Origin of the sequence: Pseudohongiella sp. SYSU M77423, assembly GCF_029911965.1 — a bacterium.
GTDB lineage: Bacteria > Pseudomonadota > Gammaproteobacteria > Pseudomonadales > Pseudohongiellaceae > Pseudohongiella.
This window is the reverse complement of sequence record NZ_JARYTH010000002.1, coordinates 187172-244842: the sequence shown is the minus strand read 5'-3', so window position 1 is coordinate 244842 and position 57671 is coordinate 187172. Positions and strand designations below refer to the sequence as shown.

The 57671-nt window shown below is 53.8% G+C and carries 49 protein-coding genes (1 of these 49 cut by a window edge); 37 read left to right on the top strand and 12 right to left on the bottom strand.

Going from position 1 to position 57671, the window contains the following annotated elements; genetic code table 11:
* The 10 genes from lpdA to htpG all read left to right on the top strand — a co-directional run.
* On the top strand, nt 1–392 hold the final stretch of the coding sequence (lpdA, locus tag QGM61_RS04955) for a dihydrolipoyl dehydrogenase (protein WP_237134099.1). The gene continues 1060 nt to the left of window position 1, outside the view; the window shows 392 of its 1452 coding nt (coding positions 1061–1452); its start codon lies off the left edge, out of view; it ends in the stop codon at nt 390–392.
* A 33-nt stretch (nt 393–425) separates the two neighbouring features.
* A complete protein-coding gene (gene sucC, locus QGM61_RS04950) occupies nt 426–1592 on the top strand; it encodes an ADP-forming succinate--CoA ligase subunit beta (protein ID WP_237134100.1) in 1167 nt (388 codons plus the stop codon).
* Complete coding sequence (sucD, locus tag QGM61_RS04945) at nt 1592–2464, top strand: succinate--CoA ligase subunit alpha (RefSeq protein ID WP_237134101.1); 873 nt, start codon at nt 1592–1594, stop codon at nt 2462–2464. Before sucC ends, sucD begins: the two co-directional genes overlap by 1 nt.
* 390 nt (nt 2465–2854) lie before the next feature.
* Nucleotides 2855–3637, top strand: coding sequence for a DUF3450 domain-containing protein (locus QGM61_RS04940; protein ID WP_237134102.1), 783 nt, complete (start codon nt 2855–2857; stop codon nt 3635–3637).
* 101 nt (nt 3638–3738) lie between these two features.
* The gene (locus QGM61_RS04935; RefSeq protein WP_237134103.1) at nt 3739–5043 is read left to right on the top strand and encodes a MotA/TolQ/ExbB proton channel family protein; all 1305 of its coding nucleotides are present in this window, start codon (nt 3739–3741) and stop codon (nt 5041–5043) included.
* A gap of 11 nt (nt 5044–5054) precedes the next feature.
* Nucleotides 5055–5576, top strand: coding sequence for a MotA/TolQ/ExbB proton channel family protein (locus QGM61_RS04930; RefSeq protein WP_237134104.1), 522 nt, complete (start codon nt 5055–5057; stop codon nt 5574–5576).
* A 31-nt stretch (nt 5577–5607) separates the two neighbouring features.
* Complete coding sequence (locus tag QGM61_RS04925) at nt 5608–6015, top strand: ExbD/TolR family protein (RefSeq protein WP_237134105.1); 408 nt, start codon at nt 5608–5610, stop codon at nt 6013–6015.
* A gap of 3 nt (nt 6016–6018) precedes the next feature.
* Nucleotides 6019–6627, top strand: a complete 609-nt coding sequence (locus QGM61_RS04920; RefSeq protein WP_237134106.1) for an energy transducer TonB — start codon at nt 6019–6021, stop codon at nt 6625–6627.
* Between the two features lie 4 nt (nt 6628–6631).
* Nucleotides 6632–7987, top strand: a complete 1356-nt coding sequence (locus QGM61_RS04915; protein ID WP_237134107.1) for a tetratricopeptide repeat protein — start codon at nt 6632–6634, stop codon at nt 7985–7987.
* Between the two features lie 169 nt (nt 7988–8156).
* Nucleotides 8157–10067 carry a molecular chaperone HtpG gene (htpG, locus tag QGM61_RS04910; protein ID WP_237134108.1) on the top strand — a complete coding sequence of 637 codons (1911 nt, stop codon included), beginning with the start codon at nt 8157–8159 and terminating at the stop codon, nt 10065–10067.
* Nucleotides 10068–10127: 60 nt separating this feature from the next.
* Here htpG and argS read toward each other — a convergent pair whose 3' ends face one another.
* Nucleotides 10128–11864 carry an arginine--tRNA ligase gene (gene argS / locus QGM61_RS04905; protein ID WP_237134109.1) on the bottom strand — a complete coding sequence of 579 codons (1737 nt, stop codon included), beginning with the start codon at nt 11862–11864 and terminating at the stop codon, nt 10128–10130.
* 169 nt (nt 11865–12033) lie between these two features.
* On the opposite strand from argS, the gene QGM61_RS04900 reads away from it, so the two are divergent.
* The 14 genes from QGM61_RS04900 (at nt 12034) to QGM61_RS04835 (ending at nt 23109) form a co-directional block, all read left to right on the top strand.
* Nucleotides 12034–13020 carry an RluA family pseudouridine synthase gene (locus tag QGM61_RS04900; protein WP_281132198.1) on the top strand — a complete coding sequence of 329 codons (987 nt, stop codon included), beginning with the start codon at nt 12034–12036 and terminating at the stop codon, nt 13018–13020.
* A gap of 91 nt (nt 13021–13111) precedes the next feature.
* Nucleotides 13112–13675, top strand: coding sequence for a YceD family protein (locus QGM61_RS04895; RefSeq protein WP_281132197.1), 564 nt, complete (start codon nt 13112–13114; stop codon nt 13673–13675).
* A gap of 35 nt (nt 13676–13710) precedes the next feature.
* Nucleotides 13711–13890 carry a 50S ribosomal protein L32 gene (rpmF, locus tag QGM61_RS04890; RefSeq protein WP_237134112.1) on the top strand — a complete coding sequence of 60 codons (180 nt, stop codon included), beginning with the start codon at nt 13711–13713 and terminating at the stop codon, nt 13888–13890.
* Between the two features lie 2 nt (nt 13891–13892).
* Nucleotides 13893–14903: a phosphate acyltransferase PlsX gene (gene plsX / locus QGM61_RS04885; protein WP_237134113.1), complete on the top strand. Its 1011-nt coding sequence runs from the start codon at nt 13893–13895 to the stop codon at nt 14901–14903.
* 16 nt (nt 14904–14919) lie between these two features.
* Nucleotides 14920–15855, top strand: coding sequence for an ACP S-malonyltransferase (gene fabD / locus QGM61_RS04880; protein WP_281132196.1), 936 nt, complete (start codon nt 14920–14922; stop codon nt 15853–15855).
* A gap of 30 nt (nt 15856–15885) precedes the next feature.
* On the top strand, nt 15886–16632 hold the full coding sequence (fabG, locus tag QGM61_RS04875) for a 3-oxoacyl-ACP reductase FabG (RefSeq protein WP_237134115.1): 747 nt from the start codon (nt 15886–15888) through the stop codon (nt 16630–16632).
* A 233-nt stretch (nt 16633–16865) separates the two neighbouring features.
* Nucleotides 16866–17099: an acyl carrier protein gene (gene acpP / locus QGM61_RS04870; protein WP_058021632.1), complete on the top strand. Its 234-nt coding sequence runs from the start codon at nt 16866–16868 to the stop codon at nt 17097–17099.
* A 90-nt stretch (nt 17100–17189) separates the two neighbouring features.
* Entirely contained in the window at nt 17190–18437 is a 1248-nt protein-coding gene (gene fabF / locus QGM61_RS04865; RefSeq protein WP_237134116.1) for a beta-ketoacyl-ACP synthase II, read from the top strand.
* A gap of 22 nt (nt 18438–18459) precedes the next feature.
* Complete coding sequence (gene pabC, locus QGM61_RS04860; protein WP_281132195.1) at nt 18460–19317, top strand: aminodeoxychorismate lyase; 858 nt, start codon at nt 18460–18462, stop codon at nt 19315–19317.
* Nucleotides 19318–19324: 7 nt separating this feature from the next.
* Entirely contained in the window at nt 19325–20356 is a 1032-nt protein-coding gene (gene mltG, locus QGM61_RS04855; protein WP_281132194.1) for an endolytic transglycosylase MltG, read from the top strand.
* Between the two features lie 27 nt (nt 20357–20383).
* A complete protein-coding gene (tmk, locus tag QGM61_RS04850; protein ID WP_281132193.1) occupies nt 20384–21031 on the top strand; it encodes a dTMP kinase in 648 nt (215 codons plus the stop codon).
* Nucleotides 21028–22032 (top strand): DNA polymerase III subunit delta', encoded by a 1005-nt coding sequence (gene holB / locus QGM61_RS04845; RefSeq protein ID WP_237134120.1) that lies wholly within the window; start codon nt 21028–21030, stop codon nt 22030–22032. The genes tmk and holB overlap by 4 nt, the downstream gene beginning before the upstream one ends.
* Before the next feature lie 76 nt (nt 22033–22108).
* A complete protein-coding gene (locus QGM61_RS04840; protein WP_281132192.1) occupies nt 22109–22477 on the top strand; it encodes a pilus assembly protein PilZ in 369 nt (122 codons plus the stop codon).
* Nucleotides 22478–22581: 104 nt separating this feature from the next.
* Nucleotides 22582–23109 carry a DUF411 domain-containing protein gene (locus tag QGM61_RS04835; RefSeq protein WP_281132191.1) on the top strand — a complete coding sequence of 176 codons (528 nt, stop codon included), beginning with the start codon at nt 22582–22584 and terminating at the stop codon, nt 23107–23109.
* Here QGM61_RS04835 and QGM61_RS04830 read toward each other — a convergent pair.
* A complete protein-coding gene (locus tag QGM61_RS04830) occupies nt 23098–24273 on the bottom strand; it encodes an NAD(P)/FAD-dependent oxidoreductase (RefSeq protein ID WP_281132190.1) in 1176 nt (391 codons plus the stop codon). The two genes, QGM61_RS04835 and QGM61_RS04830, sit on opposite strands and share 12 nt — an antisense overlap.
* Before the next feature lie 102 nt (nt 24274–24375).
* Between QGM61_RS04830 and gorA the strand changes: the two genes are divergently transcribed.
* Both gorA and QGM61_RS04820 read left to right on the top strand, forming a co-directional pair.
* Nucleotides 24376–25740: a glutathione-disulfide reductase gene (gene gorA, locus QGM61_RS04825; protein ID WP_281132189.1), complete on the top strand. Its 1365-nt coding sequence runs from the start codon at nt 24376–24378 to the stop codon at nt 25738–25740.
* Nucleotides 25740–26723, top strand: coding sequence for a GGDEF domain-containing protein (locus QGM61_RS04820; protein ID WP_281132188.1), 984 nt, complete (start codon nt 25740–25742; stop codon nt 26721–26723). Before gorA ends, QGM61_RS04820 begins: the two co-directional genes overlap by 1 nt.
* Here QGM61_RS04820 and QGM61_RS04815 read toward each other — a convergent pair.
* From QGM61_RS04815 to QGM61_RS04805, 3 genes are all read right to left on the bottom strand, one after another.
* Nucleotides 26720–28009: a multicopper oxidase family protein gene (locus tag QGM61_RS04815; protein ID WP_281132187.1), complete on the bottom strand. Its 1290-nt coding sequence runs from the start codon at nt 28007–28009 to the stop codon at nt 26720–26722. The two genes, QGM61_RS04820 and QGM61_RS04815, sit on opposite strands and share 4 nt — an antisense overlap.
* Nucleotides 28006–29412: a TolC family protein gene (locus QGM61_RS04810; RefSeq protein ID WP_281132186.1), complete on the bottom strand. Its 1407-nt coding sequence runs from the start codon at nt 29410–29412 to the stop codon at nt 28006–28008. The genes QGM61_RS04815 and QGM61_RS04810 overlap by 4 nt, the downstream gene beginning before the upstream one ends.
* A gap of 123 nt (nt 29413–29535) precedes the next feature.
* The gene (locus QGM61_RS04805; protein ID WP_281132185.1) at nt 29536–29898 is read right to left on the bottom strand and encodes a hypothetical protein; all 363 of its coding nucleotides are present in this window, start codon (nt 29896–29898) and stop codon (nt 29536–29538) included.
* Between the two features lie 354 nt (nt 29899–30252).
* Here QGM61_RS04805 and QGM61_RS04800 point away from each other — a divergent pair, with 354 nt between their 5' ends.
* The 5 genes from QGM61_RS04800 to QGM61_RS04780 all read left to right on the top strand — a co-directional run bounded on the left by QGM61_RS04800 (nt 30253) and on the right by QGM61_RS04780 (nt 38898).
* Entirely contained in the window at nt 30253–32721 is a 2469-nt protein-coding gene (locus tag QGM61_RS04800; protein ID WP_281132184.1) for an EAL domain-containing protein, read from the top strand.
* Nucleotides 32722–32786: 65 nt separating this feature from the next.
* The gene (locus tag QGM61_RS04795; RefSeq protein WP_281132183.1) at nt 32787–34763 is read left to right on the top strand and encodes a PAS domain S-box protein; all 1977 of its coding nucleotides are present in this window, start codon (nt 32787–32789) and stop codon (nt 34761–34763) included.
* A gap of 5 nt (nt 34764–34768) precedes the next feature.
* On the top strand, nt 34769–36796 hold the full coding sequence (locus QGM61_RS04790) for an ATP-binding protein (protein ID WP_281132182.1): 2028 nt from the start codon (nt 34769–34771) through the stop codon (nt 36794–36796).
* A gap of 48 nt (nt 36797–36844) precedes the next feature.
* Nucleotides 36845–37237: a response regulator gene (locus tag QGM61_RS04785; protein WP_281132181.1), complete on the top strand. Its 393-nt coding sequence runs from the start codon at nt 36845–36847 to the stop codon at nt 37235–37237.
* Nucleotides 37234–38898: a diguanylate cyclase gene (locus QGM61_RS04780; protein WP_281132180.1), complete on the top strand. Its 1665-nt coding sequence runs from the start codon at nt 37234–37236 to the stop codon at nt 38896–38898. The genes QGM61_RS04785 and QGM61_RS04780 overlap by 4 nt, the downstream gene beginning before the upstream one ends.
* Nucleotides 38899–39045: 147 nt before the next feature.
* Here the strand turns inward: QGM61_RS04780 and QGM61_RS04775 are convergent, their stop codons facing one another.
* The 5 genes from QGM61_RS04775 to QGM61_RS04755 all read right to left on the bottom strand — a co-directional run bounded on the left by QGM61_RS04775 (nt 39046) and on the right by QGM61_RS04755 (nt 45806).
* Nucleotides 39046–39621, bottom strand: coding sequence for a protein tyrosine phosphatase family protein (locus tag QGM61_RS04775; RefSeq protein WP_281132179.1), 576 nt, complete (start codon nt 39619–39621; stop codon nt 39046–39048).
* A 30-nt stretch (nt 39622–39651) separates the two neighbouring features.
* The gene (locus QGM61_RS04770; RefSeq protein ID WP_281132178.1) at nt 39652–42708 is read right to left on the bottom strand and encodes an efflux RND transporter permease subunit; all 3057 of its coding nucleotides are present in this window, start codon (nt 42706–42708) and stop codon (nt 39652–39654) included.
* Between the two features lie 14 nt (nt 42709–42722).
* Nucleotides 42723–43802: an efflux RND transporter periplasmic adaptor subunit gene (locus QGM61_RS04765; protein WP_237134136.1), complete on the bottom strand. Its 1080-nt coding sequence runs from the start codon at nt 43800–43802 to the stop codon at nt 42723–42725.
* Entirely contained in the window at nt 43799–44347 is a 549-nt protein-coding gene (locus tag QGM61_RS04760) for a TetR/AcrR family transcriptional regulator (RefSeq protein ID WP_237134137.1), read from the bottom strand. The genes QGM61_RS04765 and QGM61_RS04760 overlap by 4 nt, the downstream gene beginning before the upstream one ends.
* 103 nt (nt 44348–44450) lie before the next feature.
* The gene (locus tag QGM61_RS04755; protein ID WP_281132177.1) at nt 44451–45806 is read right to left on the bottom strand and encodes a mechanosensitive ion channel family protein; all 1356 of its coding nucleotides are present in this window, start codon (nt 45804–45806) and stop codon (nt 44451–44453) included.
* 88 nt (nt 45807–45894) lie between these two features.
* On the opposite strand from QGM61_RS04755, the gene QGM61_RS04750 reads away from it, so the two are divergent.
* A complete protein-coding gene (locus QGM61_RS04750) occupies nt 45895–47106 on the top strand; it encodes a tyrosine-type recombinase/integrase (RefSeq protein ID WP_281132176.1) in 1212 nt (403 codons plus the stop codon).
* Nucleotides 47107–47194: 88 nt separating this feature from the next.
* Nucleotides 47195–49588 (top strand): carboxy terminal-processing peptidase, encoded by a 2394-nt coding sequence (locus QGM61_RS04745; protein WP_281132175.1) that lies wholly within the window; start codon nt 47195–47197, stop codon nt 49586–49588.
* A 96-nt stretch (nt 49589–49684) separates the two neighbouring features.
* Here QGM61_RS04745 and QGM61_RS04740 read toward each other — a convergent pair whose 3' ends face one another.
* A complete protein-coding gene (locus tag QGM61_RS04740) occupies nt 49685–50866 on the bottom strand; it encodes a DUF3089 domain-containing protein (protein ID WP_281132174.1) in 1182 nt (393 codons plus the stop codon).
* 136 nt (nt 50867–51002) lie between these two features.
* On the opposite strand from QGM61_RS04740, the gene nhaC reads away from it, so the two are divergent.
* Nucleotides 51003–52457: a Na+/H+ antiporter NhaC gene (gene nhaC / locus QGM61_RS04735; RefSeq protein ID WP_281132173.1), complete on the top strand. Its 1455-nt coding sequence runs from the start codon at nt 51003–51005 to the stop codon at nt 52455–52457.
* Between the two features lie 34 nt (nt 52458–52491).
* Complete coding sequence (locus QGM61_RS04730) at nt 52492–53886, top strand: M28 family metallopeptidase (protein ID WP_317622139.1); 1395 nt, start codon at nt 52492–52494, stop codon at nt 53884–53886.
* A gap of 52 nt (nt 53887–53938) precedes the next feature.
* On the opposite strand, the gene QGM61_RS04725 is transcribed toward QGM61_RS04730, so the two are convergent.
* Nucleotides 53939–55324: a M20/M25/M40 family metallo-hydrolase gene (locus tag QGM61_RS04725; protein ID WP_281132172.1), complete on the bottom strand. Its 1386-nt coding sequence runs from the start codon at nt 55322–55324 to the stop codon at nt 53939–53941.
* Nucleotides 55325–55413: 89 nt separating this feature from the next.
* Here QGM61_RS04725 and QGM61_RS04720 point away from each other — a divergent pair, with 89 nt between their 5' ends.
* Together QGM61_RS04720 and QGM61_RS04715 are read left to right on the top strand one after the other, a co-directional pair.
* Nucleotides 55414–56424, top strand: a complete 1011-nt coding sequence (locus QGM61_RS04720; protein WP_281132171.1) for a hypothetical protein — start codon at nt 55414–55416, stop codon at nt 56422–56424.
* Nucleotides 56421–57356 carry a 1-phosphofructokinase family hexose kinase gene (locus QGM61_RS04715; RefSeq protein WP_281132170.1) on the top strand — a complete coding sequence of 312 codons (936 nt, stop codon included), beginning with the start codon at nt 56421–56423 and terminating at the stop codon, nt 57354–57356. The genes QGM61_RS04720 and QGM61_RS04715 overlap by 4 nt, the downstream gene beginning before the upstream one ends.
* Nucleotides 57357–57671: the final 315 nt, after the last annotated feature.

Genomic DNA, 57671 nt, shown 5'->3' with positions numbered 1-57671 from the left:
ACGACCTGGTGCCATTTGTCATTTATACCCACCCTGAAATTGCGTGGGTAGGTAAAACCGAACAGCAGCTGAAGGAAGAGGGCGTCGAATACAATGTCGGTACATTCCCGTTCAGCATCAACGGCCGTGCCATGGCTGCCAATGAGTCTGCGGGTCTGGTCAAGCTGATTGCCCACGCCAAAACGGATCGCGTTCTCGGTGCCCATATCATCGGCCCAAGCGCCGCTGATCTGGTACAGCAGGTTGCCATCGCAATGGAGTTCAGTGCCAGTGCGGAAGACCTTGGCCTGACCATGTTTTCACACCCGACCCTGTCGGAAGCAGTACACGAAGCAGCGCTGGCTGTCGCCGGACACGCCATTCATGCTGCCAACAAACGCAAGCGCAGTTGATTCATGCGCGTTTGACTATAGAGGACCAATAGAATGAATCTACACGAATATCAGGGAAAGCAGCTTTTTGCGGAATACGGTCTGCCTGTTTCCAAGGGTTTCGCCGTTGACACAGCAGACGCTGCCGCAGAAGCCTGCGACAAAATCGGCGGTGACATGTGGGTGGTCAAGGCTCAGGTGCACGCGGGCGGCCGTGGTAAGGCCGGTGGCGTAAAACTGGTCAAGAGCCGTGATGACGCCAAAGCATTTGCCGAGCAGTGGCTGGGCAAACGCCTGGTGACATACCAGACAGATGCAAATGGTCAGCCTGTCAGCAAGATTCTGGTTGAATCCTGCACCGACATCGACAAAGAACTGTATCTCGGGGCTGTCGTCGACAGAGCGTCACGTCGCATTGTATTTATGGCATCCACCGAAGGTGGTGTTGAAATCGAGAAGGTTGCGCACGAAACTCCAGAGAAGATCATCAAGGCGACAATCGACCCGCTGGTTGGACCCATGCCTTTCCAGGGTCGCGAACTTGCGTTCAAACTGGGTCTGACAGGCGACCAGATCAAACAGTTCACCAAGATCTTCATGGGCCTCGGCAAACTGTTCAAGGACTACGACCTGGCACTGCTTGAGATCAACCCGCTGGTCATCAAAACTGACGGCAATCTGCACTGCCTGGACGCCAAGATCAACATCGATGGCAATGCCATGTATCGTCAGCCAAAACTGCGCGAAATGCATGACCCGTCGCAGGACGATCCACGCGAAGCGCATGCTGCCAGTCACGAACTGAACTATGTTGCACTGGACGGCAACATCGGCTGCATGGTCAACGGTGCTGGCCTGGCGATGGGCACCATGGACATCGTGAATCTGCACGGCGGCAAGCCTGCCAACTTCCTGGATGTAGGCGGTGGCGCAACTAAAGAGCGTGTTTCCGAAGCATTCAAGATCATCCTGTCCGACGACAACGTCAAAGCTGTTCTGGTGAACATTTTTGGCGGCATTGTGCGTTGCGACATGATCGCAGAAGGCATCATCGGTGCAGTCAAGGAAGTAGGCGTCAAGGTACCGGTTGTAGTTCGACTGGAGGGTAATAATGCAGACGTCGGCGCCAAGGTGCTGAAGGATAGCGGACTGAATATTATCGCGGCGAAAAGTCTGACTGATGCTGCCCAACAGGTAGTCAAGGCCGCGGAGGGTAAATAATGAGCATTCTGATCAATAAAGATACCAAAGTAATCTGCCAGGGCTTTACTGGTTCACAGGGTACTTTCCATTCCGAGCAGGCGATTGCCTACGGCACCAAAATGGTAGGTGGTGTAACACCGGGCAAGGGCGGCAGCACTCACCTGGGCCTGCCCGTATTCAATACTGTGCAGGAAGCAATTGATGCAACTGGCGCCGATGCCAGCGTGATCTACGTTCCGGCTCCGTTCTGTAAGGATTCCATCCTTGAAGCCGCTAACGCGGGTATCAAGCTGATCGTATGTATCACTGAAGGCATTCCCACTCTGGACATGCTTGACGTTAAAGTACGCTGCGATGAACTGGGTGTGCGTCTGATCGGGCCGAACTGCCCCGGCGTGATTACCCCCGGCGAATGCAAGATTGGCATCATGCCTGGTCACATCCACAAGCCAGGCAAGGTCGGTATCGTGTCGCGTTCCGGTACGTTGACCTATGAAGCCGTCAAGCAGACTACCGACCATGGCTTTGGTCAGTCTTCCTGTGTGGGCATCGGTGGTGACCCGATCCCGGGCTCCAACTTTATCGACATCCTGGCTATGTTCGAAAAAGATCCAGCGACCGAAGCTATTGTGATGATCGGCGAAATTGGTGGTAGTGCGGAAGAAGAAGCCGCAGCTTACATCAAGGCCAACGTCACCAAGCCAGTGGTTTCCTATATTGCGGGTGTGACTGCACCGCCCGGAAAGCGTATGGGCCATGCCGGCGCCATCATCTCTGGCGGCAAGGGAACGGCTGATGAAAAGTTTGCTGCCCTGCAGGACGCAGGTGTCAAGACTGTACGCAGTCTGGCCGATATTGGTGATGCACTGAAAGAAGTAACAGGCTGGTAAGCGCCTTGTGCACGGTTCATGTGCGTATTTCACGCGCATGAACCATCACGGCGCACAAGCGGGCCCTGAACCTAAAAAATTCTCATTTGAGAGGTTCAAAAATTCAAACGGGTTGTGTTAGTCTTGACGACATAATTCGGCAGGGAGCCCTGAATTTACGGTAAGTTGCAGGATCTGGATCACTTCTGTTACGCATTTCTACAATCATTTGATGAGTGTGTAGTTTCGTAACTGTCTGGCCCGATAATTGCTCGTTTTTACCGGCTAAAAGGAATGCTGTTTTAGAAGATCGTTGTTTGGATGGTAAACACTTACCCGGAAAAGCACGATAGATAAGAAGTCACATCCGGTGTTACACCCGGAGTGTTTAATACAATAACAGGATGGCACATGAAAAACCGTCGATTATATTCAAAGGTTCTGGCACCACTGGCCTCGCTACTGGTGATCGGAACAGCCCTCGCTCAGGACGTTGACACCAGCGCCATTGAGCAGGCTCAGAGTGTTGTAGGTGAGACTAACAGGGAAGCTGCTGAGTCTCAGGAGCGAATCAACCGTCTGTCGAACTCGTCCAGTTCTCTGTTCGAAGAATTCAAAACGGAAAGTGATAACCTGGAAGCTCTGCTAGTCTTGAATGCCAACTGGCGTCGACAGATAGCGATCCAGGAAGACCAACTGGAGACAATCTCCGAGTCCATCGCCGAAGTGCGAAACGTGACCCAGGAACTGCCTCTGCTGATGAGCCGTATGATCGCCAGTATCGAGCAGTTCATCGAGTTGGACATCCCCTTCCACCTGGAACAGCGCCGCGCCCGGATCCAGTTCGTCCGCGATGCAATCGATGATCCAAACGTTTCCACCGCCGAGCGCTTCCGTCAGATCCTGGTGCTGTATCAGACAGAAAACGCCTATGGACGTACCCACGAAACCTATTCAGCCACACTCAACCTGGATGGCGTCCCGACCGACGTCGACATGTTGCGTGTTGGTCGAATTGCACTGACCTATCAGACCAAGGACCGCACCCGCACCGGGGCGTGGGACTCAGAGTCACGTCAGTGGGTAACGCTGGAAGATGGCGCGTACCGCAATGCCATCCGTGACGCAATCAACGTCTCTAGCGGCCTGATTGCGCCAGAAATTTTTGAATTACCAATCGTTGCGCCGGAGTAAGCACAGTGAAGAAGAATATAATTAAATTAGCAGGCATTTCTCTTACGGGCATGTTCCTTGCCGTATCTACTCAGGCGTTCGCACAGGAAACGGCAGGCAGCTTGACAGAACTTCTCCGTAATGTAGAAGAAAATCGAGTACTGGAATCCCAGGAAGCCCGTCAGCGCGAGCAGCGATTCCAGCAGGAAGTTAACCAGCAGCAGCAGATTCTTGAAGAAACACGTCAGCGTATTTCTGAAGAAGAAGCTGAAAACACGCGTCTGGAAGGTGTTTTCGACGAAAACCGTACACTGCTGGCCGAGCGTCGTTCACAGCTGAACGAAGTGCGCGCCAACCTGAACGAACTGCTGGGTACCATCCAGGGCGTTGCAGGTGACTTCCGCAGTGTATTCGAAACCTCTCTGGTAAGCGCCCAGTATCCTGGCCGTACCGAGTTCCTTGATTCATTCATCGAGCGCGTAGCGAGTGACACTGAACAGGTTCGTGTTGATGAGATCGAGCGTTTCTGGTTCTACATGCAGCAAGAGCTGGTTGAATCCGGCCGTGTTGTACAGTACGAAGGCCAGGTAGGTCTGCCTTCTGGCGACCAGGAAAGCCGTGTTGTAACTCGTATCGGTACCTTCAACTCCATCGCCAACGGTGACTACCTGTCTTACAACGCCGACGTAGACCACCTGCAGGTGCTGCCACGTCAGCCAGGTGGTGACATCGTCGCCAACGCCCAGGCTCTGGAAAATGCTGATAGCGGCATCCACAAAGTCGGTATCGACCCGACTGGTGCGCAGGGCGGCAGTCTGATGGCCAACCTGATCAACTTCCCGACAGTCACCGAACAGGTTCGTCAGAACTCCGGTACTATCGGTTTTGCGATCATCGGTATTGGTATCATCGCCATTCTGGTTGGTCTGATCCGCTCCTTCCAGCTGACTCTGGTCGCTGCCAAGGTGAATTCTCAGGTCAAGTCTGACAAGGCCAACAAGAACAACCCGCTGGGTCGTGTTCTGATGGTTGCCGAGTCCAACCCGAACGTTGACACCGAAACTCTGGAACTGAAACTGGGTGAAGCAATCCTGCAGGAAACTCCGGCACTGGAACGCTTCCTGACATTCATCAAGATCATCTCGGCCATCGCGCCTCTGATGGGTCTGTTGGGTACAGTTACCGGTATGATTCAGGTGTTCCAGCAGATCACCGTTTACGGTGCTGGTGACCCGACCATCATGGCTGGTGGTATCTCCATGGCCCTGATGACAACTGTACTGGGTATCACGGTCGCCATCCCGACCATCCTGATGCACACCTGGGTTAAGAGTAAGAGTGACCGTATCATCCACATTCTGGAAGAACAGGCCACTGGTATCATCGCTCGTAAGGCCGAAGCTTCTGGCAACAAAGCTCAGGCTTAAGGGGAGACAGCATGTATTTTGCACTGCTCGACTTATCTGATGCGATCTCGGACTTCATGGCCAGAGGAGGCGGTGTTCTCTGGATCATCGGCGTACTTCTGCTGGTCATGTGGAGCCTGATCTTCGAGCGGCTATGGTACCTGCATTCCACTCACGCCAAGAGGGTGAAACACACCCTCGCAGCCTGGGCGGGTCGCTCTGATACCAAATCCTGGAAAGCCCAGCAGATTCGGAACATGATGGTGTCGCAGATTTCTCTGGATCTGCGCTCCACCATGCCAATCATCGAAACCCTGGTAGTGGTGTGTCCGCTGCTCGGGCTGCTCGGCACGGTTACAGGTATGATCGAAGTATTCTACGTAATGGCTCTGACCGGCGGCGGCGACGCCAAATCAATGGCGGGTGGTGTCTCCAAGGCAACCATTCCGACCATGGCAGGCATGGTGGGAGCACTTTCAGGGATCTTTGCCAGCAACTGGCTGAAGTCCCGAATCGATCGTGACCTGGAACTTCTCGAAGACCATATGGCCTAATTATCACTAGATACTGAATAAAGGCACAATAATGAAAACAGGTTTGATGAAGAAAAGGGATGATGAGAACACCGGGGAGATTGACCTTACCCCGATGCTCGACGTGGTATTCATCCTGCTCATCTTCTTTATTGTCACCTCGGTGTTTATCACTGAGGCTGGCATTGAGGTGGTGAAGCCGGAGGGGTCTACCGCCGAGCCCCGATCCAAGGACCTGATCCTGATTGCAATCAGCAATGATGGTCAGATCTGGATTGATGGCGAGCAAATAGATCCGCGGTTTATCCGGTCTCGTTTTGAGAGACGTCTGGCGGAGACGCCAAACGCTTCGGTCGTGATACAGGGCGACCGAACTGCTCAAAACGAGCATGTCATGACCATTATGCGAGCGGCACGCGATGCGCAGATTGCATCCGTTGCCATATCTACGGAGAACTAGAAGATGAGTATACTTCGATGGGTAGTCTCTCTTGGACTGGCGGGTCTTGTGACACTGGGGCTGTTCTATTTCATGCAGGCGCTGATTGCTACTGGCGGTGAGCTGGAGCAGAACACCAACATCATCCGTATCGTTGATGCGACCATGCCAGAAATTGAAATGGAAGTGATCCGGGATGTAGAGCCACCGGAAGAGATTGAACAACCGCCGGAAGACACACCACCACCACCGGATCGTAATATCGATATGGATGGCGGCGGCGATCTGAACATTGCCCGCGAAAACGTGAATGTTGATATCGGCCTTGATATTGGTGCGGCCGGCCTCAGCGCTACAGACGGTGAAATGCTGCCGCTGGTAAACATTCAGCCCCAGTATCCAACACGTGCCGCTCAGCGTGGTATCGAAGGCTGGTGTCAGGTTTCGTTTACGGTAACTGAAACCGGTGGCGTACGTGATGTTGTTGTGGTCGATGCAGAGCCACGTGGCATGTTCGACTCAGCTTCCATCCGAGCTGCTGAACGTTTCCGCTTTCAGCCACGTGTTGTGAACGGTGAAGCGGTAGAAGTACCGAACGTTCAGTACGTGTTCCGCTTTGAACTGGAGGAGTAAGAGAATGAGTGCTGTAAATACAATTCTCCGATCCGCCATGATGGCTGCCTTCCTGGCGACCAGCGCGTCAGTTGGCACCATGATGCTGGCCACGCCTGCCTACGCTCAGGAAGAGGATGATGGTCCGCGTGAACCACCACCCACACGACGTTCAGACACACTGAGCGACCGTGTCTATCGTGTCATCGCGGAAGTTCAGGAGCTGATGAACCCGTCCGAAGAAGGGCAGGAGCCGGATCTGGCCGCTGCCAAGCGTGAACTGGACTCCTTGAACGAGCGCTACGACACGCTGAACGACTTCGAAAAGGCCACGATGCTGAACTTCTACACCAACTACTATCTAGGTGTGGACGACATTCCGAATGCGTTGGCGACTTTTGAACGTATCCTGACGATTGAGGACCTGCGTCCCGAACAGCGTCTGCGTTCACTGCAGTCGCTGGGTCAGCTTTACGCCAGTGAAGAGCGCTATGAAGACGCGATTCGCACGCTGGAAGAGTGGCGCAATCTGTCAGCCGATGAAAACGCAACTGTTTATAACGTGCTGGCACTGGCTCACTACAACCTGCAGCAGTTCACGCCTGCAATTGACTATCTGCTCAGCTACATGGATCTGCTGCGTGCAGAGGGTCGTGAGATTGCGCGTAACGTCTACACGCTGCTCAATGTCATGTACATTGAACTGGAAGACTATGAGTCAGCGCTGGACGTCACCAAGACTCTGGTAGCCCTGTTTGATGAAGGCGCTGACTGGCGTAACCTGGCAGCCATTTATGGCTTCCTGGATCGCGAGCAGCAGCGTATTCAGACCATGGAACTGGCCTACGTCAAAGGTTACCTGCAAAGCGAAGGCGAGTACATGAACCTGGCTCAGTCGCTTGCTGGTCTGGATGCTCCGATTCGGGGCATCGAGATCCTCGAAGATGGTATCGAACAGGGTATTGTCGAAGAGAATGGCGACAACCTGCGTCGACTGACTCAGATGTATATCATTGCATCCGAGTTTCAGGCTGCAGTTGAACCTGCAGAGCGTCTGGTTGAAATCGTTGATGATGGCGAAGCCTGGGACTACCTCGGCTACATTCATCTGATGAACCGTGACTACGCCAGCGCTGTTGAAGCAATGCAGACTGCGCTGGACCGCGGCGGCCTGGAGAACACTGGCGATGTCCAGCTGTCTCTGGCGCGAGCCCTGGTAGAACTGGATCGTTATGACGAAGCCCTGACCGCCGCGCAACGTGCGCAGCAAATGGGTGCCAACAACGCTGGTCAGTTTGTATCGTTCGTTGAAAGCTCCAAGGCGCGTTACGAAGCGCTGCAGGAGCAGAAAGAACGCGCAATCGAATACTACCAGTCTTGAAATCGGGGCCACTGGCCCCCATAAAAAGCCCGGACACCGAAAGGTCTCCGGGCTTTTTTGTTTCTGGGCTCTACTTGCTTCACGCGGGCATTTGCCAAGATGGCCAGGCGCGAGGCGACCAGAGACCAGACACTGATTAATAGAATTCAAGACAGCAGAGGTTTGTTGCATGACAACAGATATGAAAAAGGAAACGCGTGGATTTGAAACCGAAGCCAAGCAGCTACTGAAGCTGATGATCCACTCGCTGTACAGCAATAAGGAAGTATTCCTGCGCGAGTTGATTTCAAATGCATCGGATGCTGCAGACAAGCTCCGCTTCCAGGCTTTGTCCAACCCCGATATTTACGAGGGTGATACCGACCTCAGGGTTTTGATCGACTTTGACAAGGATGCCGGTACCATCACCATCAGCGACAACGGCATAGGCATGGATCGCGAAGACGTGATCAGCAACCTGGGTACAATTGCCCGGTCTGGCACCGCCCAGTTTCTACAGTCTCTCAGTGGTGACCAGAAAAAAGACTCCCAGTTGATAGGCCAGTTTGGTGTCGGTTTCTATTCAGCATTCATTGTTGCCAACGAAGTTGAGGTCATAACCCGCAAGGCCGGCACAGCCGCCAGCGACGCGGTGCGCTGGGTCTCAGCAGGGGAGTCTGACTACTCCATAGAGGCAACCGAGAAGGCGGGTCGCGGCACCACAGTTATTCTGAAGCTGCGTGATGACTCCAAAGACTTTGCGGATGCCTATCGAATCCGTCAGGTCGTCAAGAAATACGCGGATCATATTGCCATACCGGTATTGCTGCCAAAGCAGAACTTCGACGATAAAGATGAAGGTAAGTCTGCTGAAGCACCTGAATACGAGGCAGTCAACGACGCCAAGGCTCTGTGGACACGCCCAAGGACGCAGGTAAGCGACGACGAATACGTCGAGTTCTATAAGCATGTCTCTCACGACTACGAGAAACCACTTAGCTGGAGCCACAACAAGGTAGAAGGCAAGCTGGAATACACCAGCCTGCTGTATCTTCCTGCTCGAGCCCCGTTCGATTTGTGGAATCGTGATGGCGCCCGTGGTCTGAAACTCTACGTGCAACGCGTCTTTATCATGGATCAGGCTGAGCAGTTTCTACCTCTGTACCTGCGCTTCATCAAAGGTGTCGTGGATTCCAACGATATCTCCCTGAACGTATCACGCGAGATTCTGCAGAAAGACCCAGCTGTAGATTCAATGCGCAGTGCACTGACCAAACGTGCGCTGGATATGTTGGCAAAGCTCAAAAAAGACGAGCCTGAGAAATACGCCACTTTCTGGAAAGAGTTTGGTCAGGTGCTCAAGGAAGGTCCAGGTGAGGATTACAGCAACCGCGAGGCTATCGCCAAGCTGTTGATGTTTGCCAGCACCCACGAGCAGAGCACTGGGCAGGATCAGAGCCTGGAAGATTATATTTCACGCATGAAGTCTGATCAGGAGAAGATCTACTACCTGATTGCTGATTCCGCCAAAGCCGCCAAAGGCAGCCCGCACCTGGAAATTTTCCGCAAGAAAGGCATAGAAGTCCTGCTGTTGTCCGACCGGATTGATGAATGGCTGATGAGCCATCTGCATGAATTCGATGGCAAACCGCTGCAGGATGTTGCCCGCGGCGAACTTGATCTGGGCAAGCTGGATGACGAGGAAGAGAAAAAGGCGCAGGAAAAGCTCGAAGAAGAGCTGAAACCTCTGCTCGAGCGCGTCCAGAATGCACTGGGAGAGCGCGTTAAGGAAGTCAGAATCAGTCACCGCCTGACTGACTCAGCGGCTTGCCTGGCGATTGATGAGGACGATATGGGCGCGCAGATGCGACGCATCATGCAGGCATCCGGACAGGCAGTGCCTGACACCAAGCCGATCTTCGAGCTGAATCCGACACACCCATTGGTCGACAAGCTGGAACATGAGCAAAACGAAGAGCGCTTCGGCGATCTGATTTCAATATTGTTCGATCAGGCGAGTCTGGCTGATGGCAATGAACTGGAAGATCCAGCCCGGTTCAGCCAGCAGCTCAACAAGTTGCTGCTTGAGTTGTGCAACTGATTTGAGGTCTGTGTTTGCGGGGCAGGGAGGCCCCGCAAACAAAAGAAGTCAGAAACTTTCTCACATCTGCTGCAGCGGTTCTATACCAAGCAGATTCATACCTTCACGCAATGTCTGCGCAGTCAGGCTGGCCAGCGCAAGACGACTGGCCTGTATCTCCGGCTCGGATTTAAGAATCGGGCAGCTCTCGTAAAACTTCATGAACAAGCCGGCCAGCTCAAACAGATACTGACACAGCTGGTTCGCATAACAATCCTGACCAACCTGACGGACAGCCTCGGACAGTTGCAGAATCTTCAGCAACAAGGCTCGTTCTTCTGCGGCAATCGCCTGAATCTGTGAGCCCGGTTTAACACCTTCTGCTTCCAGGCGGCGGACCACGCTCTGAATTCGCGCGTAGGCGTACAGCATGTAGGGTGCCGTATTGCCATCAAAAGACAGCATGGTAGACCAGTCAAATATGTAATCGCTGGTGCGATTCTTGGACAACTCAGCATACTTTACCGCCGCGACACCCACCGTATCCGAGATTTCCCGGCGCTGTGCTTCTGGCAGATCCGGGTTCTTGTCGGACACCAGCGCAAATGCCCGCTGGACAGCCTCATCCAGCAGCGCCTTGAGTTTGACAGTATCACCACTGCGCGTTTTGAATGGTTTGCCGTCTTCACCCATCATCGTGCCGTAGGCAACATGTTCCAGGCTGCAATCACTACGAACCAGACCTGCGGCGCGTGCTACTGCAAATACCTGCTGAAAATGCAGGCTCTGTCTGGCATCAACGACATACAGCACCCGGTCAGCGCCGAGCTGACCAGAGCGATAGCGGACGGCGGCCAGATCGGTCGTGGCATAAAGATAACCGCCATCCCGCTTTTGAATGATCACGGGCAGGGGAGTGCCGTCTTTACCTGTGAACTCTTCCAGGAAGACACACTGCGCACCATCTGACTCGGTCAGCAGCTTTCTGGCAGAAAGCTCATTAACTATCTTCGGCAAGTCATTGTTATAGAAACTTTCCGCACAGAGATCGCTGGGCTTAAGTTTGACCTGAAGCTGATCGTAAACTTCCTGACAATGGCGCAGGGACTCTTCGATAAAACGCTGCCATGCCGCCAGACACTCGGCGTCACCCTGCTGCAGCCGCACAACATAACTGCGCGCCAGATCAGCAAATCCGGGTTCATCGTCGAAACGCTGCTTGGCAGCCCGGTAAAAACTCTCAAGATCCGCAAGGCTGCCAGACACTGATTCACCCTGTTCAATCAGTGATGTCATGTGTGCGATCAGCATGCCGAACTGAGTTCCCCAGTCGCCCACATGGTTCTGTCGTATGACGCAGTGTCCCAGGGCTTCGAGAACGCGGACGATCGTGTCGCCGATGATGGTGCCTCGCAAATGCCCGACATGCATTTCCTTGGCAAGGTTCGGGCTGGAGTAATCCACCACAATGGTCTGTGTAGTGTTATCGGGCAGTATCAACGGTGCCTTCGACTGCAGAATCGCGGTAGCACGCGTATTTAGCGCTGAGTCATCCAGAAACAGATTGATAAATCCCGGTCCGGCGACCTCGGCTCGACTGACCAGTCCCGCCACATCCAGAGCAGCCAGTACTTCCTGGGCAACCTCTCGGGGATTGCGACGCAGCTGTTTCGCGACTGACATCACGCCATTGGCCTGGTAATCACCAAACTCGGGGCGGGAGGCGTAGATGACCTGCGCTCTGGCATCAGTGATGCCGGTCACCTTGACCAGTGCTTTGGTTACGGCAGCATCAAGCGTCTCTTTGAGGGTCTGCATGCGGGACTTCCTGTATATAACTCGAGAGGTGGAATCAAATAGCGGCTAAATTTCAAGCAGCGCGGATTTTACACTATTCAGGGCTGGGCTGCCGGATCAATCTGTCCGTCAGCTGAACTGCAACACTGATATAATGCCGGCTTTGCCGCACAGCGATCAGGCCGCAGCCATGAATGATCAAAAACACTCACCGCAAGCTGACAGGAATTACCAGGGGGCAGCCACAACTGGGGTCCAGTATATCTCAGTGGGTGAACACGCTACCGGTCAGCGACTGGACAACTTTCTCATGTCGCGGCTACGTGGATTACCCAAGTCGCACCTTTACCGACTTATTCGCAAAGGCGAGATTCGCATCAATAAAAAACGCTGTAAGCCCGACAGTCGAGTCACGGAAGGCGATGTCGTTCGTGTTGCGCCATTGCGACTCAGTGTGCGGGACGCGCCAGTACCACCAGGTGCTGAGCTGCAGCGCGCCCTGCAGCAGTCGATCCTGTACGAAGACGATCATCTGCTACTGCTCAACAAACCCGCCGGAATGCCCGTGCATGCGGGAACCGGCACGGCAGCCGGCGTGATTGAGGCCTTGCGCTATATGGCAGGCGAGGGTGGCTATCGGGAACTGGCACACCGACTTGATAAAGAGACCTCTGGTTGTCTGCTGGTGGCGAAATCGGCGATTGCGCTCAAAACCCTGCAAGTGGCCTTCAAAAAGCGGCAGGTCAGCAAGATCTACCAGGCCATCGTGCATGGCAGCTGGTCAGCAGACCTGACGCAAGTGGATGCGCCCCTGCTGAGGGTTCAGCCCCAGCAGGGAGAACGGATCGTCAAGACTGACAATAGCGGAAAATCTGCGCAGACTGAGTTTCGTCTGTTAAAGGACTACGGCACGGCCAGCCTGATCGAGGCCAGGCCGCTGACCGGGCGTACTCATCAGATCCGCGTGCATTGCCAACAGGCAGGTCATCCTATTCTGGGGGACGACAAGTATACCTACCATCGCCCGCACTCATTCGGCAAACTGCGCTTTTTATGCCTGCATGCCAGCGCTCTGTCTCTGGACCATCCTGTATCAGGCCAGACACTGGCAGTCTCAGCGCCACTGCGATCAGCCATGCAGGAATTACTGACACAACTTGACGAAAGCCGGGCGTAAAGCCGAAACTGGCAGTAACAACCCGTAAAATATGCAAAAAAGCGCATATTTTTTTGACAGCGAACGCCGTTGCCCCTATTATTGCGCGCCTATGGCTGACACCCTCGATTTTGCCTCCCCAGTACCTGCAATTCTGGACTCCCGAAAGGTCTTCAGACAGGGGCTGTTGATAGAGGGAAGTATTGCGGTTGCTGAGCTGAAGCAGCTTTGCAGCATGCTCAGCAGTGCCGAAGGGCGAGTCAGTGCCAGACTGGAATTTGGGTTTGACGACGCTCGCAGACGCAAAATCGAAGGTCGCGTATACGGTGAATTATCGTTGCAGTGCCAGCGCTGCCTCGACACAGTCAGGGTCGCGGTGAGTGAACCGATTAACCTTGCGGTGGTAAGAAGCGAAGACAGCGCTCGCCAGTTACCGGCGGACATCGACCCCTTGCTGGATGTCGATGAGGAAATCAGACCGCCAGAGCTGATAGAAGAACAGATGATACTGGGTTTGCCGATTGTGGCAACGCATCAACATTGCGAACCACACACGGCTTCGGTGACGCCGCCAGCAAAGGCTTCGGAGAAACAGTCCGCGTCATCAGCCAGCAACCCATTTGCGGTGCTGGCAGCACTTAAGAACAACAGCGAAAAAAACAGCGACACACACTGATTTAGTTATCGTTTTTATAAACAGGAGTACCTGAAATGGCCGTTCAACAGAACAAAAAATCCCGCGCTCGTCGCGACCAGCGTCGTAGCCACGATGCTCTGACTGGCGCAACTCTGTCTGTGGACAAAACCACAGGTGAAGTACATCGCCGTCACCACGTGACTGCAGATGGCTTTTACAAAGGCAAAAAAGTACTGAATCTGGGCGACGAGTAAGTTTGACGAAAGTCAGACGTATTGCAGTGGATGTAATGGGGGGCGATCATGGCCCCCATGTCACGGTGTCGGCCTCGCTCAAAGCGCTGCGCCGACATCATGACCTGCATCTAATACTGGTGGGCCCTGAGCAGGAGATAAATCCCTCATTGGACTCACTGTCTCCCGCTCTGCGTGCCCGTACCAGTGTCCTGCATACTGATGATGTGATCAGTAACCATGACAGACCCGACCGAATTCTTCGTTCCAGCCGCAACAGCTCCATGTTCATCGCCATCGACCAGGTGAAACAGGGCCTTGCTGATGCCTGTGTCAGCGCCGGAAACACCGGAGCCCTGCTGATGGCGGGTCGCCATCTGTTAAAGACCATCCCCGGTATCGACAAACCCGCCATTATGGCCATGATCCCAGTGACGCGTGCCGGTGGATACAGCTATCTTCTGGATGTTGGCGCGAATGTGCGCAATTCTGCGCGAGAACTCTATCAATTTGCCTGCATGGGTGCCGTTCTGGCCAGCTCATTATCCGGGCGCAAATCTGCTCGAGTCGCTCTGCTGAATATTGGCGAGGAGTCCATCAAGGGCACGCCCGTCATCCAGGATGCCGCGCAACTGCTGGCCGATAACCCGGATTTTGAATACCTGGGATACATCGAAGGCAATCAGCTGTTTTCAGGGCATGCCGATGTCATCGTCTGTGACGGTTTCACCGGCAATATAACCATCAAGACCAGCGCGGGAGCAGTCAAGGCACTTCAGGCCCTGATGCGACGCAGTATCGCCAGACGCTGGTACTACAAGACGTTCAGCTGGATACTCAAACCACTGCTGCGGGATCTGCGCCGAGAAATAGATCCTGCCCGTTATAACGGCGCCACGTTGGTGGGACTGCAGGGTATCATCGTAAAAAGCCATGGCAATGCCAACGAGAAGGGCTTTCTCAAAGCAATAGAGCATGCCCTGAGACAGATCAACGATAACGTTCCGGCACTGATTGCCGGTAAAATGGTGTAAACAGCGAGAAACAGATATGCCTAAGATTGGATTCGTATTTCCTGGCCAGGGCTCCCAGCGCAGCGGGATGCTTGCGGACATGATTGAACAGCACCCAGTCATCAGCACCACATTCGCCGAAGCCTCGGCTGTGATTGGTCAGGACCTGTGGCAGATAGTCGTCGACAACCCTGACGGTCTGCTGGATCAAACCTACATCACTCAACCGGCTCTGTTGACGGCCTCGGTGGCGTTATGGCGTGCCTGGATGCAGGAAAAGGGCCCTTTGCCGGAAATGCTGGCAGGTCACAGCCTCGGTGAATACTCTGCTCTGGTCTGCGCCGGTGTATTGAGCTTTACCGACGCCGTATCACTGGTCCATAAACGCGGCCAGTATATGCAGGACGCCGTTCCGGCGGGTACCGGCGGCATGGCCGCGATCATTGGCATGGACGACAATCGCATTGATGATATCTGTGCCGGCGTCGCCGATGGTGACACTGTTTCAGCGGCAAATTTCAACTCTCCCGGCCAGACCGTGATTGCAGGCAGCAAGGCCGCTGTCGAGCGCGCGATGGAGGCATGTAAAGCCGCCGGCGCCAAGCGGGCTCTGCCCCTTAATGTCAGTGTTCCGTCTCACTGCGCCCTGATGAAGCCGGCTGCTGACCGGCTGGCCGACGACCTGGCGAAGGTAGACTTCCGCCGCCCGGAAATCCCCGTGGTACAGAATATCAATGGACGCGCGACGCGTGAGCCCGGCGAGATCAAGGATAATCTGCTTAAACAGCTTTATATGCCCGTGCAGTGGGTGGACACAATTTACTGTATGCGCGACTTTGGCATCGCCAAGGTTGTAGAATGCGGCCCCGGCAAGGTGCTCAGTGGTCTGGTGAAACGCATTCACCCGGAACTCGAGTGTTTTGCGGCTGATTCATCAGAAGCGCTGGCGACAGCGCTGCAGAACGTCAAATAGCACAACGTTGCGAACAAGGAGTCAATGCTGATGAGCATTTCAGGAAAAGTTGCACTGGTCACTGGCGCGAGCCGCGGAATTGGTCGTGCCATTGCGGCAGAGCTGGGCGCCCAGGGAGTTATCGTGGCTGGTACTGCAACCACCGAGAACGGCGCTCAGGCAATTACGGAATTTTTTGCCGAAAATGGCATCAAAGGCAAAGGATTTTGCCTAGACGTATCGTCAATGGAAGCAGTAGACAATGTCATGCAGGCCATCAGTAATGAGCTGGGTGAGCCGCCTCTGATTCTTGTCAACAACGCGGGGATCACGCGTGACAATCTGTTGATGCGCATGAAAGAGGATGAGTGGGACAGTGTCATCAACACCAACCTCAACTCACTCTATCGCGTGTGTCGGTCCGCGCTTAAGGCAATGACCAAGGCCCGTTGGGGAAGAATCATCAATATCAGCTCGGTGGTCGCTTCAAGCGGCAATCCCGGGCAGAGCAATTATGCTGCCAGCAAGGCAGCAGCAGAGGGATTCACGCGCTCTCTGGCCCGTGAAATTGGTTCACGCGGCATTACCGTGAATGCCATCGCCCCCGGATTTATCGATACCGATATGACCCGGGCGCTTAACGAAAAACAGATTGAAACGCTGCTGGCCCAGATTCCGTTGGCCCGTTTCGGCAAACCAGAGGAAATCGCTTCGGTTGCCAGTTTCCTGGCTTCCGATGCCGGCGCCTACATCACAGGTGAAACCATTCAGGTCAATGGTGGTATGTACATGGCCTGAACCAACACTGACGAGGGTTCGATTATAGGATAAGCAATTAGTGAAAAAGAAATAATAAGATGCTGAAATTTATGAAAAATAATTCGAAGCATTCAATTATTTTCGAGTTTGAGATTACAAGCGCATTAAAATAGATGTAAACTTGCGATTCGGATTATGTCAGTTGGTCAAATAATAACCAATTTAATCGGAATGCATGACAAACCTTAAGGTACTAGGAGCTAATAAGAGTTATGAGCAGCATTGAAGAACGCGTGAAAAAAATTGTCTGCGAGCAGCTTGGCGTGAAAGAAGAAGATGTCAAAGCCTCCTCTTCTTTTGTTGAAGATCTGGGCGCCGATTCTTTGGACACCGTGGAATTGGTTATGGCTCTCGAAGAAGAGTTTGAGACTGAAATTCCGGACGAAGAAGCCGAGAAGATCACAACTGTCCAGCTGGCAATCGACTACATCAACCAGCACCTGTAATAGCATTCCGCATATCGGATTGACTCTAATAGAAGCTACTCCGGGGACAGACTTGGAGTAGCTTTTGTTTATTACGTGGAGAACTACGCTTTGAACGGCAGACGAGTAGTAGTTACCGGCCTGGGGATGGTCACGCCACTTGGCAACGATGTGACAAGCACCTGGGATGGACTTAAAGCAGGGAACAGCGGCATCAACCTGATCGAGCATTTTGACGTGTCTGCATTCAGCACACGTTTCGGTGGTTCGATCAAAGCATTTGACAGCGAACCCTATATTGCTCCCAAAGACGCCAAACGCATGGATGTCTTTCTGGTCTACGGCGTCAGCGCCGGCGTCCAGGCGATGCGGGATGCCGGTCTGGAAGGCGACGAAGCAGCATTCGATCCTGCCAGATTTGGTGCGGCGATTGGCTCGGGCATTGGCGGCATCAGTGCTATCGAAGATACCGCTGAACTGATTCGCAACTCTGGTCCCCGCAAGGTTTCCCCATTTTTTGTACCGGGCTCGATCATCAACATGATCGGCGGCTCGCTGTCCATACGTTACAACCTGCAGGGACCCAATATTGCAATAACCACCGCCTGTACAACCGGCACACACAATATTGGCCTCGCCGCCCAGATGATTGCTCTTGGTCAGGCTGATCTCATGTTGGCTGGCGGTGCAGAGATGGCAACATCACCAGTGGGTCTGGGCGGTTTCTGTGCCGCTCGTGCGCTTTCGACCCGCAATGACGACCCGCAGTCCGCAAGCCGCCCCTGGGACAGATCCCGCGACGGCTTTGTGCTCAGCGATGGCGCCGGCATTATGGTTCTTGAAGAATACGAACATGCAGTGAAACGCGGTGCAAAAATATACGCCGAACTGACCGGGTTTGGCATGAGCGCCGACGCCTTCCACATGACCTCACCTTCAGAGAACGGACGCGGCGCGGCGACCTGCATGCAAAATGCATTGAACAGTGCCGGACTTGACGCCAGCGACATTGATTACATCAATGCACACGGCACGTCCACGCTGGCTGGCGACATTGCAGAAACCCAGGCCATCAAGACTGTGTTCGGTGAGCATGCCAGCAAACTGGCAGTCAGCTCCAGCAAATCCATGATTGGTCACCTGCTGGGTGCGGCCGGTGCGGTCGAAGCCATCATCAGTGTGCTGTCGCTGCACGATCAGGTCGTTACACCAACAATCAATCTTGATGAACCGGATGACGGCTGCGATCTGGACTACGTGCCAAATACAGCACGTGATGCCGCGTTAAGGGCCGTACTGACCAACTCCTTTGGATTTGGTGGCACTAATGGTTCACTGATTTTCACCAAAGCACCCTGAGTCCGTCACCGAGGCGGATGTCATGCAGATGCCGAAGCAGCTTACTCAGGTAGACGGCATGATGACTGACCAGTTGCCGACATCAGACCGTGGTCTGATGTACGGCGATGGTCTGTTCGAAACCATGCGCCTGCAGGCAGGACAGTATTCTCACCTCGAGCAGCACCTGCAACGACTGCTTGCTGGCTGCAGGCAACTCTCCATTACGGTATCGCCTGAAACTATCGAGAGCCAGCTGCAGAGTTTCCTGTCTGAGCTGCAGCATCAGGCCCTGGATAACGCCGTAATCAAATTGATCATTACTCGCGGCAGTGGTGGCCGTGGATACCAGCCGCCAGCCGACGCGAAGCCCCGCATCATTCTGCAATCGCATCCATTGCCCGCCAGGCTGTCCCATTACCAGCAACACGGAATCACCTGCATCACGGCCAGGCAAACGGTTGCCAGTCCCGCCGTTCTGCCCGGTGTAAAGCACCTCAATCGTCTGGAGCAGGTTCTTGCCAGTATTGAGCTGCAGCAGGCATCACAAAGGCATGAGGACACGCAGGAAGCATTGATGGTGGATACCGCCGGCAGGTTGCTGGAAGGTACCCGAAGCAATGTCTTTCTGGCCAATGAGGACAGCCTGTTTACGCCCTCAATTGCTGAGGCGGGCATCGCAGGAATCATGCGCCAGTTGGTGCTGACGCTGGCAGAGCAGCGTGGCTGGTCATTGGTCGTGGGGCAGCTGCCTGTTACGCAAATACAGGGTTTTCAGGAAATGTTTGTCTGTAACTCCATCATCGGCATATGGCCGGTGAACTGTGTCTCAGTTGGCGGACAGGAGATCCTGTTTCCTCAGCACCGTTTTGCCAGAGAAATTCAGCAAGTTCTGGCATAATGCCGCCATGCTTTCTCTTTCCCGGCTTATCAAGTTCTTCTGCGTCATGGTGGCACTGTGCATCAGTGCGGCACTGCTTGGCTGGTTGAGCCTAAACCGCTATCTTGAATCACCGATAGGAGAGGGCGGCTCCTCCGCTGAAAGCATTGTGATCGACATCCCGGCGGGATTTGGGGTCAATCAGGTGGCCTCATTGTTACAACGCGAGGCCGGCCTCAAGTGGCCTCGCATATTCGCGGCCTGGACTCGTGCGCAGGGCCAGGATCGTTCCATCCGCAGTGGTGAGTTTGCAATAGAGCCCTCAATGACACCGCCAGAGATTCTTGCCTTGCTGGTCTCCGGGCGGAATGTGCAATATCCGGTCACGCTGGTTGAGGGTTGGACCATCGATCAGGCTCTGAGTCAGTTATGGGCCATTGACACGATTTCCAGCACGCTTCAGGGCCTGACGCACGAGGAGATACTTGCACAACTGCAATCTCCCTATCCCGCTCTGGAAGGCAGCCTATTTCCTGATACCTATTTCCACACACGTGGCACAACCGATATTGATATTCTGCGACGCGCTAATCAGCGACTGCAGCAGACCATGAATGAGCTCTGGCCAGCGCGGGATGCGGCGCTACCATACGAGACCCCGTGGGAAGCGCTGATCATGGCCTCAATCATCGAGCGCGAGTCAGGGTACAATGCCGAAAAGAATGCAATCGCAGGCGTCTTTGTGCGCCGCCTGCAGCGAGGCATGCGCCTGCAATCGGACCCAACGGTAATTTACGGGATGGGTGCCGAGTATCAGGGAAATATCAGGCGCCGCGATCTTGAAACGACCACGCCCTGGAACACATACCGGATTAACGGGCTTCCGCCTACACCGATTGCCCTCAGCGGTCGGGCGTCGATAGAGGCAAGTCTGCACCCGGCAGAGGGAACGGCACTGTATTTCGTTTCCAGAGGCGATGGCAGTCATCAGTTTTCCGACACACTGGAAGAGCACAACGCTGCTGTGCGTCAATACATTCTCAACCGCACGAGTGACTAGACAATGATGGATGGGTCAGGGAAGGGGATGGGTAAATTCATCACCGTAGAAGGCATTGAAGGCGTCGGCAAAACAACCAACCTCGCCTGGCTGGTGGAGTGCCTGGAGGCAGCCGGGATCGACTACATCCAGACCCGTGAGCCCGGTGGAACGGCGCTGGCCGAGCAGATCCGCGAACTGTTACTGACGCCCCGTGAAGAAAACATGCACGCGCTGACCGAATTATTGCTGGTCTTTGCGGCTCGCGCGCAACATCTTGAGCAGCGCATCAAACCGGCCCTGCAGCGAGGCCAGTGGGTGGTCTGTGATCGCTTCACGGACGCTACCTATGCCTATCAGGGGGGCGGTCGCAATCTCGACAAGCAGGCGATCGCCACGCTGGAGACGCTGGTCCAGGGCTCTCTGCGCCCAGACCTTGTTCTGTTGCTGGATATTGAACCGGCAGTCGGCCTGGCCCGCGCCCGCAAACGCGGTGAACCTGACCGGTTTGAACAGGAGGCCATCAGTTTCTTTGCGGCTGTCCGTGACGAGTACCTGCGGCGAGCTGCGGCTGACCCCTCACGATACCTGATCATTGATGCCGGGCAGGAGCTGTCTGATGTTCAGGCATGTCTCAAACGGGAGCTCTCGAAATTCATCCTTAAGGCCAGACCACCGGTAACGCAGAACCCATGAGCGATCTGACACACCAACAAACTGGCAACCCGGTAGCTGCTGTCGGTAGCTATTATCCGTGGCATCACTCTGCCTGGCAGCAGATAGTCAGCCAGCAGCGTCGCGACCGTCTGGCTCATGCCTATCTGTTCACAGGTCTGCCTGACACCGGTCGTCACCAATTCGTTCTTGGTGTGGCTCATTACGTATTGTGTGAGGCTGATAAAATCACCCACAGTAAAGCCTGCGGTCGGTGCCGGCAATGTCTGCTGTTCGCCAAGGGTTATCATCCAGATGTCCTGCAGGTAAAGCCGGAAGAGGGCAGTCGCGCCATCAAAATTGACCAGGTTCGCCAGATTGCCGATCACGTGCAGCAAACCAGTAATCAGGCAAGTGCCACCAAGGTCATTATAATCCAGCCAGCCGAGGCACTCGGCACGGCTGCGGCCAACTCTCTGCTCAAGAGCCTTGAAGAACCGCCCGGTAAGGCTTTGTTTTTATTGATAGCAGATAGTGGTGATAGCCTGCTTGCGACCATCCGAAGTCGTTGTCAGAACGTCGCTCTGCCTTCCCCGACATTCTCGGACACACAAGCCTGGCTTGCCACGATGTCTGCTGCTGACAGCGACACCCTCGCATCAGCGGCGGCACTGGCTCCGCGGCAGCCATTTGCTGCCTTGCGCATGCTGGAAGAGGGTGTCCCGGCCTGGCGCGAGATTCTTACTGATAAACTGATATCGCTCAGAAACGGAGAGGAATCCGTGACCGAAGTCGCGCGATTCTGTGAGAAACAGCCAGTCGCTCATGCTATAAACCTGATGACCGATTTGTGTACTGAGCAAGTGCGCTCGCTTGCTGTTGAGCCGCAAAGCCGAACATCTGCACGTATCAGACAACTGCTCAAACTGCAGCGTGAAATTTACAGAGTTTCAGCTCAGCAGGAATCCACCAGCAATCCTAATTTGTTGATGAGTCTGGAGTATCTGTTGAGTCAATGGCAGGAACTGTCACCCGGTCGCTGACTGCATCCGTTTCAGGTGACCGATCAAGGCATACAGCCTGCATGGAAGACAATAATGACGCATGGAGAATGGACTCTTGCAAACACTACTCGCCACGCCGGCTTATAAGCCACCGCGCGTTTTGAAGATCTACTTTGACGATCCGGCCATACTCGCCGCCTGCTACTTGCCGTTTCTCAAACAGGGTGGCCTGTTTATACCAGGAGACTATGACGAACTCAGCAGCGACGCGGTGATGCTGCTGTTGCGACTGCCGGGCGAATCCCAGGCCGAAATGCTGCGTCTTGACGTTGTCTGCAGCACACCGCTGGGTGTGCAGGGCAAACAGCCAGCCGGAATAGGGCTGGGCTTCAACGCCGAGACCGCCGGAGCGGCCGCACGAATTCGCGAGATAATTTCGCCATTCAGCGCAATGCAAGGCAACGCCTTCCTGGGATCATGGTAGACTGTTTGCAGGATTTACCTTTCTCGAATCAACGAAGCGGTCAACAGTTCAGACATGTCAGATCATCATCCTGAACCTGTAGTCCGCTCCCAGGAGAATACGCCATGCCATTGAACTCAATTATAAAACTTGCAAGTCTGTGTATGCTGATCTGGCTTGTCAGCTGTTCACCAGACAGTAATCCTGGCGTTGCCAGCGCAGCCGAGCATCCCATTGCACTGGAGGTCTACAAAAGCCCGACCTGTGGGTGCTGCGGCATGTGGGTAGATCACGCCTCTGCGCGGGGTTTTGCCTTCACTGTCCAGCATCTTGATAATGACGAATTGACACTTGAAAAACTGCGCCGCGGCATTGGCCTGCGCTATCACTCCTGCCATACCGCTGTGGCTGAAGACGGGTCTGTCTTTGAAGGTCATGTTCCAGCCTATCTGATCCATCAGTTCCTGGCAGACAAACCGGAAAATGCTATCGGTCTGGCAGTACCTGGCATGCCCATCGGTAGCCCTGGAATGGAAGTCGGCGACCGCTTTCAGCCTTACGATGTTTATCTGCTAAACGCCGATGGTACCGCTGAGGTCTATACCCATGTTGGAGACTTCGACTCACAGTTCCAGACGGCATCAGCCGAGTAACTGCTGTTGCGAAATGCGCTCTGCGAGGTGATTCGCGAGCGCAAGACTGGCCGTCAGCCCGGGCGATTCAATTCCCAGCAAATGGATCGCCGCACAGCCTTCCAGCTGCTGCTCCACAATCTGGAAATCCTGGAAACCATCACCTGTGACGCGTGTGCGAATACCTGCATAATCGGGCACCAGACGTGATTCATCCAGGGCAGGGAAGTAGCGCCGGATCTGTCTGGCAAACATGTCGCGACGCGACGCATTCACACTCAAATCAAGCACATCTTCACTGTTCATGTCGTGCGCCAGTTGCTCTACATCCGGCCCGAACCGGCAGTTTCCAGCCATGTCCAGTGTAGCGTGGATCCCCAGACCATTGCCCGTCGGGTCCGGCACCGGATAGATCAGATGACTGAACGGGGTGCGCCCCTGATAGGCAAAATAATTGCCTTTTACCCACTTGATCTTCGGAAGTGCCTGATTCGTTGCGACACCTGCCTGGTGCAGGCGCTCCGCAATATCAAGGGCCCCCAGTCCAGCGCAGTTGATCAGTAACCGACAAGCGACTCTTGAAGTTTCCGCACCGTTGCGACGCCAGTTGCTGGTCATTTCAAGTTCCAGCCTTTTGCCACTGTCCTCTGGCCTCACCTCGTTGAGCCGCGTCGCCAGCGCCAACATGACGCCGTTGGCCTGTGCCTGTTTCAGCAGGGACTGCATGTACTCATGGCTATCGATGATACCCGTACTGGGCGACCATAAGCCGGCATCTGCTCTTACTGCCGGCGCGAGACTGGCGATCCGGGAAGCATTCAGGCTCTGCAGATTCTCAACTCCGCTGGCGCGCGCATTATCTGCGATCCTGTTCAGCGTATCTTCCTCGCCTGACTGTGCCACAATCAGTTTGCCGATCTGACGGACAGGTACCTGATACTGTCGACAGTATTCATAAAGCAGATGCCGGCCCGCCACACAAAGGCGCGCTTTCAGGCTGTCAGGCGCATAGTAGATTCCCGCATGGATCACCTCACTATTACGACTGCTGATGCCCTGACCAACGCTTTCGGCCTGCTCGATCAGCGCAACGCTTGAACTGGGCAGTGACTGGCTGAGCTGTCGGGCGATCGCCAGCCCGCAGACGCCGGCGCCTACAATGCAAATATCAACTTCGAAGTTCAAAAATCCCTGCCAAATGATACGTTTTGTATCTGAATATTATGAAAAAAAAACCTCAGAACATGTACAATGCCGTCTGTTTGCCGCGGAATAGACTATAACGTTATGTCTGGATTCGACTACGACTTTTTTGTGATTGGCGCCGGTTCCGGTGGTGTAAGAGCCGCCAGAATTGCTGCAGGGCTGGGCGCCCGCACGGCAATTGCCGAAGCGCGATTTATGGGAGGCACCTGCGTCAATGTTGGCTGTATACCCAAAAAACTTTATGCCTACGCTGCACATTTTGCCGCGGACTTCCAGGAAAGTGCTGCCTTTGGCTGGCAGGAGTTTACAAAGCCAGGTTTTGACTGGTCATCCTTAAAATCGAATAAAGATAATGAAATCAAACGACTGAATGGCATATACGAGAACCTACTGAAAAACGCAGGTGTCACACTCATGCGTGGTTTTGCCACGTTCGAAGCGGCAAACACCATTCGAGTCGGCGAGCAGACGGTGACCGCAGAGCACATTCTGATTGCGACCGGTGGTCAACCCTGGATGCCAGACATTCCCGGCATCGAGCACGCCATCAATTCCGATGATTTTTTCGAACTTACGGAGCAACCGCGCAGCGTGGCGATTGTCGGCGGCGGGTTTATTGCCACCGAGCTGGCCGGGATATTCAAGGGACTTGGCACCCATGTTCACCTGATTCACCGTGGCGGCCAATTGCTGAGTGGCTTTGATCAGGATATACGCAGTTTTTACACCAGCTGTGCTGAGCGTGATTTTGATCTGCATTTGAATTCAGAAGTCAGCCAGATCGGCAAAACCAGTGCTGGCACCTCTCGTGTCGGCCTGTCTGACGGCAGTGAAATTGAGGTTGAGAAAGTGCTGTTTGCCACCGGGCGGCGACCTGCAACCTCTGGACTGGGTCTGGAGCGAGTAGGGGTGTCTACAGAAAGAAACGGCTCCATCATCGTTGACAGCGTTTTTGAGAGCAGTGCCAAAGGTGTCTATGCCGTTGGCGACGTCATCAATCGTGTCAACCTGACACCTGTTGCCCTGGGGCAGGGCCAGGTTCTGGCGCGCCGCCTTTTTGGCAGATCCGTCACTGATTACGCCTGGGACAATATTCCGTCAGCAGTTTTCAGCGACCCACAAATCGCGACAGTCGGCTTAACCGAAGCACAGGCACGCGCAGATTATTCAGAGATCGACATTTATCGCAGTCAGTTCAGACCACTAAAATACACGCTGAGCCGCAAAGAAAAATACAGTATGATGAAGCTCATCGTGGACAGAAAGAGCGATCGCGTTCTCGGACTACACATGGTCGGAGACGACGCAGCAGAAATCGTGCAGGGGATGGCTGTGGCCATCAAATGTGGCGCCACCAAGGCGGATTTTGATGCCACAGTCGGCATTCATCCCACTGCAGCTGAGGAATTTGTAACCATGCGGGAGCCAGTGGCTAGTAACCAATAATGCCGATTCATCAAAATACTGATCACCAGATTTACTACCGGGATGTCGTTTTTTACCGACAGGTGCTAATAGCCGTTGCGCTTTGTGGCGTCACCGTCGCCATGCCTTTCGCTGCATGGCATTTCATCTGGGGCAACTCGATGATCACCTACCTGCTGCTACCTGTCATCGCACTTCAGATAGTGTCTCTGGTTTTGCTTATCCGACATGGTTTCAATCAATGGATTGCGCTTTTTCTGGCTTCTGTTCAGATGGGCGTGACCGTCATTATCAACATCCAGATGGGCGTTCTTGGCAGCTACTGGGTTATCGCCAGTGCTGTTGCCAACTACTATATTGTCAGCCGCAACAGAGCGTTGGCCATCAATGTCATAGCCTGTATCGCCGTTCTTCCACTGGCCTTCGAATCAAGTGATATCATGGTCAGATTCGCTATGGCCAACGCCATGATCAATGTCTTCCTGTATGCCTATGCCAGACAGCTCGAAACTAAAAATCGTGAACTTGAAGAGTTGCTCACCAAGGACCCGTTGACCCGAGCTGGCAATCGAACGGCGCTTGAGAACGCATTGATCCGCGTTAAAAACCAGCATTTGCGCCACAACACCCCAGTGACCGTGTTGATGCTTGATCTGGATCACTTCAAAAAAATCAATGACACCGAAGGTCATACAGCAGGTGACAAAGTCTTGAAACGTCTTGCCGATCTGCTACGGGCCAGACTGCGAGCAACCGATTCGCTGTTCCGATATGGAGGCGAAGAGTTCGTCATTATCGCCGACAACACAACACTCGACCAGGCAGCCTACCTGGCGGAAGACATTCGACGCCGGGTAGAGAAAGCCAATGAGTTGACTGTCTCCATTGGCCTTGCTGAACTGCAGGCGGGCGAATCCACAGAGGCCGTTGTGGCCCGGGCTGATCAGGCTTTATATAAAGCCAAACAGATGGGCCGCAACTGGGTCTGCTTTGATCCGGTTTAAGTCGGCAGATCGTCTGGTGGACCCTCGACACGGCGCGCCTGGGTCCCCTCGGGAATACTGAACCAGCCGGCCGGATCCAGATCCTCGCCCTGATCACGAACCTTGATCAGGGTAAACATGCCACCCATCTCCATCGACCCGAATGGGCCCATACCGCCCATCATTGGCAGGGTATTCTCAGGCCCCTGCATATGCCCCATGTCGATATGCATCTGATGTTCTGACATCCCGTGTTCGCCCATCGGCATATAGCCGGGGACCAGTTGTCTGATACGCCTTGCTACCTCTCTCTGGTTAACACCGATGGTATTGGTGATGTCATGGCCCATGGCATTCATGGTGTGGTGCGCCATATGGCAATGCAGAGGCCAGTCGCCAGCGACCGCAACAAATTCAAGGTCTCTCGTCTGACCGACACCAACAAGCTCTGTCACCTCCTTACGCCACTGCTCGCGGGGCCAGCGGCCGCCGTCAGAACCGGTTACATCGAACTGCACGCCATGCATGTGCATAGGGTGGTTCCACATCGACAGATTACCAATCCTCACCCGAACTCGCTCACCGGTTCGTGCCATTAATGGAGCGATGGCAGGGAAGACTTTACTGTTCATCGTCCACAGGTCGAAGTCAACCATGACACTGGGGTCCGGACGGTAGGTGCCAGGACGAACAGCCCAGTTGTGCAACAGCAGGGCGTAGTCCCGATCAACAGGCGGATTGTTGCCAGCTCGCGGGTGAATAATGAACATGCCCATCATGCCCATGGCCATCTGCACCATTTCATCGGAATGTGGGTGGTACATATGCGTACCATGCTGTTTTAACTCGAACTCATAAACCCAGGTCTCGCCCGGATCAATCGCGCGCTGCGTCAAACCTGCCACGCCATCCATACCAAATGGCAGGATCAATCCATGCCAGTGAATGGTGGTGGGTTCCAGCAGTCTGTTAGTGACATATATGCGGACAAAATCACCTTCGACAGCTTCTATGGTAGGACCTGGCGTAGAGCCGTTATAGCCCCAGGCCTTGATTTTTGTTCCCGGTGCAAACTCGTGTTCCACCTGCTCAGCGATCAGGTGAAACTCCTTGACGCCGTCACGCATGCGCCAGGGCAGGGTGCGACCGTTGGGTGTAATAACAGGCGTGTAGGGAAGCGCATCTGCCGAAGGCAGACTGGATTGTGCGAGTTCCTCGATTGCCGTCGAAGGCTGCGCACCCGCCCGGGAAACCAGGCCAGCGCCAAGCAGAGAGGCCGCACCGGCAATCATTTGTCGTCTGTTCATTGGAATTCTCCTGTCTCGGTTATCCCGAGTGCTTCAGTGCCCGTCACGCTCAGCAGCAGGCTTTGTGCCTTCCAGAAGGCCAGCGTGTGGTCTATGTATTCGAGCTGTGCGTCAAACACCTGTTCTCTAAGTGTCAGCAGGGAAAAGGTATCTCGCAGCATGAAGTTGTATTCCTGCAGAGCCAGCTCAAGCATGCGCTGATGGCGGGGCAGATCCTCATTATTGACCTGTTGGGCCAGCTCAATTGCCGATTGCTGCGACATCAGCGCCTGGGAGATTATGTGCCGGGTCTCGCTTCGGGCCTGCTCAATCTCGGCCGTCAGCGAGGATGTCGCCGCCGCAATTTCTGCCAGGTGCGCCTGTCCACGATCAAACAGGGGCAGCTCGATAGAACCACCCAGTGCCAGCCTGCGTTCACCATTCGACTCACGCTCAGCGCCAATCTGCACCGCACCATCAAGCAGGCCGTATTCACGCCGTATCAGGCGTTCTGAGGCAAGTTGCTGATTCAGGGCTTCATCCAGCAGGCGCAGGCGGGGTTGAAACTGTTCGGCCTGGTTCATGGCCTGTTCCGCGTCCATCAGCGACTGACTGTCAGGGGCGGGCACTTCCGGGAGCGCATCCGGCAACACGGGTAACTGATCGGGCATCAGACCCAGCAGCGATTGCAGTTCGCTGATCGCGATATCCGCCTCCAGTCTCGCTGCCTGCAGAGCGCGCTGCTGTCGCGCGTGCTCAGTCTCATAAACGAGAAAATCAAGCTCATTCAGGTTCCCCGCTGCCTGAACCTGCTGCGCAAACTCCAGCATGGCAAACGCCGTCTGATAAAGACCATCGTGAACCGCCAGCTGCTGTCTGCTCGCAACCGCGTTCAGCCAGGTATGCCTGATCTGATGAAGGTACTCGGTCAGGTCATCCAGTACATCCAACTGATTAACCAGATGGACGGCACGTGCCCGGTCCAGACGGACCGAACGCGTCAACCAATCGGCCAATCCCAGCTCCAGTCCTGCTTCCAACTGCCATCTGCCTGAGTCGGCCTCAGGTTCGAGGAAGCTTAGCTCAAATCCGGGATTTTCCAGCATTGATGCATTCCAGATTTCAGCCTGACTGCTTTGAAGTTCGGCAATCATGTGACTAACTCGAGGCGCGTTAGCGATTGCCCAGCGCTGCGCCTGACGCGGGTCCGGCCATTCCAACCCGACATTGGCTCCATCATTCGACGCGGGCTCTGTAGCCTGCTCTGACGAAACAATGAATCCAGGATCTGCGTTGATACCTGCAACAATAGCGGCCAATGGCGGCATCAGAGCAGCATCACTGGGAGGCTCCAGACTGCTGCAGCCTGCGAGAAACAAAATTAGTAATAGCGCGTAGCCGCGAGACTGTGAATTAATCATCATCTAACCCTTTATACGTCCGGCGCTCGCAAGGAAGCACCAGCACGTCACAGATTCCAGAAACAGGCCCGCAGCGCATAATCACAGCGTGATTGGCGGGCGACGTATCAAAAAAGCTTTAAAGGATTAAAGGCAAGGAGGGCGTTGTGGCAGGTTTGTGTATCCAGGCAGCGTGACAGACACGCCGGCATTGAGTGTTGCATCCGCATGGTCAGCTGTCAGTCGACCAGCACCATGTTCATCAAAGCCAGGTTTGCTCTGGCATGAATTGATGCAGTGGCGGCACTCCAGCTCCAAGGCGGCATGATCACTGCTTTCATCGCCAGCTGATTTAATGATCGGGGGCTGCCCGTGACAGTCGGGACTGGCAGCTGATGACAGGTGCGAATCATGCGGTGCCGCGGCGTGTGACTGGAGCACTGCTACGTCCCGATGCTGCTCGCAGGCCAGCAGCCCACTGGCAAGCGCCTGGGATGGCAATACAAGCATCAAGATAAGGCTTATTGTCTTGATCAGTGATCGGGTTATCAATTGGATGTCCACGGTCGAAATGACAGACCTTGTGATTGAATCCCCTCAATATTACCGGTAAACGACATCCTGTTCCAGTCGGGCACGCCCCCTGCGATGCCTGGCTGACGCTTTGTTATCCCAGCGCGCTGATTTTCCGAGTTTCCAATTTGAACCGCGATTAAGGCATAATCAATGTTCGTTCATGTCCTAAGAGAAGACTGACGGGGATCCTGACAACATTCAAGACAAAAGCTAGAAGAATGCTGTATGTCTATGAACAACAGTTATATTTGTTTAAACTTGCCCCAAGTTACCGCAAGGAGTGCGTGAATGAACTCTCAGTTCGATGATGAACTCGCCATTTTACGTGAACGCTATCGGCGCAACCTTTTAAACTATCGATCAGAGATCGAACAACACTGGTCATCTCTCCAACAGGATCGACGTTCCGTTCACCTGGAACAGCTTGCCATGCTTGCCCACAGGCTTGCTGGTTCAGGTCGAGCGTATGGTTTTGAAAAGTTGTCCCAGTTAGCCCGCTCGCTTGAACACACGATTGATCATCAGGAAAAACCGGCGTCGGACGACCTGTTGACCCAACTGACCGAGCCGGTCAATCAGCTGCTTGCCCGCCTCCGCCTTGACGAGTCAGACCAGGATTCTGCCGCGGGGCCACATACTTCGACTTCGGACCTCACCAGCCCGGATTACAATCCAGACGAGGTCAGAATACTGGTTGTTGATGACGACACGGATTTTTGCCTTAAGCTGTGCCACTTTTTAAGAAATCACGGCTACACCGTATTCAGTCTGAACGACATAGCCGGATTTGAAGACGCGGTCGCACGCATCTCTCCTCAAGCCGTAATCGTCGACATGGATTTCTATGGCCAACGCAAGGCCGGTGCGCAAACTGTGTTGAGCTGGCATGAACGGAGTGGCAAGCCCGTGCCGGTGATTTTCGTATCTGCCTTTGATTCAATGGATCTCAGGTTGGCGGCAGTGCGGGCAGGTGGAAATTTTTTCTTGAGTAAACCTCTAGACCAGCATCGTCTGCTGTTCATACTGGGCTCGGAACTCGATCTGCAACCAGCAGATGCATTTCGTGTGTTACTGGTTGATGATGATGCAGATCTTCTCATTCTTTACGAATCAATCTTGACTCGGTCAGGCTACGCAGTTCATACCGCAAGCTCTGCGACAGAAGCCATAAACCTGCTTGAGCAGGAATCCGTGGACCTTGTACTGATTGACGTTTACATGCCGGAGTTTAACGGCATTGAGCTAGGACAACTGATTCGTCAACACGAGCGCTTTGCTCACATTTCGCTTCTATTCATGTCTGCCTCTGCTGACACGGACGTCAGACTGGCCTGTGCCAGATTAACCAGCGATGAATTTATTAACAAACCCATCGAACCCTGGCGCCTGAACATGGTGATCAAGGCCCGCTCGACGCGCAAACACAATCACCTGACTCGTACTTATATCAATTACGATCAACACTGGCAGCAATATGACCAGTTGACGGCACTCCCATCACTTAAGACGTTTCGCAAAGCACTTCAACTCCGGCTGGAGACTTTAAATCCCAGTGAACATTTTGCAGTACTGAAAATCGATATCAGGCATTTTCATACCGTGAATAATCTTTATGGGTATTTCACTGGCAATCAGGTATTGCAACGCCTCGCATGGGAGTTGTCGCAGAGTCTGACATTGGATGATCTGCTGTGTCGTGAAAGCGGCGATGAATTTTTAGTCATGACGGCTGTGACGACTGACCCATCAACCATTGACACGCTCGCGAAAACACTAGCCGTCGAAACGAGTAAGCCCATGCAGTTCGATGACCAGCGAACCGTTTTGCTATCGGCAGACATCGGCGTTGTTGTAGCACCAAAAGATACCAACAACGCTGATGAACTTCTGCAGTACCTGGATACAGCTTTGTTCGCCGCCCGACGCTCGACAGAAACCAGCATCTGTTACTTTGATACCTCCATGAGACAGCGAGAGGTACTGACCTTTGACCTGGCGCAGGAAGTCAGGCGTGGGTTGAAGGATGGGCAATTCATTGCGGTGTATCAGCCCATTTTTTCCGTCGCAGATGGGAAGTTGACCGGTTTTGAAGCACTAGCCCGATGGCAACACCCAGTACGAGGTCTTGTTCCACCACTTGAGTTCATACCTGTCCTGGAAGAGCACGGTTTGATAACTCAGCTGACCAAATCCATGCTGGAACTGGCGCTAGCACAGTTGGCGACCTGGCGTGCGAAGCATCCAGACCTTTATGTGTCTGTTAACCTCTCGGCCCGAGACATTCAGGAGCCGGACTTTATTCGTGTCCTGGAACACTTACTGCACCACTATCAGGTGCCATCAAACCGCGTATTACTTGAAATTACTGAAACTGTTTTGCTGGCGGACTGGCATAATGCATCCAAGTCAATCAACGATTTAAAAGCATTGGGCGTGAAACTGGCCCTGGATGATTTTGGCACTGGCTATAGTTCGTTGAGTTACCTGAGCAAAATACAGGCATCAACACTGAAAGTAGATCGCAGTTTTATCAACTCCTGGTCAGAATCAAGCGACGACAACCTCCTGTCCACGATGGTCCAGCTTGGACACGGAACAGGCATGAAAGTAGTGGCAGAGGGTGTGGAAACAATAGAGCAACTTAATTATCTGAAAGAAATCGGTTGCGACAATTATCAGGGATACCTGTTATCCAAACCCATGTCCAGCGATGATATCAGCGCAACTGAATGGTTTAAGACAGGAAGAGTGGTGTAAGCTGATCACAGAATTTCCTGGAAGTCTTTCAGAGAGCTAGAAAGAGACCCGCCCTGGAGGCGCTCATGCAGAAACCTGCAATACCCTGTAACGAGCCTGAGCGCTTGAAGGCATTACACAGTCTGCGATTATTGTTTACCGCCGCTGAGGCTCGATTTGACCGCATCACGCGATTGGCACAGCGCGTGTTTGGTGTTGAAATCGCCTTGATTTCTCTGGTTGCAGAAGACATTCAGTGGTTCAAATCTCGTCAGGGACTTGATGTCACTCAAACTGAACGCAGTATTTCCTTCTGTGGTCACACAATCTTGCAGGACGAATTTCTGGTTGTTTCCGATACCCACGAGGACCCAAGATTTCGGGACAACCCGCTGGTGACGGACGCACCCAATATACGGTTTTATGCCGGCGCGCCATTGAAATCCTTTGATGATCAGAATATTGGCACCTTGTGTTTAATTCATCCTCAACCTCGAACATTTACAAGCCAGGACAAGCTTTTGCTGCGCGACCTGGCAGATCTCGTTGAACAGGAATTTCAGCAGAACCATCTTCGCGACCAGCTCCTGCGCGCCGAGCGTGCTGAACAACGACTCGCATCATTTATTCAGGGCACCAATATCGGCACATGGGAGTGGAACGTTCAAACCGGAGAAACTGTTTTTAATGAGCGTTGGGCCAACATTGTCGGGTATACACTTGAGGAACTGGCACCTGTCAGCATTGAGACTTGGATGAATCTGGCTCACCCAGATGATTTGCAACACTCCGGACAGGCATTGGAAGCGCACTTTGCTGGCAAATCCGATTTCTACGATTTTGTTTGTCGAATGAAACACAAACTCGGACATTGGGTCTGGGTGCATGACAGGGGCAAGTTGATCAGCCGCAATGCAAATGGAGAGCCGCTGATGATGACAGGCACACACGCCGACATCACCAAACAGATTGAAGCACAACAGGCGCTCAGTATCAGCGAAGCACGTTTGCGCGGTCTTTTCGAGCTCTCTCCACTGGGAATTGCACTTAATGACTTTGAAACTGGGACATTTATTGATGTCAATCCGGCACTGATTGCACCCACCGGCTACTCCGAAGAGGAGTTTCGGCAGCTGAGCTACTGGGAAGTGACACCTGAGGAGTATGCTGAACAGGAGCAAATACAGTTACAAAAAATGGAGGAAACTGGGCGCTACGGACCTTATGAAAAGGAGTACATCCGTAAAGACGGTAGTCGTTACCCGGTTTTGTTGAACGGTATGGTCGTTAAAGATGCCAACGGCCAGAAACTGATCTGGTCCATCATTGAGGACATTTCCGACCGCAAGCGGCTGGATCGCATGAAAAACGAGTTTATATCGACGGTCAGCCATGAGCTTCGAACGCCCCTTACAGCGATTCACGGTGCCCTTAAGCTAATGGCGTCTGGTTCGCTAGGCTCACCTGATGGGCCGTTTAACGACATGGTGACGATTGCGGAGAAAAACAGCCAGCGTCTCCTTTTGTTGATAAATGATTTGCTTGACATGGAGCAGATGTTACTCGGCAAATTGAGCATCAACTTGCAATGGCAAGAACTCAAACCGTTGATAGAAGCGTCTATCCGGGAAAATATGCCATACGCCAGGCAGTATCAGGTTCAGTTGCGCTGTATAGATGACATCGGGGACCTCGAAGTTATGGTTGATTCGACGCGATTAATGCAGGTTATGGCTAACCTTTTATCGAACGCCATCAAATTTTCTCCGGCCCAAGGTGAGGTGCTTGTTCGCGTGGAAAACCAGGAGCATGGTATACGTATCAAGGTTATAGATGAGGGGCCAGGAATACCCGAAGAATTCAAGGAGCGAATTTTTCAAAAATTTTCTCAAGCTGATTCAACTGATTCTCGGCAAAAGGGGGGGACTGGCCTGGGCCTGGCCATCACACGAGAGCTCGTGGATAAAATGGGAGGGCAGATCGGTTTCAGCTCGTCCGTCAATCAGGGTTCCTGCTTTTACGTTGATTTACCAACGCGCACATCCGGCCGACAGGAGATTTGACTCTCTTGGCCTCTTTCTACTTCAGGAACAAAACCCATTTCTTGTTCATAGAAGTCGCATTGTTTATTGCGATGTTGTTATTAACTGAATTCGCTGTAAGAGCTTACCGTGAAGCGTCACTCCAACAGTCGCGGTTAGAAACTCTGGATCGTGGAGCCCAGCTTCGCGCATTTCTTGAGTCGGAGATTAATCAGGCCGCATTTCTGGCAACTGGTGTTGAATCCTATGTCGTTGCTCGAGAAGGTAGTATTGAAGATGAAGAAATACAACGTATTCTGGCTTTGATTTTTGAGCGCAACCAACATTTTCGTAATATTGGCCTCGCACCTGGAAACCAATTAACCTGGGTGTATCCGGAGGCAGGCAATGAGTCCGTGCTGGGCTTAAATTACGCCGACCTGCCTGAACAATGGCCAGCAATCCAAAGAGTTATCGAAACAGGGCAGGGCATACTGAGTGGTCCGCTGGAACTGGTTCAAGGCGGCAATGGATTGATTTATCGATCCCCCGTTTACATTAACGACAATTATTGGGGCCTGCTAAGTACCGTCATTGATGCTGACAGTCTCCTGAGTTTGATTAGATCAGCTGCTGGCGACCTCGCATCACGAATCTCGTTGCGCAATGTCGATGACGAAGGACAGCCAGGCAGAACTTTTTTTGGGGATAGTGAAAATTTCAACTCACCGCTGGAGCTTACGCCAGTACGCGTGCCAGGTGGTGAGTGGCAGATGGCTATCCAGCTGCCGGAAAACGTCGGTAGCCAGGTGATGTCACTGCGCATCTCAGGTGTATTTATTTCGATCTTGGTAGCTGTTTTTCTGGGCTCGATACTGCGCATGATCTGGCAACGTAACCTTCTCCAGCAACTGGATTCGGAAGTACTGACGCGGACCGCTGAACTGAGCGAGACGAATGACTTATTGGATTCAGTGTTATCGGCGGCAAGATCATTCGCAATTATCGCGACTGATTTATCAGGCACCATTATTGTATTTAACAACGGGGCAGAGCGTATGCTGGGTTACTCTGCCGATGAAATGGTCGGCAAACACCAACCTGACATTTTTTTGCTAAATGATGAACTGCGCGAAAGGGCAGCCAAAATATCCGGCGAGTTGGGTCGACGACTGATTGGCAACGAGTTACTGACATACAGAATTAGTCAGGGTGGCACCGAAGAATTAATGATCCACTATAAACATCGCGATGGTCACTTGATTCCCGTACAGGTCGTCATCAGTGCACTAACTGATCTTCAGGGCAAAGTCCGCGGTTACCTTGGTATTGCCGAAGATGTATCGGAAAGACTGCGCAACCAGACACTTAAGGACCAATTCATTTCGACGGTCAGCCATGAGCTGCGTACGCCATTGACAGCCATCACCGGCGCATTAGGCCTGATGCGGTCAGGATCTATCGGCGCCTTACCTGAAACTGTGCAATCCATGGTGGAAATTGCCCATAACAATAGCCAGCGTCTTGCATCCCTGGTTAACGATTTACTGGATGTAGAAAAATTAATGGCGGGCCGGATGGTGTTGTATCCTGACAAACAGGAGATTGCCGATCTGGTGCATTCTGCAGTCTCTGATCTACTACCGCTGGCGAAAATACAGAACGTGGAACTAAAAGAGCACGCGAACGTATCTGCCTGTATTTGGGTGGATTCGGCCCGTTTTCAGCAGGTTTTGACCAATCTCCTCAGTAACGCTATTAAGTTCTCACCACCGGGTGGGCAGGTTAGTATTACAACAGCCTTGGAATCAGGTCGGATCAGGATAATGGTGCTGGATCAGGGGTCAGGTATTCCTGAAAGTTTTCAGGATCATATTTTTCAGCGGTTTGCTCAAGCTGAGGCCGGAGACAGTCGACAAAAAGCGGGTACTGGCCTGGGTTTGGCAATCAGCAAGGAGCTGACCGAGCAGATGGGCGGCTGCATCGGGTTTGAGGCCGAGCGATCTGAAGGTTGTTGCTTTTGGGTTGAGTTCCCGCTTTATAATGACGCCAGGTCTGGTAATGAAAATACCTGACGCAGAGAGTCATTTAATTCAGCAGTAGCAGGAGCAAAGAGGTTACGGATGAGTGATTTGATTCGTGTCATGTATGTAGAAGATGAGCCAGATATCCGGGCCGTCGCCAAACTGGCGCTAGAAGTAGTGGGTGGTTTGACCGTCAGCCTGTGCGAGCGCGGAGACCTGGCCGTTTCCCAGGCAGAGCATTTTTCGCCGCAGATGATTTTGTTGGATGTAATGATGCCCGGGATGGACGGGCCGAGCACCTTAAAAGCCTTGCGCGAACACCCCCAATTGCATGCCGTGCCGGTTGCATTCATGACAGCCAAAGTACAGGCGCATGAAGTAGACCGTTTTATAAGCCTGGGGGCCATCGGTGTAATTCCCAAGCCTTTTGACCCAATGACACTGGCTCAACAGGTCAAAGATTTGTGGCGTCTCACGGAGGAGCAGCCTTGAATTTAAATGAGCAGTTACAGGCAATTCAGGATGAGTATCTAAAGAAACTGCCAGTCGTGTTGGACCAGATATCCTTGCTGGCACAGGAGTTACAGCAGACTGCACCGAGGCGAGATCAATTAATAATACTGGGACAGGAATTGCACAAACTGGCCGGATCTGCGGGCACGTTCGGTCTGACACGACTCAGTTCGCGCGCCGCTGAACTGAATAAGAACCTTGATAGCATTTTGTCTTCGAATTCGGCTGAAAGTGACCTCAGGTATGAAGGTCTACAGCTTAAAGAAGCGCTGGACTCTCTTAGCCTGTTCGCACAGCCTGGCCCGAATCCCAACCCGAGCCTCATCACTCCGGACGCAGACGCAGCACGTACAACCATTAACAAGCCATTACTCGATCAAATATGGCTTCTTGAGGGTGAACCTCAACTGGGCGCAACGCTGATGGCCCATCTGGAATCTTTTAATTTTTCAGCGCGACTGTTTACCAAGCTTAGCGAACTGGCGTCAGCCTTTGAATCAGAGCAGCCGCAAATTTTGTTGCTGGATATTCCATTGGAGAATGCGGATCCTTCTAATGATTTTCATTCTCAATGCCAATTTTTTCAGAACACATCTTCACGCGTTGTTTTTATCAGTAGTAAAGACGATTTTGCTGCACGGCTCGAGGCTGCCAGCCTCGGGGCACAAGCCTATTTTGTCAAACCCCTCGACATACCAAATTTGATAAATCGGATCGAACAAATTGTCGCCAATCTGCATTCGCCTGCAGAGAAAGTTCTGATTATCGATGATGATGAGATGCTGGCACAGTACTATCGACAAGTGCTGATCGGGGCGGGGATGCAAGCAGAAATCCTCGCCAGGCCAGAGAAAGTCATCTCAGCTTTAGAATCGAACACCCCTGATGTGATTTTGATGGACCTGCAAATGCCTGGAATCAGTGGACAGAATCTTGCCGCCGTGATCAGACAATACGGGCGATGGGTTGGTCTGCCAATTGTCTATTTGTCTGCAGAGCACGATCCCCATTTGCAATTACTCGCTCTCAAGCAAGGAGCAGACGACTTTCTGGTAAAACCCATTTCTAATGAGCACCTCGTTACTGTGGTCAAATCAAAGGTAGCCCGGTCACGGCAGCTGATTGATCTGATGACTAAAGACAGCCTGACAAGTTTGCTTAAGCATGCAGCCATCAAAGACGCCTTGCGCAGAGAACTGGATCTCGCGCGCCGTAAACGGGAAGAATTATGTGTTGCCATGATGGATATAGACCATTTTAAGCAGATTAATGACCAATTCGGCCATGCCATGGGAGATGAGGTTATTGCCTCGGTAGCGACATTACTTCGGATGCGACTGCGAAGAACGGATGTACTTGGACGCTATGGCGGTGAAGAATTCGTCGTGATTATGGGTAACTGCAGTGGTGATAAGGCATTTAAGGTTCTCGACGATTTCAGGCAACGCTTCCAGGAGCTGAAGTTTTCAGACGAAGACAAGGTATTCAGCGCGACCATATCAATAGGAATCGCACCGATTAAATCCACACTCGAGATTGATGCTGATATGTTGCTTGTGGCGGCGGACAAAGCCATGTACGCGGCCAAGTCGATGGGGCGTAACAAAGTTGTACTGCACGACGCCGGGAGTGCTGGTTAATTAGCTCGGTTTCATCATTTCCACGAAAATTAGCTTGCTCCAGCTGATATACCACTATTTCCGGTAATAAAGATTACCGGAAATAGTGGGCAGTAAGTATCAAATGCATTTACCCTGCAGCTTTAAATAAACCGCTAACAATAACTGTCAGCCACCAACCTGCGACGGCGTCCAGTCGCAGCCTTCGCAATCTGGTGAAATGCCGTGATCTGCCAGTACCTCAAAAATCAGGTCGCGCCAGGTTTCGTTGGGCTGCCAGACTGTGTTCATGTCAGCTTTGGCTTCTGCGACCGGTACATCCTCATAGACGACGCGATACATAAAACTGAATGCCGTGGCGCGCGCATTAACCTGGCAATGCAGCAGCGTTTTCTGTTCAGGGTTGCGTTGCATGGCATCGGCAAACGCATAGAAATCACGCTTGGTCGGGTTGTTCCAGTCCACCGGGATATGCAGGTAATCCATGCCAAGCCCTTTGACGACCTGATCAGCATTGGCCAGTGCGTTGTCATTCGTGGTAAACGCAATGTAGATGACACGCTCGTAGCCGGCATCGCGGATGGCCTCAAACTGCTCGGCTGTCGGCTGACCAGCGCTGGCAAAGGTGTCGCTGTACTCACGCAGGTTCAATACATCCGACAAAGTAGACTGAGCATTGACACTTGCGGCAATGAGCACCCCCAGTAGTGCACCGGCAACTTTCAATATCAACTTTCTTTTCATTTACTTACCTCGATATCTGCAAGACAGGCGTTAAACTGTGGCGGTGCCAGCAGCTTTGATGCGGAACAATATCGCATAAAATACGGGCACTGCCACCAGTGTCAATACGGTCGCAAACGCCAAACCGCCCATAATTGTGACTGCCATGCTGGCAAAAAATGCATCTGACAACAGTGGAATCATACCCAGAATGGTTGTCGCCGCCGCCAGGAACACGGGACGCAGACGACTTACCGAGGCATCAACAACCGCCTTAAAGTCATCCTTGCCCTCTTCCCGCTGTGCATCGATTTCGTCTACCAGGACAATTGCGTTTTTCATCAGCATGCCCGAAAGACTCAACAGGCCCAACAAGGCAGTGAAGCTGAAAGGCAGATTGCTGAGCAACAGTCCTGCCACCACACCGCAGACCGACATTGGCACAACCAGCCAGATGATCAGCGGCTGGCGTACCTTGCCAAAGATGAGCACGGATATGATAAGCATCGACAGGAAGCTTAATGGCAGCTGAGCACCCAGCGAAGCCTGTGCTTCGCTTGAAGCCTCAAACTCACCACCCCAGGTTAATGTGTAACCCGGCGGCAGAGGGATAGCCTCAATATGTGGCCTCACCTGTCGCAGTACCTCATCAGCCGTTTTACCCATGACCGGGTCTGCCAGGACTGAAATCGTCCTTGCCCTGTCCCGGCGGATAATCATGGTTTCTTCGGCATCTGTGGTGAACTGGTCGACTACCTGCGTGATAGGCACGTAACGCTGCTCGCCACTGCTCCATACCAGCCGCTCCTGAAATCGCTCTACGGCCAGCCGCTCCTGATCCGGCGGCCGGATGATGATAGGCACCCTTTCATCACCCTCGCGGTATGATCCTGCACGCACACCTGTGCTGGCAAACTCCAGCGTCTGCGCCAGATCGCTGCGGGCCACACCGGCAAGACGCGCTCTCTCATCGTTGAATTGCGGTGCGATGACCAGTTCGCGCTGGTACCAGTTGTGCCGCAGATCGATAACATCGGGATCCTGCGAAAGCACTGTGATTGCCTCATCTGCCAGCCGCCGCAATTCGCGCGGGTCTGGACCGCTGAAACGCGCTTCCAGTTTGGCACCGGCGCCAGGTCCGAATACCAGGCGTCGCGTACGGATATCTGCCGCTGGGTATTGTTGAGCAAGGTCAGTGCGAATCAGGGCTGTCAGATCATCTATCACATCACGGCTTTCGGTGCGGACAATCAAGTGGCCGTAAGAATCATCAGGCTGCTCGGGCTCATAGGTCAGCATGAAGCGTGAGGCACCCTGCCCCACAAAGCTGGCGACACTCTCTACCCCTTGCAGTGCCAGTACCTGTTCGTCCAGCCGTGCAGTATCACGAGCCGTGGCCCGGATATCGCTGCCCTGCGGCAGTCTGTAATCAACAAAAAAGATCGGCGTGTTGGAATCGGGGAAAAACGCCTGTTTGACTGACCCGAAACCCCAATAACTGACTACTGTGATCAGCAGCAAAGCAAGCACAGTGACAGCCCGCATGGCCAGTGTCGTATGCAGAATGCGACGGTACAGGGCGTAGAACAGGCCACGATACGGATCGGCCCCTGAATCACCACCGCCTTTGACCTTCAGCAAATAGTCCCCGAACAGAGGTGTGACGGTGACAGCCAGCAGCCAGCTCAGCAACAGTGAAATACCGATCACGGCGAACAATGAGAACAGGAACTCTCCCGTGGTGTCCTGGGACAGGCCGATACCGGAAAACGCCATGATACCGATCAGGGTCGCACCCAGAAGCGGCCACTGAGTACGTACCGCGGCTTCGCTGGCGGCCTTGTGGGCTTTCATGCCACGTTGCATATTGATCAGCATGCCTTCGGCAATAACGATGGCGTTATCAACCAGCATCCCCATAGCAATAATCAATGCGCCCAGCGAGATACGCTCCATCTCGATGTTAAAGATGCGCATGAAAAACACGGTACCAAGGACGGTCAGTAACAGTGTCAGGCCCACGACCAGCCCTACTCGCCAACCCATGAACAGGCAAAGCACGCCGACAACAATGGCAACGGACATTGCGAGATTAACGATGAAGGCGTTGATAGCCTCATCAACGACAATGTGCTGTTCATAAATTGGGTGGAGTTCAACACCCAGCGGAATCTGGGTCTGCAATTCGGACAGTTTGGCTGACACTGCCTGCCCTACTTCAACAATATTGGCATCAGCAATGCCGGCAACTGCCAGTGTAAAGGCATCCTGGCCATTAAAACGGATGGGCTGATCAGGGATTTCCTGAGCCTCGCGGCTAACCGACGCCATGTCCACCAGACTGATCTGATCGGTGCTGCCAGGTCGCCCGATCCGCAAAGATTCGATATTGGCCACGCTGTCGAACCCAGGCGAGTTGGCGATCCGAACGTTCAAGTCCCCTATTCTCGCGGCCCCAGCCGGCTGAACCGCATTCTCGGACTCGATGCTGTTGATGACCTGCGACAACGGAATACCGGAGCTGATCAGCTTGTCGTTGGGTACTTCCACGTAAATGGCTTCGTTGGGCAGGCCACGAATTTCAACCTTGGCGACACCATTGACGGTCAGTAATTCCCGTCGTAAAAATCTCGATATGTCACGTACTTCTCTGATTGTGTAACCATCAGCGGTTACGGCGTAGAAAATACCAAAAACATCACTGAAGTCATCGTTGACAATGCTCGGTCCGGCACCTTCTGGCAGGCTGCGCTGAAAATCATTCACCTTGCGGCGCAGCTCATCCCATATCTGAGGTATCTGCTCGCCGGTATAAGTATCCTGGATCTCGACAGTTATCTCAGAACGGCCGGGCGTCGATTTGGAGCGAATACGTTTCAATTGGCCGAGCTGCTGGATGGCGGACTCCAGGTGTTCGGTGACTTCCTGTTCAACTTCCCTGGCAGTCGCGCCCGGATAAGGTGTGACCACAACTGCCTGCTTCAGGGTGAAGGCAGGATCCTCGAGTCGCCCGACAGTTTCGATACCCCACCAGCCGCCCAGCAGCAGAACAATAATCAGCAGCCAGGTATTAACCGGCTTTTCAATAGCATAGCGCGCAAAGTCCATGTAATACGTCCTTCTTAGCGCACAGAAACGTAAGGAGTCACTCGCATGCCATCACGTAACAGATGCGCACCCGCGGTCACAATCTGTTCACCGATCTGTACGCCCGACTCAATCTCTACGCGCTCTGAACCCAGTGTGCCTACCGTCACAGTTCGCGGTGAGACCTGTGCTGTCTGCTGATCGTAAACCCACAGACGGAATGATCCATCTGCCGCAGTATCCAGTGCTGCGACGGGCACGGTGATCAGGTCCGGCATAGCACCCTGACGGGATGTGACAATCACAGTGGCAGTCATGCCGGGCAATGCCCCGGGCGCCTCACTGCGATCCAGTGCAAAACTGATGGGATAAGTCTGAGTCACAGGATCCGCTTCTGTAGCGTGTTCACGGTATTCCAGCTCAAATGACTGCCCCGGATATGCAGAAAGCTGGGCTACAACGCTGAAACGCTCAGGCGTCTGCAGCACACTCATGAGACTCTCCGGAACCGAGATGTTGACACGGAGCTCGGTGACATCCTGCACTCTGACAACCTCGGTGCCCGCCTGAACTTGAGTAAACGAGTCGACCAGGCGGCGCGTTACCAGCGCGTCAAATGGCACCTCGATGCTGGCATAGCCCAGGTTTCGCTCTGCGGCTGCGAGAGCCAGCCGTCGCATCTCCAGATCCGCCAGGGCCCGGTCGTAAGTTGCCTGCGGGATAGCGCCATTATTCAGCATCTGCTGATTTCGCTGATGGTCCAGCTCGGACAGCTCAAGTGCTACCTGCGCTTCGCGTACGGCCCGCTCGTAGTCCGTCTTGTCCAGTTCGGCAATCAGATTACCAGCGGGCACGATGCTGCCTTCCTGCACAGGCATGTTGACGATGCGGCCTCCCACCTGGAACGACAGATCGACGGTGCTCGACGCCGCCACACGACCAACAAAGCGGCGCTCCGCGTATGCCGGCCCTGCTGTGATTGTTTCTACCCGGGCAGTGCGCAGGGTATCACCGGGCGCCTGCTCGGCTGTCGATTCCTGACATGCCTGTAAGGTCGCCATAAGCGCTACTGCGCCCACGATTGTCATCAATCCACGTGCAGCCGGACTTCTCATAATGCTTCCTCGGATATCTGCATAAGTTTCTGAAATAATCTGTTTTTTTCGCTCTGACTGTAGGGCGCAAGACCGAGAATGGCGTGAAAGATCAAACCCTCGGCGGCCAGCCAGAGAATCGTCGCCATATCGGGATCACTGCTCTCGTTTTGCAGCCGCTGATAGTATTCAGCGAGCGTTTCCTTAACGGGTGTCATCAACTCTGGCTTGTGCGCAGAGGCTGCCAACAGCGAAAGATAGACTCCCGGGTCTGCCACCTCGTGACAGGCGTTTGCGCCAAGCATGGCTTTCAGACAGGCATTGGGTTCACCGGCCAGACTTTTTTCCTCAGAATCCATCATGGCCTTGTGCTGTTCCAACAGACGATCAAGCATGCCAGCCAGCAAGGCATCCTTATTGGGAAAGTTATAAAGCAGGCCGCCCTTGCTCATGCCACACTCGCAGGCCACCTTGTCCAGGGTCAGATTGCCCGCCCCTTCTTTGCCGGCAACACGCTGCGCGGCGTCCAATATATTGTCACGTGGGTTTGCTTTTGACTCACTCATTTCTTTACCGTCTGGATGGTACAGTAGATGAGGCGAGCTTAACAGAAATGTGTTACCTAAAGCAACACGCTACCTGATAGGTAATCAGGATCGAAGGAAGGTATTATTCAGACGAACCATCTTGCGCAGGCTGATTCCCCGGCGCAGCGTCCGCCCGCGTCGCGATTGTCAAATCCCTTTCCGACGGCATGGATTTGATGTGCAGGTCCCGCTGTGGATAGGGGATGGTGATACCGGCTTTCTTGAATGCGCGCCAGATGGCCACATTGATATCCGATCTTACCGGCATGAAGCCATTGACCGGATCAGCGATCCAGACTCTGACTTCCAGACAGATTCCATTGTCTCCAAACTCTGTCAGCCTGACCGTGGGCGGCGGGTTTTCAAGTACACGTTCAGAGGCTGTTGCACATTCCAGCATCAGCTGCATGGCCTCCTCCGGATCGTCCTCGTAACTGATCTGTACCGGCACAGACACCCGCACATTGGGATCCGCATAACTCCAGTTGATCACTTCCGAGGTAATCAGATTCTCATTGGGAATCAGGGTATCCACGCCTTCACGGTTGCGAACCACGATATAGCGGGCTTTTAATTCCTGCACCCAGCCAAACTTTTCACCCACCGTGATGACGTCGCCGGGCTTGATTGAGCGATCCAGGACCAGTATGAATCCACTGATAAAGTTTGAGGCAATCTGCTGCAGGCCAAAGCCCAGACCCACACCGAGTGCTCCGCCAAAAATGGCCAGGGAACTCAGGTTGATACCAACCGCGTTCAAGGCCAGCAGAAAGGCAAGGGTCAGCAACAGGAAACGGCTGAACTTATTGATGCCCACCTGCATGCTGAGAGACATCCCCGGCATCCGCGCCACCTGGTGGTTGATAAGCTCCGAAAGCCATATGGCGAGAATGAAGGCCAAAACCACAATGAGCAGAAGCTGTAGCGTTGACAGCAGCGTAATGCGGGTTTCTCCCATCGTGAATGCCATGCTGTCGAGCATTGACAATACCGTTGGCAACCAGCCCATCAGGTGCATGATCACAACTGACCAGACCAGCAATACCAGTAGATTCTCCGATGAATGCAGCAGTGGATTTTGCGAGAAGGACTTGCGCAGAATGTAGACACACAGGCGGATCAGAGCCAGGGCAGCCAGGATGGGTACAACGACATCCAGGATTGTGGTTGGCAGCTGATAGTTTCTAAGGATGCCGGTGCCCACCAGAATCAGGCCAAGTGCGGTCAATGGCCAGACAATGCGCTGTGCGGCACGGACTGCAATATGTCGCAGACCACTGCTTTGTGTGTTGTTCTGTTCCAGCCGCTGTTGAAGCCGGACATTTATCAGGGCAGAAAGGCAGGCCGCAATAGCCAGGATCAAAAACTGCCACCAGTATTCTGGATTCTGCAGAATCACGATAATCTGCTGGAAACGATCCTGTAGCAGCTGCAGCATGGACAGTGGCCTGTTTTTAGGTAATTAATAGTTATTGTTCACAAGCATAACTATCATCTCCCGGCAAATACAACGAAAATAGCGGACCATGAAATCACCACATCCCTTGTTTGACACGCTGGAGAGCATGCCCAACCCCTGGCGTGAACCACCAGTGCTCAGCCCGGACCTCCTGGCTTCCTGCAAAAAACCATTACCCGAAAGTGCCGCAGATGACTTCCGTTTCGCCAGCGAGTTTCTATACAGCTATCGTGGCAGTCCCGACACCTTCACCGCTTATCGCCGCGAGCTGGAGCATTTTCTGCAATGGATGTGGCTGGTTGCCGGCCTGTCTCTGCCTGAGATCCAGCGCGAACACCTGGAGTCTTATGTCGAGTTCTCTCGTCAGCCCCCGGATAACTGGATAGGCCAGAAGCAGGTGCCGCGCTTTTTAGACAGGCAGGGACAAAGAGTGGCCAATCCTGACTGGCGCCCCTATCAGACTGCAGCAGACCAGCCTTACTCCCTTTCTCAATCAGCGCTGCAGGCCAAGTTCTCGGTACTGAGCAGCTTTTTTAATTATCTGGTGCAGGAAAACCGCCTCAAGGCCAACCCGGTCGCCCGTATTCGCCAGAAAGGCAAATTTCTGCGCAAACGTCAGGGACAGGACAAGATTCGTCGCTTATCCCAGATACAGTGGGATGTGGTCATTGAATGTGCCGAAGAGATGGCACAACAGGAGCCGGAAGTTCATGAACGCACCTTATTCGTGATGAGCGCCCTGTTTGCCATGTATCTCAGGGTCTCGGAACTGGTGGAGACCGAACGCTGGATACCACAGATGGGACACTTTCAACGCGATCTGGAGGGCAACTGGTGGTTCCTGACGGTTGGCAAGGGCAACAAGGAAAGAGAAGTTTCTGTCAGTGATGATATGTTGCGCGCACTGCGTCGATATCGCGAATCACGCGGGCTGTCCTCCCTGCCGCTGCCCGGCGAGTCTACGCCACTTATTCACAAGACCCGTGGCAAGGGTGGCATCACCAGTACGCGCCAGATACGCGGCATTGTGCAAAAATGTTTTGACCGCGCTGAAGCAAAGCTCCGCGAAGAAGGGTCTGTAGAAGAAGCAGAACGATTGGCCGAGGCAACCGTGCACTGGTTACGTCATACCGGCATTTCAGAGGATGTTAAATACCGCCCCCGGGAACACGTCCGGGATGACGCCGGCCACGGTTCCAGTGCGATTACTGATCGCTACATTGATGTCGAACGCGCAGAGCGCCATGCATCAGCCCGTCACAAACGGGTGAAGCCGTGACTTTTAGTCACAGCAGCGACCTTGACAGCGCCCGGCTAAACGTAATATCAAGGATGAACAAACCGCTCCAGTATTGCGAGGTATGACGTTGAGTACTACTAACACCATAGTGAGCCAAGTGAATCGAGACTACACACCCGTTCGCAGTGCTGACACCGGAGGTGTCGGCTGGTTCGGCTCTGAGCGCATTAACCTCGCACGGGCTGTCCGCCGGGTGTTCAGCAGCGCTTTGATTGGCCTGATGGCCACTGGCGCCTGGGCGCAGGAAGAGGCACAGCCAACGGCTGAGCCCCAACCTGCTGCCGTTGAGGCGCCGTTGGAAGTTGCGACGCCCGAACCGTCAGCGCTGGACAACATTCCGCTTGATGTAGACGTGCTGTACCAGGAAATGGCGCCTGCTGTCATTTATGGCCGCACCGCCATTGAACTGCTGCGCGAACTGGAAACCAAGCATTACTCGCCGGTCGTATTTGACGACGGCTTCAGCGTTGAACTTTATGATCACTACATTGAAGCCCTCGACGGCCAGAAGCTGTACTTTAATGCCAGCGACATCCAGCAGCTCAGCGCGTACCGTGACACGCTTGATGATTCCCTCAAGAACGGTGATCTGCAGCCAGCCTACGAAATCTATAACCTATACCATCGACGCGTCCTCGAACGTCTGGTGTGGACCGTCAATTTTGTAGAGAACGAGCTGGGTTCACTGGATTACAGCGTTGAAGAGTATCTCGAGATAGATCGTGAGGACGCTGCATGGGCCTCAGACACAGCATCGCTCGATGATCTGTGGCGACAGCGTATCAAGAGCAGCGCACTCAGTCTGTCACTAACTGGCATGGAACCCGATCTGATTGAGGAACGTCTCAGCAAACGTTACAGAAACCAGCTGAATCAGGTCGCCAAAACCAACGATCGTGATGTGTTTCAGGCCTATCTGGCAACTGTGGCGCGCACCGTGGACCCTCATACCAGCTACTTCTCTCCGCGAGACTCAGAAACTTTCAACATGGGCCTGCGTGGCTCACTGCAGGGAATCGGCGCGCAGCTGACGTCAGAAGATGAGTACACCAAAGTCGCCGAACTGATCAAGGGTGGCCCGGCTGAGCGTGGCGGAGAGCTGAAGGCTGGCGATCGCATCATCGGTATCGCGCAGGGTGAAGAAGGTGAAATGCAGGACGTCATCGGTCTGCGCCTGGATGATGTAGTTGACCAGATTCGCGGTGAAGAAGGTACAACCATCCGTCTGAATGTCATTCCGGCAGCGGCAACCAGTGAAGCGGCAGCCCGCGAGATCGTGATCGTACGCGATACCGTAGAGCTTTCAGAGCAATTCGCGAAAAGCGAGGTCATTGAGGTCGAGGTTCAGGACGACATTTACCGCGTTGGCGTGATTACCCTGCCCTCGTTCTACTTTGACTTCGAAGCGGCTGCAGCCGGTCTTCCAAACTACAGAAGTTCTGCCCGCGATGTACGCGCTCTGCTCGAAGAGCTGAAAGAGGACAACGTCGAAGCCGTGGTTGTTGACCTGCGCTACAATGGCGGTGGTTCGTTGAATGAAGCCAATGAACTGGTGGGCCTGTTCATTGATTCGGGTCCGACTGTGCAGATTCGATACTCCGGTCAGCGCAACGGTTTTGTTCGCTCTTATGGCGATGCGGACCAGGAGATCGTATACGACGGTCCGCTGGCTGTGCTCGTGAACCGTGCCAGCGCATCTGCATCAGAAATTTTTGCGGGCGCCATTCAGGACTACCAGCGTGGCGTTGTACTTGGCGGCCAGACCTTCGGTAAAGGCACCGTGCAGGAAATCATTCCGATGAACTATGGTCAGGTGAAACTCACCAGATCCAAGTTCTATCGTATTTCCGGTGCCAGCACGCAGCACCGGGGTGTACTGCCGGATATCGAGTTCCCGGACCGTTATCAGGCCATCGAAACCATGGGTGAAAGCAATCTGGACGGCGCTCTGCCCTGGGACACCGTCCGCCCTGTAGAGTATCGATCTTACAATGACCTGCGCGGCATCATGCCAGAACTGCAAGCCAGACACGAAGCCCGTGCGGCCGAAGATCCTGACTTCGTTTATCTGGAGGACGCCGTTCAGCGCATGATCGACGTGCGTCAGCGCAAAACCATCCCGCTGCAGCGTGAAGAACTGAAGTCGCAGCGCGAGGCTGATCGCCGAGCAGAATTTGAAGCGAACAATCAGCGCCTGCAGGCCAAAGGACTGCCTCTGGAAGAATGGCGCGACCTCGAGTCAGATTCAGAAGCTGAAGACGAAATCGCTGCTGTTGAAGAGGAAGAGTCTGAAGAAGAGCGCGAAGAAGATGATCCACTGCTGATGGAAAGCGGCCGCATCCTGGTCGACATGGCGGAGCTGCTGGGCAACCCGATGGCTGCTGCATTCCCAGCCGACGCTACCCGCTCGGCGGCACGTGTCGATTCAGAGCAGATGGATTCACTTCCCGGCACTCTGTAAAGAAATTCAATTTGTATAATGCAATCGGCCCGGGTCAGATTCTGACCCGGGCCGATTGCATTTCAGGGAAGTTATTATGTCTCGATCAGGGACGCATTAGGGGCGTCGGTAAGCCTGGGACTGCTTGTGCACAATCGTTTCAAGATCACCCATGGCCACGTTGGCATCAATCAGGTGAAGTCCCCAACCAGCGTTCACACTGCCATCGGGATTCATTACGTCACCGGATATTTCGTCGGTTCTGGCATCATCTGGATCGGCATTAACGGTCACCTGCAGGTAGTTAAAGCCGTTGTTACTGACGCATTCTCCAGTCAGCAACCCGGGAACACTGACAAATGGCGTATGAATTACAACGCCATTATCTGTCCATGGGGACGGACCCGTCGAAGAGAATCCCTCGGCAGCATTGTTGCTCAGGTAAGCATGCAACTCGTTGCTGCCCTTGGCCAGTTGCGCCGGATTGGTGCAGGCAGCCTCTGTGCCCTGACCACCCCGGCCAAACAGAGCTGTTGCCGGTGGCGGAACTTCTTCACGGAACGACGCATAGGTAATCACACAACCGATCTGATCTCCGGTCTCACACAGCGGCAGCTCCTTGAAAGTACCGCCTACCAGTTCACCCTCGGGCACCTGCACATTGCTGCCCAAAATCATCGCCGAAATGATCTGGTTCTGTACCGGCGTACCTTCGATTTCATCGGCTATCATCCGGCTCAGAACGCCAGCACCCTGTGAGTGGCCAACCAGGACTACACCACGGCCGTCGTTGTGGTTTTCAAGGTAGTAGTTCCAGGCGTTCAGTACATCGTTGTAACCCAGGTTTCTATCCGGGCGCATATCGCTGCCGCCGGACATACCAGCTCTAAGTGCGGTCAAAGTCACTTGACGATAAAGAGGTGCGAAAGTCCGACACTGCGAGCCAAGACGTGCGAACTGACTCCGCACCACGTTGTATTCCTCTGGCCCAGCAACCATATCACTGTTGGCACCGGCATCCTGGGATACAGTCGGGTAGACATAAAAACAGTCAATCGGTGCCAGTGGATCAGATGTCCACGGCTCCAGATGAATATTGCCATCTGCTTCCACGATGGTTGTACTCATGTCGACCGCACAGGCGCGTGGGTTGTCCGGTCGGCAGAGCCAGTTGGACGAATTTGAATAATCAATGGCCTCGGCGCCTGACTGAGCGTGCGCAGCTGAGACTCCCAGTACACCGCCCAGCGCCGCGCCTGCCAGCCACAGGTGCCCGGCGACGTGTTTTCTCAAAATCATTTTGTTTCCCCCAATTGTGTTTTCCAGATTGGCAAACCGGAGTCAGCATAGATGATTCGTTCATCTCGTCACAAGGCGAAACTGGTGTTAAAGTGTTTGTTTACGACAAAACGAATAACAGGCGGTAACTTTCCGGATGACTTCCCAGCAAACGCCCCCGTCCCTGATGGTTTGCGTACTCCCATTACTGTTGCTGTTCACCCTGCTCGGATATAACGTGGCTGTTTATGGCGACGATTCACTGAGCGGAGCCAACCAGGCGGCGCTGATTGCCGCTGCCGCCCTGGCCGCCGCCCTCGGCCTTTTACAGGGCACGTCCTGGCAGCGAATCCAGGACTTCATTATTGACAATATCAAGGCCGCCACGCTGGCCATCCTGATTCTGTTGATGGTGGGTGCGCTGACCGGCAGCTGGCTTGTCAGTGGCATCGTACCAGCGATGATTTATTATGGCCTGGAGATCTTCAATCCCTCATTTTTTATCGCCAGTGCCTGCCTGTTGACTGCACTGGCCGCGGTTGTGATTGGCAGTTCCTGGTCTACATCAGCCACGCTGGGTGTGGCGTTGATGAGCATCGGGCACGCCATGGGTATCAATCCGGGCCTGGTAGCCGGTGCACTGATTTCTGGTGCGTATTTCGGCGACAAAATGTCGCCACTGTCAGACACGACCAACCTGGCGTCCGGGGTTGCCGGCGTCGACTTGTTTACTCACATACGATACCTGGCACTGACGGCATTTCCTTCGATACTGCTTACCTTGCTGATATACCTTGTGGTGGGCTGGTTTGCCGGCGGCGAAGCAGCCGATACCAGCAACACAGCCATTTACCAGCAATTAATCAGCGAGAAATTTACACTGAACCCACTTCTACTGCTGGTTCCGGCAGGTGTCATATTTCTGATCATCAAAAAAGTTGCAGCCCTGCCCGCACTGTTTATGGGTGTCCTGGCAGGTCTGATCTGTGCCTTCGTGTTTCAACAGCCCTTACTTGCTGAACTGTCTGCCGCCACAGGCGGCACTTACCAGACGCTGATGCAGGCTATTTACGGCGATACAGCGATACCCACTGGCAATGCCATTCTGGATGATCTACTCAGTACCGGTGGTATGGCGGGCATGCTTTACACCATCTGGCTGATTCTCTCCGCGATGATTTTTGGTGGCGCTATGGAAGCCTCCGGTTTCCTGGCCAGAATCACGAACGCGCTTATCAGTCGCGTAAAGTCGGCAGCAGGACTTGTCACGGCGACAGGCGCAACCTGTATGGTCACCAACGTGTCGGCATCGGATCAGTACCTTTCCATCGTCGTGCCAGGCCGAATGTTCACGCAGGCCTACCAGCAAGCCAATCTGGCGCCGCAGAACCTCAGCAGAACACTTGAAGATACTGGTACCGTGACATCGGTTCTGGTTCCCTGGAATACATGTGGCGCCTATCATGCTGGCGTACTCGGCGTTGCAACCCTGTCCTATGCTCCCTGGGCTCTGTTCTGTCTGATCAGCCCATTAATGACGCTGGCGTTTGCCTGGTTCAGGATTCGTATCGTAAAAACCGAACCCGAATCCGAGCAGATGGCCGCCGCCTGAAACCGGCAAGAGTAAATGACCCTAAGGTGATTCAATGAAAACAAACTGTATCCGTCTGGCGATCTCTCGTTTTTCAGCATCACGCCCCACCCTGCATGGCTCTGCATATCTAATGCTGGCAGCACCACTCGCAGTATTGCCTTCCCTGGCATCTGCCGATGATGCGGCCCTGCATCAAATCGCAGTCAGTCCCTCAGCAGAGAGAATTGAACGTGACATCACCACACTGGCCGGCTTCGGTACACGTCATACATTATCGGAAACTGACTCAGACACGCGCGGAATTGGCGCCGCCCGCCGTTGGCTGAAAGCAGAGTTCGACAGTATTTCAGAAGCCTGTGGCGGTTGCCTTGAGGTGTTTTATGTGAGTGATGTGGTATCTGGCACTGCACGGGTACCGGATCCCGTAGAGGTCGTCAATGTTGTGGCGATTCAGCGCGGTACTCGTGATACCAACCGTTTTGTCATGATGAGTGGTGATATCGACAGTCGGGTCTCCGACATCATGAATTACACGGACGATGCCCCCGGGGCAAACGACAACGCATCGGGGCTGGCTGGAACGCTCGAAGCAGCTCGGGTGCTGACGCAGTATGAGTTCCCCGGATCGATCATCTACACCGGACTATCGGGTGAAGAACAGGGACTTAATGGCGGCGCCATTCTTGCTGAATATGCCCTTGAGCAAGGCTGGGACATCCAGGCTGTCATCAACAACGACATGATAGGCAACAGCCAGGGCATCAATGGTGTTGTCAATAACACGACAGCGCGCGTGTTTTCAGAAGGCACCCGCTACGTTGAGACCGAAGATGAAGCCCGTCAACGTCGCTTCCAGGGAGGTGAGGTCGACTCTGCGTCGCGCAATCTGGCCCGCTACATCGACCTGATGGCTGACCTGTACATACCCAATCTCGATGTCATGATGATTTACCGACTGGACAGATTCGGTCGTGGCGGCCATCACCGCCCGTTTAATGAAGTCGGCTTCCCGGCCGTCCGCATCATGGAAACCAATGAACATTACCATTGGCAGCATCAGGATATTCGTGTTGAAAATGGCATTGCCTATGGCGATGTTCTGGAGCATGTGGACTTCGACTACGCAGCCAAACTGACCGCACTTAATGCTGTGACCCTGGCTGCCATGGCCTGGGCACCGGCACCTCCTGCAGATGTAAGCATCAGTGGTCAGGTGAGTCCGGATACCACACTCAGCTGGAGCAAAGTGCCAGGAGCCGCTCAATATCGCGTACACTGGCGACTGACCACCGAACCGCAATGGACCTATTCGCGTCTGGTTGGAGATGTCTCAGAGTTTACGCTGGAGAATATTGTCATCGATAACTACTTCTTCGGCGTCTCCAGTGTGTCGGAGACTGGCGTGCAGAGTCCCGTTGTATTCCCGGGTCCCGCTGGCGCGTTCTGAGTAACTGACTGACCAGTCTTCAGCCAGTCAGTTACACAGCCGCCTTATCTAATCAGTCGTACACCACGTTGCGGATCACCGCGTAAAAATCACTCACACCGCGCCGGAAGACCGCTTCCGGTACGCGTTCATCATTGCCATGCACGCCGGTATGTTCGCCCTGGTCAGTAATCATGGGATTAAATCCGTAACTGATGATTCCCAGGTCGCGAGTGAAGTGACTGTCGGTAAATCCGGTGCTGACAGAAGGCAGCACACGCGAGCCAGGGTGCAACTCTCCTGTGACACTTTCAATAGCACGATACAGCCGCGAATTTGTTGTGGAGATGGCGGGCGTGAACGCCATGATGACCTCAACTTCCACGCCACTTTCTGACACCAGTGTCTCCAGTTCGCTGACAAACTGTGCCGCAGGTTTGTCTGGCAGGATACGGCAATCCAGCTCAGCCCAGGCCGTTGGCGGTACCACATTGATCTTGTTCGAACCTTCGAAACGGGTCATGGAGCACGTGTCCCGTGTCAGTGCATGATGGCCGGGACGCTCAGCATGCAGGCGCTGCATGAAGTCGGGATCATTAATTGCCGATGCGAGATTCGCGTAGGCCGCGCGCCACTCGGATGTCATGTTCACTGACAGGCCGGCAAAATATTCCTGTACTGGCGGAATCACCCGCGGTGGGAAGGGATTTTCCATCAGCGTATTCAGCGCCTGAACAATTCGGGTGACCGAACTGGTAACTCTGGGTGACGAGCCGTGCCCGGGCTCATCGATGGCCGTAAGGCGTAACCACACGGGTACCTTTTGCGTAACTTCCACGCCGAAGGTGACATCGTCTTCGATGCGTGATCCACCGCCGCCCTCATTGAGCAGGATGCCAACTCCTTCAAAAATCTCAGGGTGATTGTCTATCAGCCAGCCGACACCAAATTCCCCACCGGCCTCTTCATCGGCAGTCGCCAGGAAAATGACATCCCGATTCAGCGGCAGGCCGGACCGGTGAAGCTCCAGGAATGCGACCAGGTGTGCAATGCCCAGACCTTTCATGTCGCGCGTCCCGCGGCCGTAAATGTAGCCATCGCTGATATCGCCAGATAGCGGATCAAATGACCAGAATTCACGGTCTGCCGGCACAACATCGGTATGCTGCAGGAGAATCAGGCCGGGTTCGTCTCCACCCGGTATACGGGCCCAGATATTGCCTCGGCCGGGGGCGCTTTCGGCGGTCTCATACTCAATGCCCTCGGCTTCAAATATCTGCGCGTAAAAATCTACCGCACGGTATTCATTGCCTGGCGGGTTTATCGTGTCGATCCTTACAAATTCCTGCAACCATTGCACAGCCTGCGATTCAAGCGCATTTTGCGCGCTGACCGTGCCACTTAACAATAATGCACCTGCCAGTGCCAGGCTATGTTTAACCCACTTGATCTTCATCATGGCCTCCGCTTGTCAGCGTGATAGAGTGAGAGAGTCCAGAGAACAACTCTGCGTTTCATTTGTTTCATGTATTCAAGGTGATTCCGATCATGACATCTGTAACCATAAATCTCCATATCTCCAATGCATTACCTCACGGCAATCAGGCACATAGCCAGGATATCCTGTCCCTGTGGCAGGACGTCGCGGCCTTCTTTCGCGAGCGCCCCTTTCGTGCCAGTGGTGACACCGCAGATAACGAACAGGACTATCAGGTGACATTTGACGCTGGCGCAGTGGTTGATCTGATGGATCAGGCACTGCGCCACAGCGGCAGCTTTGATCGTTATCGCGAGGCCATGGGCCACGAAGTTACTCCGCCTTTTGGTGTCGATGTCAGTGTCACATTAAGCGCCCGGGACACCATTACAGAAAGGGACGGATACGGCGTAGCCACTGTCTTTCTGCAGCAACTGGTACTGGCCGCCAACATCTGTGTGCCTGGTGCCATCCAACTGCTTGGAACGTGGTTCAACGGTGATGGCGCCGCACACTACGAAGCGCAGACATACGATTCGCACCTGCTGCATGGCGCGCATCAGGCGGCGGCTCTGAATGAATGGCCGAAACTGGAAACGCTGCCCTTCAGTCAGGTGTGGGGCTGGCTTGAAAAAACCGAGTCGAGCAGCACACACACCGCCCTAAAGGATATCAACAAAGCCCTGTTCACCTTCCTGAAGGTGGCACAGCAGCGCCAGGAATACAGCGCCCGCACGGTCATGCTGGTCGCCTATTTGCTGGAAACCTTGCTGGCCTGCCGGCCATCAGGTCTTCAGAGTCGGCTCGGCGCGCGCCTGCGCACGATACTGGGATCCATTCCGGAAGGCGCAGACTGTGTTCGGGAGCTGCAGGAGATTCGTGACAACCTGTTCCTTGCCAGCCAGCCGGTTCATCGCCCCCCGCTTTTGGGCAGCAGAGGCACTGAAACGACAGCTACGCAGCCAGGGCAACACAACAGCGTTGTTGAGGGAGGCATGGCCATTACTCTGGCCCTTCTTCAGGATCTGGTGAAGCATGAGGCATTGAGCTATCAGTTCACTGAACAATGGAGTCGCAAGTGATACTGACTCTCACCATGAGCCCTGCCGTGGACATGTTTGCCGTCACTGAGCAGTTTTTTCATGACAGTAAAACACGTTGCCAGATCACCCGGCACCTACCTGGAGGTGGCGGCATCAACGTCGCTCGCAATCTCCGGCGCATGGGCATCAGCACAACGGCTGTTTTCCCGGCCGGAGGCTTCCACGGTGAGTTGCTTTCAAAACTGCTGGAGGAGGATGGCCAAAGCTGTCTGCGCGTCTCAGTAACGCATGAGACGACTCAAAACATCGTGCTCGATGAAAAAGCCACCGGCCTTGCATTGCATCTAGTGTTTCCGGGTGCCCGTCTCGAAAAGGATGAATGGCTGGCCTGCCAGAAAGCCATTCGTGACTTCAGCCCCCAGCCACAACTGCTGGTCATCAGTGGGTCCCTGCCTCCTTCTGTACCTGATTCATTTTTTGCCGAGCTTGTTGAGCAATGCCATGAGCGCAACCTCCGGGTCGTGCTCGACACCTCAGGTAATCCCTTGCGCCTGGCTCTCGCCAAAGGAGTCCATCTGGTAAAACTGAACCGCGAAGATTTCTCCGCGCTTGGATACGATGGAGGCGAGTCACCCGCTGAGAGACTGCCAGCGCTCAAGACAATGCTGGCTGAAGGAATGGCAGACCACATGGTGCTGACACTTGGCCCCAATGGCGCGATGCTGGCCAGCCGTGACGGGCTGCACCTGCATGCAAGGCCACCCAGTGTCGAGGTAGTCAGCCATGCAGGAGCTGGTGATGCTTTCGTGTCGGTCATGACCTGCAAGCTCTATCAGGGCCAGCCCGTGCGTGAGGCGTTTGCTTATGGTGTGGCCGCAGCAGCGGCAGCGATCAGCACACCTGGCAACCAGCTTGAGGATATGGATTGGCTCGAGCAGGTCCGTGAGGGTACGGTGATTACCGAACACTGACCGTGCATGACGCAAGGTGTCGAACTCTGGCGTTCAAATCTCTCCCCGCTGCTGGGCAGTGGCGAAACTAATGACGTCGGAGGATAGCATTGTGGTGCGAGGAAACTTTAAATGGCGGAGGGGGAGGATTGATTGCAAACAGCCTGTAGGCTGTTTACAACCCCTGCTTCGCAGAAGCCGGGGCTTTGCGCTGGCGCGCTCGTCGCACCTTGCTGCGCAAGGTGTCGAACTCTTACGTTCAAATCTCTCCCCGCTGCTGGGCAGTGGCGAAACTAATGACGTCGGAGGATAGCATTGTGGTGCGAGGAAACTTTA

Bases quoted from the DNA above. Each gene is read 5' to 3' on its own strand.
- QGM61_RS04940 (WP_237134102.1), top strand. From the start codon at position 2,855: ATGAAAAACCGTCGATTATATTCAAAGGTTCTGGCACCACTGGCCTCG.
- QGM61_RS04915 (WP_237134107.1), top strand. From the start codon at position 6,632: ATGAGTGCTGTAAATACAATTCTCCGATCCGCCATGATGGCTGCCTTC.
- argS (WP_237134109.1), bottom strand. From the start codon at position 11,864: ATGCAGACCCTCAAAGAGACGCTTGATGCTGCCGTAACCAAAGCACTG.
- QGM61_RS04900 (WP_281132198.1), top strand. From the start codon at position 12,034: ATGAATGATCAAAAACACTCACCGCAAGCTGACAGGAATTACCAGGGG.
- QGM61_RS04820 (WP_281132188.1), top strand. From the start codon at position 25,740: ATGCCGATTCATCAAAATACTGATCACCAGATTTACTACCGGGATGTC.
- QGM61_RS04760 (WP_237134137.1), bottom strand. From the start codon at position 44,347: ATGAGTGAGTCAAAAGCAAACCCACGTGACAATATATTGGACGCCGCG.
- QGM61_RS04810 (WP_281132186.1), bottom strand. From the start codon at position 29,412: ATGATGATTAATTCACAGTCTCGCGGCTACGCGCTATTACTAATTTTG.
- htpG (WP_237134108.1), top strand. From the start codon at position 8,157: ATGACAACAGATATGAAAAAGGAAACGCGTGGATTTGAAACCGAAGCC.
- mltG (WP_281132194.1), top strand. From the start codon at position 19,325: ATGCTTTCTCTTTCCCGGCTTATCAAGTTCTTCTGCGTCATGGTGGCA.
- QGM61_RS04765 (WP_237134136.1), bottom strand. From the start codon at position 43,802: ATGAGAAGTCCGGCTGCACGTGGATTGATGACAATCGTGGGCGCAGTA.
- QGM61_RS04930 (WP_237134104.1), top strand. From the start codon at position 5,055: ATGTATTTTGCACTGCTCGACTTATCTGATGCGATCTCGGACTTCATG.
- QGM61_RS04740 (WP_281132174.1), bottom strand. From the start codon at position 50,866: ATGATTTTGAGAAAACACGTCGCCGGGCACCTGTGGCTGGCAGGCGCG.
- QGM61_RS04815 (WP_281132187.1), bottom strand. From the start codon at position 28,009: ATGAACAGACGACAAATGATTGCCGGTGCGGCCTCTCTGCTTGGCGCT.
- sucD (WP_237134101.1), top strand. From the start codon at position 1,592: ATGAGCATTCTGATCAATAAAGATACCAAAGTAATCTGCCAGGGCTTT.
- pabC (WP_281132195.1), top strand. From the start codon at position 18,460: ATGCAGATGCCGAAGCAGCTTACTCAGGTAGACGGCATGATGACTGAC.
- QGM61_RS04785 (WP_281132181.1), top strand. From the start codon at position 36,845: ATGAGTGATTTGATTCGTGTCATGTATGTAGAAGATGAGCCAGATATC.
- QGM61_RS04925 (WP_237134105.1), top strand. From the start codon at position 5,608: ATGAAAACAGGTTTGATGAAGAAAAGGGATGATGAGAACACCGGGGAG.
- sucC (WP_237134100.1), top strand. From the start codon at position 426: ATGAATCTACACGAATATCAGGGAAAGCAGCTTTTTGCGGAATACGGT.
- tmk (WP_281132193.1), top strand. From the start codon at position 20,384: ATGGGTAAATTCATCACCGTAGAAGGCATTGAAGGCGTCGGCAAAACA.
- nhaC (WP_281132173.1), top strand. From the start codon at position 51,003: ATGACTTCCCAGCAAACGCCCCCGTCCCTGATGGTTTGCGTACTCCCA.
- QGM61_RS04800 (WP_281132184.1), top strand. From the start codon at position 30,253: ATGAACTCTCAGTTCGATGATGAACTCGCCATTTTACGTGAACGCTAT.
- fabD (WP_281132196.1), top strand. From the start codon at position 14,920: ATGCCTAAGATTGGATTCGTATTTCCTGGCCAGGGCTCCCAGCGCAGC.
- QGM61_RS04775 (WP_281132179.1), bottom strand. From the start codon at position 39,621: ATGAAAAGAAAGTTGATATTGAAAGTTGCCGGTGCACTACTGGGGGTG.
- rpmF (WP_237134112.1), top strand. From the start codon at position 13,711: ATGGCCGTTCAACAGAACAAAAAATCCCGCGCTCGTCGCGACCAGCGT.
- QGM61_RS04835 (WP_281132191.1), top strand. From the start codon at position 22,582: ATGCCATTGAACTCAATTATAAAACTTGCAAGTCTGTGTATGCTGATC.
- QGM61_RS04720 (WP_281132171.1), top strand. From the start codon at position 55,414: ATGACATCTGTAACCATAAATCTCCATATCTCCAATGCATTACCTCAC.
- QGM61_RS04730 (WP_317622139.1), top strand. From the start codon at position 52,492: ATGAAAACAAACTGTATCCGTCTGGCGATCTCTCGTTTTTCAGCATCA.
- QGM61_RS04895 (WP_281132197.1), top strand. From the start codon at position 13,112: ATGGCTGACACCCTCGATTTTGCCTCCCCAGTACCTGCAATTCTGGAC.
- QGM61_RS04920 (WP_237134106.1), top strand. From the start codon at position 6,019: ATGAGTATACTTCGATGGGTAGTCTCTCTTGGACTGGCGGGTCTTGTG.
- QGM61_RS04795 (WP_281132183.1), top strand. From the start codon at position 32,787: ATGCAGAAACCTGCAATACCCTGTAACGAGCCTGAGCGCTTGAAGGCA.
- QGM61_RS04725 (WP_281132172.1), bottom strand. From the start codon at position 55,324: ATGATGAAGATCAAGTGGGTTAAACATAGCCTGGCACTGGCAGGTGCA.
- holB (WP_237134120.1), top strand. From the start codon at position 21,028: ATGAGCGATCTGACACACCAACAAACTGGCAACCCGGTAGCTGCTGTC.
- acpP (WP_058021632.1), top strand. From the start codon at position 16,866: ATGAGCAGCATTGAAGAACGCGTGAAAAAAATTGTCTGCGAGCAGCTT.
- fabG (WP_237134115.1), top strand. From the start codon at position 15,886: ATGAGCATTTCAGGAAAAGTTGCACTGGTCACTGGCGCGAGCCGCGGA.
- QGM61_RS04755 (WP_281132177.1), bottom strand. From the start codon at position 45,806: ATGCTGCAGCTGCTACAGGATCGTTTCCAGCAGATTATCGTGATTCTG.
- gorA (WP_281132189.1), top strand. From the start codon at position 24,376: ATGTCTGGATTCGACTACGACTTTTTTGTGATTGGCGCCGGTTCCGGT.
- QGM61_RS04770 (WP_281132178.1), bottom strand. From the start codon at position 42,708: ATGGACTTTGCGCGCTATGCTATTGAAAAGCCGGTTAATACCTGGCTG.
- QGM61_RS04805 (WP_281132185.1), bottom strand. From the start codon at position 29,898: ATGCTTGTATTGCCATCCCAGGCGCTTGCCAGTGGGCTGCTGGCCTGC.
- QGM61_RS04750 (WP_281132176.1), top strand. From the start codon at position 45,895: ATGAAATCACCACATCCCTTGTTTGACACGCTGGAGAGCATGCCCAAC.